Origin of the sequence: Fodinicola feengrottensis (assembly GCF_010993775.1) — a bacterium.
Classification (GTDB): Bacteria; Actinomycetota; Actinomycetes; order Mycobacteriales; family HKI-0501; genus Fodinicola; species Fodinicola feengrottensis.
On record NZ_WOTO01000004.1, the window covers coordinates 166811 to 221451 of the forward strand.

56 protein-coding genes, 1 tRNA gene and 9 pseudogenes (1 of these 66 cut by a window edge) are annotated in these 54641 nt (G+C 68.0%); 27 read left to right on the plus strand and 39 right to left on the minus strand.

The genetic code is table 11. From position 1 onward, the window contains the following. The 6 genes in view from GNX96_RS48965 to GNX96_RS48990 are tightly spaced (at most 3 nt apart) and all read right to left on the minus strand, a layout consistent with a single transcriptional unit that may run on beyond the window. Positions 1–1527, minus strand: the 5' portion of a protein-coding gene (locus GNX96_RS48965) for a beta-ketoacyl [acyl carrier protein] synthase domain-containing protein (protein ID WP_390623920.1). 246 nt of this gene lie to the left of the window's left edge; only the first 1527 of its 1773 coding nucleotides appear in the window; its start codon is at positions 1525–1527; its stop codon lies off the left edge, out of view. Then, positions 1488–1778: a beta-ketoacyl synthase N-terminal-like domain-containing protein gene (locus GNX96_RS48970; RefSeq protein WP_279579405.1), complete on the minus strand. Its 291-nt coding sequence runs from the start codon at positions 1776–1778 to the stop codon at positions 1488–1490. Before GNX96_RS48970 ends, GNX96_RS48965 begins: the two co-directional genes overlap by 40 nt. A 3-nt stretch (positions 1779–1781) precedes the next feature. Continuing rightward, positions 1782–3584 (minus strand): SDR family NAD(P)-dependent oxidoreductase, encoded by a 1803-nt coding sequence (locus GNX96_RS48975; protein ID WP_279579406.1) that lies wholly within the window; start codon positions 3582–3584, stop codon positions 1782–1784. Continuing rightward, on the minus strand, positions 3556–6120 hold the full coding sequence (locus GNX96_RS48980) for a type I polyketide synthase (RefSeq protein WP_279579444.1): 2565 nt from the start codon (positions 6118–6120) through the stop codon (positions 3556–3558). Before GNX96_RS48980 ends, GNX96_RS48975 begins: the two co-directional genes overlap by 29 nt. Then, positions 6017–7168, minus strand: coding sequence for a beta-ketoacyl synthase N-terminal-like domain-containing protein (locus GNX96_RS48985; protein ID WP_279579407.1), 1152 nt, complete (start codon positions 7166–7168; stop codon positions 6017–6019). Before GNX96_RS48985 ends, GNX96_RS48980 begins: the two co-directional genes overlap by 104 nt. Continuing rightward, on the minus strand, positions 7075–8019 hold the full coding sequence (locus GNX96_RS48990; RefSeq protein ID WP_279579408.1) for a beta/alpha barrel domain-containing protein: 945 nt from the start codon (positions 8017–8019) through the stop codon (positions 7075–7077). Before GNX96_RS48990 ends, GNX96_RS48985 begins: the two co-directional genes overlap by 94 nt. 124 nt (positions 8020–8143) lie before the next feature. Here GNX96_RS48990 and GNX96_RS48995 point away from each other — a divergent pair, with 124 nt between their 5' ends. The 3 genes from GNX96_RS48995 (at position 8144) to GNX96_RS62570 (ending at position 10042) form a co-directional block, all read left to right on the plus strand. Further along, entirely contained in the window at positions 8144–8704 is a 561-nt protein-coding gene (locus tag GNX96_RS48995; protein WP_279579409.1) for a hypothetical protein, read from the plus strand. A 452-nt stretch (positions 8705–9156) separates the two neighbouring features. Then, positions 9157–9627: a MarR family winged helix-turn-helix transcriptional regulator gene (locus GNX96_RS05070; protein WP_163567196.1), complete on the plus strand. Its 471-nt coding sequence runs from the start codon at positions 9157–9159 to the stop codon at positions 9625–9627. Then, positions 9515–10042, plus strand: a complete 528-nt coding sequence (locus tag GNX96_RS62570) for a VOC family protein (protein ID WP_390623921.1) — start codon at positions 9515–9517, stop codon at positions 10040–10042. The genes GNX96_RS05070 and GNX96_RS62570 overlap by 113 nt, the downstream gene beginning before the upstream one ends. A 28-nt stretch (positions 10043–10070) precedes the next feature. Here the strand turns inward: GNX96_RS62570 and GNX96_RS05080 are convergent, their stop codons facing one another. From GNX96_RS05080 to GNX96_RS62585, 4 genes are read right to left on the minus strand one after another with little or no spacing between them, the layout of a single operon-like run. Continuing rightward, on the minus strand, positions 10071–10337 hold the full coding sequence (locus GNX96_RS05080; protein ID WP_279579411.1) for a type II toxin-antitoxin system VapB family antitoxin: 267 nt from the start codon (positions 10335–10337) through the stop codon (positions 10071–10073). A gap of 59 nt (positions 10338–10396) precedes the next feature. Then, positions 10397–11665, minus strand: coding sequence for a helicase-related protein (locus tag GNX96_RS62575; protein ID WP_390623922.1), 1269 nt, complete (start codon positions 11663–11665; stop codon positions 10397–10399). After that, the gene (locus GNX96_RS62580; RefSeq protein ID WP_390623923.1) at positions 11607–12059 is read right to left on the minus strand and encodes a hypothetical protein; all 453 of its coding nucleotides are present in this window, start codon (positions 12057–12059) and stop codon (positions 11607–11609) included. The genes GNX96_RS62575 and GNX96_RS62580 overlap by 59 nt, the downstream gene beginning before the upstream one ends. Further along, the gene (locus GNX96_RS62585) at positions 11999–12511 is read right to left on the minus strand and encodes a DEAD/DEAH box helicase family protein (RefSeq protein ID WP_390623924.1); all 513 of its coding nucleotides are present in this window, start codon (positions 12509–12511) and stop codon (positions 11999–12001) included. The genes GNX96_RS62580 and GNX96_RS62585 overlap by 61 nt, the downstream gene beginning before the upstream one ends. A gap of 214 nt (positions 12512–12725) precedes the next feature. Here GNX96_RS62585 and GNX96_RS05090 point away from each other — a divergent pair, with 214 nt between their 5' ends. From GNX96_RS05090 to GNX96_RS05105, 4 genes are all read left to right on the plus strand, one after another. Then, positions 12726–14216 (plus strand): aldehyde dehydrogenase family protein, encoded by a 1491-nt coding sequence (locus GNX96_RS05090; protein ID WP_163567198.1) that lies wholly within the window; start codon positions 12726–12728, stop codon positions 14214–14216. A gap of 135 nt (positions 14217–14351) precedes the next feature. Continuing rightward, the gene (locus GNX96_RS05095) at positions 14352–15050 is read left to right on the plus strand and encodes an SRPBCC family protein (RefSeq protein WP_163567199.1); all 699 of its coding nucleotides are present in this window, start codon (positions 14352–14354) and stop codon (positions 15048–15050) included. A 1-nt stretch (position 15051) separates the two neighbouring features. Then, positions 15052–15720, plus strand: a complete 669-nt coding sequence (locus GNX96_RS05100; protein WP_163567200.1) for a DUF4166 domain-containing protein — start codon at positions 15052–15054, stop codon at positions 15718–15720. Positions 15721–15858: 138 nt separating this feature from the next. Then, positions 15859–16599, plus strand: a complete 741-nt coding sequence (locus tag GNX96_RS05105; protein WP_163567201.1) for an LppU/SCO3897 family protein — start codon at positions 15859–15861, stop codon at positions 16597–16599. Positions 16600–16609: 10 nt separating this feature from the next. Here GNX96_RS05105 and coaE read toward each other — a convergent pair whose 3' ends face one another. Further along, complete coding sequence (gene coaE, locus GNX96_RS05110) at positions 16610–17806, minus strand: dephospho-CoA kinase (protein ID WP_163567260.1); 1197 nt, start codon at positions 17804–17806, stop codon at positions 16610–16612. Between the two features lie 301 nt (positions 17807–18107). Here coaE and GNX96_RS05115 point away from each other — a divergent pair, with 301 nt between their 5' ends. Further along, positions 18108–18353, plus strand: coding sequence for a hypothetical protein (locus GNX96_RS05115; RefSeq protein ID WP_163567202.1), 246 nt, complete (start codon positions 18108–18110; stop codon positions 18351–18353). 185 nt (positions 18354–18538) lie between these two features. Here GNX96_RS05115 and GNX96_RS05120 read toward each other — a convergent pair. Further along, positions 18539–19389: pseudogene (locus GNX96_RS05120) on the minus strand (helix-turn-helix transcriptional regulator). A gap of 76 nt (positions 19390–19465) precedes the next feature. On the opposite strand from GNX96_RS05120, the gene GNX96_RS05125 reads away from it, so the two are divergent. The 4 genes from GNX96_RS05125 to GNX96_RS05140 all read left to right on the plus strand — a co-directional run bounded on the left by GNX96_RS05125 (position 19466) and on the right by GNX96_RS05140 (position 21912). Then, the gene (locus GNX96_RS05125; RefSeq protein WP_163567203.1) at positions 19466–19651 is read left to right on the plus strand and encodes a hypothetical protein; all 186 of its coding nucleotides are present in this window, start codon (positions 19466–19468) and stop codon (positions 19649–19651) included. Between the two features lie 32 nt (positions 19652–19683). Further along, entirely contained in the window at positions 19684–20706 is a 1023-nt protein-coding gene (locus GNX96_RS05130) for an alpha-hydroxy acid oxidase (protein ID WP_279579445.1), read from the plus strand. A gap of 523 nt (positions 20707–21229) precedes the next feature. After that, positions 21230–21733, plus strand: a complete 504-nt coding sequence (locus GNX96_RS62590) for an rRNA adenine N-6-methyltransferase family protein (RefSeq protein WP_390623929.1) — start codon at positions 21230–21232, stop codon at positions 21731–21733. Continuing rightward, complete coding sequence (locus tag GNX96_RS05140) at positions 21625–21912, plus strand: hypothetical protein (protein ID WP_163567086.1); 288 nt, start codon at positions 21625–21627, stop codon at positions 21910–21912. The genes GNX96_RS62590 and GNX96_RS05140 overlap by 109 nt, the downstream gene beginning before the upstream one ends. Positions 21913–21979: 67 nt before the next feature. Here the strand turns inward: GNX96_RS05140 and rpsA are convergent. Then, positions 21980–23466: pseudogene (gene rpsA / locus GNX96_RS05145) on the minus strand (30S ribosomal protein S1). Positions 23467–23831: 365 nt separating this feature from the next. On the opposite strand from rpsA, the gene GNX96_RS05150 reads away from it, so the two are divergent. Then, positions 23832–24674 (plus strand): class I SAM-dependent methyltransferase, encoded by an 843-nt coding sequence (locus GNX96_RS05150; RefSeq protein WP_163567205.1) that lies wholly within the window; start codon positions 23832–23834, stop codon positions 24672–24674. A 171-nt stretch (positions 24675–24845) separates the two neighbouring features. Further along, positions 24846–25952 (plus strand): S1 family peptidase, encoded by a 1107-nt coding sequence (locus tag GNX96_RS05155; protein WP_163567206.1) that lies wholly within the window; start codon positions 24846–24848, stop codon positions 25950–25952. Between the two features lie 74 nt (positions 25953–26026). Here GNX96_RS05155 and GNX96_RS05160 read toward each other — a convergent pair whose 3' ends face one another. Next, complete coding sequence (locus GNX96_RS05160; protein WP_279579413.1) at positions 26027–26983, minus strand: sigma-70 family RNA polymerase sigma factor; 957 nt, start codon at positions 26981–26983, stop codon at positions 26027–26029. 85 nt (positions 26984–27068) lie between these two features. Here GNX96_RS05160 and GNX96_RS05165 point away from each other — a divergent pair, with 85 nt between their 5' ends. Further along, a complete protein-coding gene (locus GNX96_RS05165; RefSeq protein ID WP_163567208.1) occupies positions 27069–27692 on the plus strand; it encodes a maleylpyruvate isomerase family mycothiol-dependent enzyme in 624 nt (207 codons plus the stop codon). Positions 27693–27863: 171 nt separating this feature from the next. Continuing rightward, positions 27864–28145 (plus strand): annotated as a pseudogene (locus GNX96_RS49010) (tryptophan--tRNA ligase); the annotation flags it as partial. Here GNX96_RS49010 and GNX96_RS49015 read toward each other — a convergent pair. Continuing rightward, the gene (locus tag GNX96_RS49015; RefSeq protein ID WP_279579451.1) at positions 28035–28334 is read right to left on the minus strand and encodes a hypothetical protein; all 300 of its coding nucleotides are present in this window, start codon (positions 28332–28334) and stop codon (positions 28035–28037) included. The pseudogene GNX96_RS49010 and the gene GNX96_RS49015 sit on opposite strands and share 111 nt — an antisense overlap. Here GNX96_RS49015 and GNX96_RS49020 point away from each other — a divergent pair. From GNX96_RS49020 to GNX96_RS62595, 4 genes are all read left to right on the plus strand, one after another. Next, entirely contained in the window at positions 28291–28947 is a 657-nt protein-coding gene (locus GNX96_RS49020) for a tryptophan--tRNA ligase (protein ID WP_279579446.1), read from the plus strand. The genes GNX96_RS49015 and GNX96_RS49020 overlap by 44 nt on opposite strands. 115 nt (positions 28948–29062) lie before the next feature. After that, entirely contained in the window at positions 29063–31204 is a 2142-nt protein-coding gene (locus tag GNX96_RS05175; protein WP_163567209.1) for a YhgE/Pip family protein, read from the plus strand. 9 nt (positions 31205–31213) lie between these two features. After that, complete coding sequence (locus tag GNX96_RS05180; protein ID WP_163567210.1) at positions 31214–31627, plus strand: YhgE/Pip family protein; 414 nt, start codon at positions 31214–31216, stop codon at positions 31625–31627. Continuing rightward, the gene (locus GNX96_RS62595) at positions 31624–32433 is read left to right on the plus strand and encodes a TetR/AcrR family transcriptional regulator (protein ID WP_163567211.1); all 810 of its coding nucleotides are present in this window, start codon (positions 31624–31626) and stop codon (positions 32431–32433) included. The genes GNX96_RS05180 and GNX96_RS62595 overlap by 4 nt, the downstream gene beginning before the upstream one ends. Here GNX96_RS62595 and GNX96_RS62600 read toward each other — a convergent pair. The 4 genes and pseudogenes from GNX96_RS62600 to GNX96_RS05205 form a co-directional block, all read right to left on the minus strand. Continuing rightward, positions 32360–32734: pseudogene (locus tag GNX96_RS62600) on the minus strand (cupin domain-containing protein); the annotation flags it as partial. The gene GNX96_RS62595 and the pseudogene GNX96_RS62600 sit on opposite strands and share 74 nt — an antisense overlap. A 170-nt stretch (positions 32735–32904) precedes the next feature. Next, a complete protein-coding gene (locus GNX96_RS05195) occupies positions 32905–33207 on the minus strand; it encodes a hypothetical protein (protein ID WP_163567213.1) in 303 nt (100 codons plus the stop codon). Beyond that, positions 33208–35934: pseudogene (gene polA, locus GNX96_RS05200) on the minus strand (DNA polymerase I). A gap of 7 nt (positions 35935–35941) precedes the next feature. Continuing rightward, the gene (locus GNX96_RS05205; RefSeq protein ID WP_163567087.1) at positions 35942–36211 is read right to left on the minus strand and encodes a hypothetical protein; all 270 of its coding nucleotides are present in this window, start codon (positions 36209–36211) and stop codon (positions 35942–35944) included. A 36-nt stretch (positions 36212–36247) separates the two neighbouring features. Here GNX96_RS05205 and GNX96_RS05210 point away from each other — a divergent pair, with 36 nt between their 5' ends. Beyond that, complete coding sequence (locus tag GNX96_RS05210; protein WP_279579415.1) at positions 36248–36517, plus strand: hotdog fold thioesterase; 270 nt, start codon at positions 36248–36250, stop codon at positions 36515–36517. On the opposite strand, the gene GNX96_RS05215 is transcribed toward GNX96_RS05210, so the two are convergent. Together GNX96_RS05215 and GNX96_RS05220 are read right to left on the minus strand one after the other, a co-directional pair. Next, a complete protein-coding gene (locus GNX96_RS05215; RefSeq protein WP_163567214.1) occupies positions 36518–37042 on the minus strand; it encodes a GNAT family N-acetyltransferase in 525 nt (174 codons plus the stop codon). 283 nt (positions 37043–37325) lie between these two features. After that, positions 37326–37916 (minus strand): ANTAR domain-containing response regulator, encoded by a 591-nt coding sequence (locus tag GNX96_RS05220; RefSeq protein WP_279579416.1) that lies wholly within the window; start codon positions 37914–37916, stop codon positions 37326–37328. Between the two features lie 140 nt (positions 37917–38056). Here GNX96_RS05220 and GNX96_RS05225 point away from each other — a divergent pair. The 4 genes and pseudogenes from GNX96_RS05225 to GNX96_RS05240 form a co-directional block, all read left to right on the plus strand. Continuing rightward, a tRNA-Leu gene (locus GNX96_RS05225) sits at positions 38057–38132 on the plus strand. Positions 38133–38381: 249 nt separating this feature from the next. After that, the gene (locus tag GNX96_RS05230) at positions 38382–38756 is read left to right on the plus strand and encodes a PadR family transcriptional regulator (protein WP_163567215.1); all 375 of its coding nucleotides are present in this window, start codon (positions 38382–38384) and stop codon (positions 38754–38756) included. After that, positions 38753–40138: a permease prefix domain 1-containing protein gene (locus GNX96_RS05235; protein WP_163567216.1), complete on the plus strand. Its 1386-nt coding sequence runs from the start codon at positions 38753–38755 to the stop codon at positions 40136–40138. Before GNX96_RS05230 ends, GNX96_RS05235 begins: the two co-directional genes overlap by 4 nt. Positions 40139–40314: 176 nt before the next feature. Beyond that, positions 40315–40752 (plus strand): annotated as a pseudogene (locus GNX96_RS05240) (alpha/beta fold hydrolase); the annotation flags it as partial. Here GNX96_RS05240 and GNX96_RS05245 read toward each other — a convergent pair. The 5 genes and pseudogenes from GNX96_RS05245 to GNX96_RS05265 all read right to left on the minus strand — a co-directional run bounded on the left by GNX96_RS05245 (position 40713) and on the right by GNX96_RS05265 (position 44956). Next, entirely contained in the window at positions 40713–41561 is an 849-nt protein-coding gene (locus GNX96_RS05245; RefSeq protein ID WP_279579417.1) for an alpha/beta fold hydrolase, read from the minus strand. The pseudogene GNX96_RS05240 and the gene GNX96_RS05245 sit on opposite strands and share 40 nt — an antisense overlap. A 183-nt stretch (positions 41562–41744) precedes the next feature. Beyond that, positions 41745–42485, minus strand: coding sequence for a DUF899 family protein (locus tag GNX96_RS05250; protein ID WP_279579418.1), 741 nt, complete (start codon positions 42483–42485; stop codon positions 41745–41747). An 83-nt stretch (positions 42486–42568) separates the two neighbouring features. Continuing rightward, positions 42569–43785 (minus strand): annotated as a pseudogene (locus GNX96_RS05255) (RNA polymerase sigma factor). Then, positions 43782–44117 carry a YciI family protein gene (locus GNX96_RS05260; RefSeq protein ID WP_163567219.1) on the minus strand — a complete coding sequence of 112 codons (336 nt, stop codon included), beginning with the start codon at positions 44115–44117 and terminating at the stop codon, positions 43782–43784. The pseudogene GNX96_RS05255 and the gene GNX96_RS05260 overlap by 4 nt, the downstream one beginning before the upstream one ends. A gap of 59 nt (positions 44118–44176) precedes the next feature. Further along, positions 44177–44956, minus strand: coding sequence for an AraC family transcriptional regulator (locus GNX96_RS05265; protein WP_344314370.1), 780 nt, complete (start codon positions 44954–44956; stop codon positions 44177–44179). Between the two features lie 3 nt (positions 44957–44959). On the opposite strand from GNX96_RS05265, the gene GNX96_RS05270 reads away from it, so the two are divergent. Then, the gene (locus tag GNX96_RS05270; protein ID WP_279579420.1) at positions 44960–45778 is read left to right on the plus strand and encodes an alcohol dehydrogenase catalytic domain-containing protein; all 819 of its coding nucleotides are present in this window, start codon (positions 44960–44962) and stop codon (positions 45776–45778) included. Further along, complete coding sequence (locus GNX96_RS49030) at positions 45745–46014, plus strand: zinc-binding dehydrogenase (RefSeq protein ID WP_279579421.1); 270 nt, start codon at positions 45745–45747, stop codon at positions 46012–46014. The genes GNX96_RS05270 and GNX96_RS49030 overlap by 34 nt, the downstream gene beginning before the upstream one ends. Here GNX96_RS49030 and GNX96_RS62605 read toward each other — a convergent pair. The 13 genes and pseudogenes from GNX96_RS62605 to GNX96_RS05325 all read right to left on the minus strand — a co-directional run bounded on the left by GNX96_RS62605 (position 46011) and on the right by GNX96_RS05325 (position 54199). Then, positions 46011–46202, minus strand: coding sequence for a hypothetical protein (locus tag GNX96_RS62605; RefSeq protein ID WP_390623930.1), 192 nt, complete (start codon positions 46200–46202; stop codon positions 46011–46013). The genes GNX96_RS49030 and GNX96_RS62605 overlap by 4 nt on opposite strands. 122 nt (positions 46203–46324) lie before the next feature. Further along, positions 46325–46618: pseudogene (locus tag GNX96_RS62610) on the minus strand (AAA family ATPase); the annotation flags it as partial. Beyond that, the gene (locus tag GNX96_RS05280; protein ID WP_163567221.1) at positions 46513–47679 is read right to left on the minus strand and encodes a right-handed parallel beta-helix repeat-containing protein; all 1167 of its coding nucleotides are present in this window, start codon (positions 47677–47679) and stop codon (positions 46513–46515) included. The pseudogene GNX96_RS62610 and the gene GNX96_RS05280, both read right to left, overlap by 106 nt. Next, on the minus strand, positions 47561–48088 hold the full coding sequence (locus GNX96_RS05285) for a right-handed parallel beta-helix repeat-containing protein (protein ID WP_163567222.1): 528 nt from the start codon (positions 48086–48088) through the stop codon (positions 47561–47563). Before GNX96_RS05285 ends, GNX96_RS05280 begins: the two co-directional genes overlap by 119 nt. Before the next feature lie 534 nt (positions 48089–48622). Next, a complete protein-coding gene (locus GNX96_RS05290; RefSeq protein ID WP_163567262.1) occupies positions 48623–48934 on the minus strand; it encodes a lanthionine synthetase LanC family protein in 312 nt (103 codons plus the stop codon). A 68-nt stretch (positions 48935–49002) separates the two neighbouring features. Next, a pseudogene (locus GNX96_RS62615) lies at positions 49003–49143 on the minus strand (hypothetical protein); the annotation flags it as partial. Further along, on the minus strand, positions 49130–49693 hold the full coding sequence (locus GNX96_RS05295) for a lanthionine synthetase LanC family protein (RefSeq protein ID WP_163567223.1): 564 nt from the start codon (positions 49691–49693) through the stop codon (positions 49130–49132). The pseudogene GNX96_RS62615 and the gene GNX96_RS05295, both read right to left, overlap by 14 nt. Then, positions 49665–49913: a hypothetical protein gene (locus tag GNX96_RS05300; protein ID WP_163567224.1), complete on the minus strand. Its 249-nt coding sequence runs from the start codon at positions 49911–49913 to the stop codon at positions 49665–49667. The genes GNX96_RS05295 and GNX96_RS05300 overlap by 29 nt, the downstream gene beginning before the upstream one ends. Continuing rightward, positions 49900–51096 carry a hypothetical protein gene (locus GNX96_RS05305; protein ID WP_279579423.1) on the minus strand — a complete coding sequence of 399 codons (1197 nt, stop codon included), beginning with the start codon at positions 51094–51096 and terminating at the stop codon, positions 49900–49902. Before GNX96_RS05305 ends, GNX96_RS05300 begins: the two co-directional genes overlap by 14 nt. 148 nt (positions 51097–51244) lie before the next feature. After that, the gene (locus tag GNX96_RS05310) at positions 51245–52243 is read right to left on the minus strand and encodes a hypothetical protein (RefSeq protein ID WP_163567225.1); all 999 of its coding nucleotides are present in this window, start codon (positions 52241–52243) and stop codon (positions 51245–51247) included. Beyond that, positions 52240–53055 (minus strand): DUF6624 domain-containing protein, encoded by an 816-nt coding sequence (locus GNX96_RS05315; RefSeq protein ID WP_163567226.1) that lies wholly within the window; start codon positions 53053–53055, stop codon positions 52240–52242. Before GNX96_RS05315 ends, GNX96_RS05310 begins: the two co-directional genes overlap by 4 nt. After that, positions 53052–53564 (minus strand): hypothetical protein, encoded by a 513-nt coding sequence (locus tag GNX96_RS05320; RefSeq protein ID WP_279579424.1) that lies wholly within the window; start codon positions 53562–53564, stop codon positions 53052–53054. Before GNX96_RS05320 ends, GNX96_RS05315 begins: the two co-directional genes overlap by 4 nt. Then, complete coding sequence (locus GNX96_RS05325) at positions 53561–54199, minus strand: DUF4135 domain-containing protein (protein WP_163567228.1); 639 nt, start codon at positions 54197–54199, stop codon at positions 53561–53563. Before GNX96_RS05325 ends, GNX96_RS05320 begins: the two co-directional genes overlap by 4 nt. Positions 54200–54641: the final 442 nt, after the last annotated feature.

Consider the following 54641-nt stretch of genomic DNA (forward strand, 5'->3'; position numbering starts at 1 on the left):
AGATTCGCCGCTGGCAGGCCGAAATGCGCGGCGATATCCCCGACGTTGGGAGCGAATTCCGCTTCCAGACCAGGAAAGATGAAGGCCGTACGAGCCGTGGGGTCTGCCAGGAGAGGGTGTGGGCTGAACCAGATGTCGTTGCGGCCACGCCAGCCGGCCTGCCGAGCCACCACTTTCCGGGCCACCGCGAGCCGTTTCGTGGTCGGTTCGACAATCGCCAGCCGGCACCGGCCACCGGTCGGTGCGGGCAGCGCTCGTACGTTCGCGTCCGGTCGGTCCAGCGCAGCGGCCAGTGCGGCTGGGTTTTTCTCCTGACAGCAACAACACCCGGTCCGGCTCGGCGACAGCGACTGGCCTGCCGGACCGCGCCGGCGAGCCTTCTTCCAGCACCACGTGAGCGTTGATGCCACCGAACCCGAAGGCGTTCACCCCGGCCCTGCGCGGCTGACCATCCACAGTGGACCACGGGCGCGCGGTTTCGATGGGCGCGAACCGCGTCCGTACGAGCTCTGGGTTCGGCTGCTCACAATGCAAAGTCGGCGGCAGGGTCTGATGGAAAAGCGCGAGAGCCGCCTTCACCAGTCCGGCCACCCCAGCCGCCGGCATGGTGTGGCCGATCATCGACTTCACCGTACCGATCACCGCCGGACCGGTTTCGGTCGGTGGTCCGAAAACCTCCCGCAGGGTCGTCAACTCGGCCTGGTCGCCGGCCCGGGTGGCGGTGCCATGTGCCTCGATCAGGCCCACCGAACCGGGCGCCAGCGGATCCAGTCCGGCGGCTCGCCAGGCCTGTCTTACGGCTCGAATCTGACCACCCGGATCCGGGCTGGAAAGGCTCGCCGCCCTGCCATCGCTGGCCACCGCGCAGCCGCGGATCACCGCGTAAACCCGGTCGCCGTCGCGCTCGGCGTCGGCCAGCCTTTTCAGCACCACCACCCCGGTGCCCTCACCGATCAGGATGCCATCGGCGCGGCTGTCGAACGGCCGGATTTGTTCGGCCGCCGACAACGCGCCGAGCTGGCTGAAAACACTCCAGAAAGTGATGTCGTGGCAGTGGTGGACCCCACCGGCCAACATCACGTCACAGCGCCCGGTCGCCAGCTCACCCATCGCCTGATCGACCGCGACCAGCGAGGAGGCGCAGGCAGCGTCCACTGTGTACGCCGGACCGCGCAAATCCAGCCGGTTCGCTACCCGCGAAGCGGCCAGGTTGGGCACCAGGCCAATGGCCCCGTCCGGATGGGTCGGGCCTATCGCATCGGTGAAAGCGGAGCGAATTTTCGCTAGCTCGCTGGCATCCAGGGCGGGCACCAGTTCGGCGAGCGTACGCACCAACTGCTGGGCGGTTTTTACTCGCTGGTCCAGCCGCGCGAGACCCGGCCCAATATACCCACCGCGGCCGAGAATAATGCCGACCCGGTCACGATCAGGCAGCTGACTTTCGCCGCCGGCGTCAGCGATCGCGGCCGCCGCGACCCGCAGCGCGATCAACTGGTCGGGCTCGGCGTCGGCCACCGACGCCGGCATAATCCCAAACTGGGTGACCTCGACCTCGGCCAACTCGTCCACAAACCCGCCACGCCGGCAAGAAAGCCTGTCTGCTGCGTTCTTTTCGCCCGGTTGGTAGAAACTCTCGGGTCCCAGCGGTCCGCCGGCACCTCGGTGATGGCGTCCACTCCGGCCACCAGATTCTGCCAGTAGGTCGACAGGTCCAGGTCCGGTGCACCGGGCAGCAGAACCGCCATTCCGACGATCGCGACGGGCGTGGCCGTTGTCATCGGCTACCAGCCCGAAGCCGTGTAGACGACTGAACGGACCGCCGGCTCGCCCCAGGCAAGTTCCCGCAGCAGGCTCAAAACGCCTTCTTCGGGGTCAATCAGGTCGATACCGCGCTGCGCGTAGTCCCGGCCGAGTTCGGCCGACACCATGCCGCCGTGCCGGCCGGCCGGCGCCCACGGTCCCCAATGAACAGTCAGCACCCGGCCGCCGGTGTGGGCGGCCCAGGCCGCACCCATCGACTCCATCGCATCATTGGCCGCCGCGTAATCAGCCTGGCCGCGGTTGCCGAGAGCGGCCGCAATACTGCCGAACGACACCAGGAATCCAGGCTGCGCCGGGCCTTCTTCTCGCAGCGCTCGCAGCAGCGCGAGAGCACCGTCCACTTTGGTCTCGAAGACTCGGCGGAACGACTCCTGGTCTTTGTCAGCCAGCAGCCGGTCCTCGATCACACCCGCCGCGTAGATGACCCCGTCGAGCCTGCCGTATTCGGCGTGAATGTCCTTCACGATCCGCCGAATCGCGTCCTCGTCCCGTACGTCCGCGCAGTGGTAGCGAACTGTGGCGCCCTTACCCAAAAGTTCGTCCACGGTCTGGGCCACCTCACGCTCGGCAAGAATGCGCCGGGCCATCCGGTCGACCTCCGCGGCACTGCGATGACCCTGCGCGACCAATGCCGCCCGGAGGCCCGCCAGCTCGCCCGCGCCGGCGGTCGCCGCGTCTTCAGGGCCGACCGGCAACGCCGTACGTCCGATCAACTCGATCCGGCAGCCACTGGCGGCCTGCAGCGTTTCGGCAAATCTAGCGGCAATTCCGCGTGCTCCGCCGACCAGCAGGACGACCGAGTCCGGCCCCAACCCGATCGCGGCGGCCTCCGCCGCGCCCTCACCGGCAGGGCCCGCGCCCACCCCGGCCAAAGCACCGAGCGGAGCCTGGACCATTTCCCAAGCGCGCCGCTCGCCACCGTCGGCCACCACCACCGGGGCAGAGTCCGCTGCCAACAGTTCGGTGACAATGACGGTGGCGAGCAGATCAGTGGGCTGCGCCGGGTCGACCTCGACCAGCCTCGTCGTGACGTCCGGATATTCCCGCGCCACCGAACGGAAAAGTCCGCGCAAGCCGGCGTGCCGCGAGACCGCGCCGCCAGTCGTACGGGCAGTCACCGTGAGCAGCCAGCGCGGCGAACCAGCCAGCGCTTTCTTCAGCGCGGGCAGTCCCGCCGGAAGTGCCCACTCAATGCCGTCCAACGCCACCCGATCGATCTCGACGACCGGGCTGAGCAGCGGGCCAAGGTCGATAATGCCGGCGCAGCCAGCCAGGTTTTCCTGCTCCACACCCACCAACGGCTCGGCGCCACAGGCAGCCAAGGCGGTCGCGACCGCGGCCGCCAGCACGCCGTCCGTGTCACCCACGATCGCCAACCGCAGCCCATTCAACATCGACGGACTGTCCATTGTGGACGGCGAGATCCGCACGGGCTCCAGCACAAACCGCTGCGGGGGCGATCCGGCCGGCAACTCCGGTGTGGAGTGCACCTTCGGCGGCTGTTCCCTGACGCTGGGTTTGCTGCTCGTACGCACCGAAATCCACTCGACCATCGCCCGCGCGGTGCGCCGCTTGGCCAACTCATCGACATCCGCGTCGGCGAACCGCAGGTCCGGGCTGGCGAAAGTGGCCAGCAGTTCACCGGAAATCTCGGCCCGCTTGATCGAGTCGACGCTGAGGTCGGCCTCCAGGTCCACGTCCGGCTCAATCATCTCCAGCGGATAGCCGGTGCGCTCACCGATCAGCGTCAGAACCGTACCCATGACGTCCACTGTGGACGGTTCGGGAGCGGCGACCGGTGCTGGCGGGACCACAACGAGCTCGGGAGCCGCTATCGCAAGCGCGACAGGGGCAGGCGCGGCAGCCAGCACCGGCGCCTTCCCGAGGTCTCAGCAGCACATCCCGCTGGGCCGCGACCATTTCCCTGCTGGTCAACAGGAACTCGCGGATCAACTGCTCGGTGCCCGAGTTCTGCTGGGGCGGCACCGACTGGCTCATCGTCTTCTCCTGGATCCGTTGGGCCGGCCGAAGCCCGCCAGAAAGCGGCGCGCCATCCGCCGTGCGTACGACCTGACCGTCGACAGTCCAGCGTGGCTGGGCGGGCAGGGTGGTGCCGGTGAGCTGCCGCGCGTCCCGGCCGCGCAAAAGCCAGTCGGTACGGATCCGAACACCGGCCACCGCGAGCCGAGCCAACGCGGTCAGAAATCCGGGCAGTCCACTGCCCTTGCCCTCGATCGCGACCGTCTCATGTGGACGGTCGGCGAGAATGGCGTCAACCAGTCGGCTGAGCACTCGTCCAGGCCCCGCCTCCACGAAAATCCGGGCGCCGGCCGCGTACATCGCCTCGATCTGGGCGACGAACTTTACTGGCGCGCCGACCTGGCCGGCGAGTCCATCGGCAACCGCCGCCGCCGCCGCCGCGACGGGGTAGCGGTCGGCCGTACGGTTGGACCACACTTCCCTTTCCAGCGGGCGAACACGGTGTGACGCCACTTCTTCGCCGAACGTCCGCACCGCGGAGGCGATCAGCGGGCTGTGGAAAGCACACGCGACTGGGATCTTCTTTCCGGCCAGGCCGGCCGTCCGCAGGTCAACAATGGCGCGATCGACCAGCTCGGTCGGCCCGGAGATGACCACCTGCCGGGGCCCGTTGTGGTTGGCCACCACGACCTGGTCGGCCAGCCCTGCCGCGGACAGCACGTCCCGCACCTCGTCCGCGCCGGCGGCCACCGCGGCCATGGTGCCGGGATCGCTGCCAGCGGCGGAAAGTATCGCGTCAGCCCGAGCAGATGACAGAGTTAACAGCGTACGCGCGTCAAAAGCGCCGGCCGCCGACAGCGCGACGAGCTCGCCATAGCTGTGCCCGGCCAGCATGTCCGCCTCGACGCCCACCCGGGACAAAAGGTGGTGAGTGGCGAGGCCGGCAATGCCCAGCGCGGGCTGGGCGGCGCGGGTGTCCCGCAGCCGGCCTTCCTGCGCTGCCACCGCATCCGGCCCGTACGCCGTCGGCGGGAAGAGAGGTCCGGCGTGCCGTTCGTCCAGCCGGAGAAACTGCTGGATCTCCGGGAAAGCCACGAAAAGATCGGCGAGCATGCCGGGCCGCTGACTGCCCTGTCCAGGGAACAGCATAGCCAGTTTGGTAGGCCCGTCCGTCCACTGTGGACACCGGAACAAACCACGATCGGGATCACTCTCACCAGCCGCCGCGCGCCGCAAGAGCTCGGAAAGAGCATCCAGGTCAGCGGCCACGATCGCGATCCGCACCGGATCCGCCCGCCGTTGCGCCCGCTGGGACGCGGTGGCGGCGAGGTCGCGCAACCGCACTGGCGAACCTGCGGTTTCGGCCTGGCGAAGCAGATCCAGCAACCATTCGACGTCGCGGGCCGCGGCCTGATCATCGACACCGCGGAATGTGAACAGCTCCACCGGCCACTCTCGCAGCCCATGCCGAGGTGCCGGACCAGCGTCGTACCCACCCAGGACGACGTGGAAATTCGTGCCACCAAAGCCAAAGGCGCTCACGCCGGCGACCCGGTCGGCGACCGGTGCGGTCCACGGCCGCGAGCCGGCCCCGAACGCAAACGGGTTGGTGTCCGGCTGCCAGGCCGGATTCGGCGCGGTGACGTGCAAAGTCGGCGGCAACGTGCCGGTGTGCAGCGCCATCGCGGTCTTGATCAAGCCGGCCAGCCCGGCGGCGCATTTGGTGTGCCCGATCTGCGACTTCACCGACCCGATCGCACACCTGCCCGGCTGGGCTCCAGCTTCGGCGAAAACCTCGCTGAGGGTGGTCAACTCGGTACGGTCGCCGACCACCGTGCCGGTGCCATGCGCCTCCACCAGCCCGACCTGAGACGGCGAGATGCCGGCGTTTCGGTACGCCCGCTGCAAAGCTGAGCGTTGCCCTTCCGGTCGAGGTGCGGTCAGGCCCAGCGACTTTCCATCGCTGGCGCTGCCCACGCCTTTGATGACCGCGTAAATCCGGTCGCCGTCCCGTTCGGCATCAGCGAGCCGCTTCAGCGCGACACAGCCAACTCCTTCACCGAGCGCGATCCCGTCGCCGGTCTCGTCGAACGTACGACACCGGCCAGTCGGAGAAAGCGCCTGGACAGAGGAAAACATCAGGTAATCGTTGATGCCGTTGTGCAGATCCGCGCCACCACACAACACCAGATCACTGGTTCCGCTGACCAGTTCCTTACAGGCCACGTCGACGGCGGCCAGCGAAGACGCGCAGGCCGCGTCGACCGTGTAGTTGGCGCCACCCAGGTCCAGCCGGTTCGCGATCCGACCGGCGATCACATTGGCCAGCGAGCCCGGAAAGGAATCCTCGGTCAATCGGGGCAACTGATCGTCGAGGCCGTCCGGCACCTTGCCGAAATAGCTGGGCACACACCGTACGCAGGACCATCGCGTTGGACAGGTCACTTCCGGCCTCAGCACCGAAAACCACGCTCGTACGCGACCGATCCCAGCCACTGTCGGCATAGCCGGCGTCCGCCAGCGCCTGGTCCGCTACCTGCAGGGCGAGCAGCTGCACGGGTTCGATGCTGGCCAGCGCGGTCGGCGGAATACCATAGCGCAGCGGATCGAACGGAATCCGGGGTAGGAAGCCACCCCATTTCGATGGGGTGCGCTCACCTGGGGCGTGCCCGCCCGGCGGCTCGTGATAAAGCGACGAATCCCAACGCTGCGCCGGAACCTCGGTCACCGAGTCGACGCCACCGACCACATTGGACCAGAACGCGGACAGGTCCTGCGCCCCAGGGAAAACGCAGGCCATCCCGACGATCGCCACATCCAGCGGCGCCGGCGCCGGCGCTTCCACGGGCTCGATGCCGAGGCGGTCTCGCAGCTCACGCACACGTTCTTCAAGGAAGTCAACGGCATCGACGGTGACCGACTGGTGCAGCCGCTCGATTGTCGTGACGTCCGACCGTAAAACGGCGACCTGGCCGGCCATGAAGAGGCCGTCCGCCAGCTGTTCGGGCTCGTCGACAGTCACCAGATCCGGTCCGTCGCGCCGAAGTCCCTTGCTGGCTACCCGCAGTCGGCCGACATTGAGCCGCTCCAGCTCGGTCCACGCGTCCCGGTCTGGCACTCCGCTGTCCCGCAGTTCGGCCCGTACGCTGGCAAACTCGGCGGTGAACGGGCTGGCGACGCAGCGGGTCACATGACCGGGGGCGGTCTCCAGCAGGTCGGTACGATGCGCGGCCAGCACCTGGCGCTGGAAAACCTGGCCCACCGCGCCGTCGGTCACTGCCTCCGAGGTGAAAAGGTATGCGCTGCCCATGAGTACGCCGATCCCGGCACCGCGGGCGGCCAGCGGTGCCGCCGCCGCCGCGACCATCGCGGCAGACCGGGCGTCGTGAATGCCGCCGGCGAAATAGACCGCAGAGCGGCGCCGAGGTCCACGTCCGCGGAGCGCTCCTGGAGGTATTCCAGCAACACGCCGATCTGGGCTTCCCAGAGCGGAAAACTGGCCCGCGGGCCGACGTGCCCGCCGCATTCGGCGCCTTCGAAGACGAACTTTCGGGACCCTGCGTCCAAGAACTGCCGCAGCAGGCCCGGCGACGGCACATGCAGGAATGCTTGGATGCCGGCCGCTTCCAATGCCTGCGCCTGCGCCTGCCCCGGCCGGCCGCCGGCCACGATGACGGCCGATGGCCGCAACTCGTGGATGACTTCCCACTGAGCCCTACGCACCTCTTCCGGCGCGAAACCCAGCACCCCGACACCCCAGGGCCGGTCGCCGACGACCTGCTTCGTCTCGGTCAGCAGAGCCCGACTCTGGTCCGGCCCGCTGAGCGCCAACGCGACAAACGGCAGCGCGCCATGATGGGCCACCGAGGCGGCAAAACTGGCCTGGTCGGAAACGCGGGTCATCGGACCCTGCGCGATCGGCAGCGCCGTACCCACCGCCCGACCCAGCACCGAATCGGGCCGCAACGCCCGCGCACCAATGGAATTCTCTTCCAGTGCCTCGAAAATTGCCGCCCGGATCGCTCGTACGGCCCGAGCCGTGCTGCCATACCGGCGGGCGAAGACCTGCGCCAAAAAGCCGTCCTGGCCGATCGGCAGAGCGCGTCCGGGCCCGCCGCGGGGCGCCATCATCCGCCGCCCGTCTACCAGGACGGACTCCGATCCGTCCGTACCGTGAAGAAGCGATCGCACATCGTCGGGCAGCTCCGATTCCGGCATCAGCGCAAGCTGTTTTCCAGTACGACGACGCCGCCCCGCCCACCACCGCGGCCACCGCTGTCCGCGGCCCGATCCCACCGGCCACCCACACTGGGCAGGTGATCCGCGGATCGGCCAGAAGCTGTTGCAGCAGAACGAAAGAGCTGAGCTCGCCGACCTCACCGCCGGCTTCGTTGCCGCGGGCGATGACGCCGTACGCGCCGGCGGCCACCGCGACAAGGGCCTCATCGAGGTGGGTGACCTCCACCAGAACAGTGCGGTGTTCGACAACGTCGGCAATCGACCATGGCGCATTCCGGCCCAGCACCACGGTGTCCACTGCGGACAGTGCAGTGTCTGCAAGAATTACTTCGAAACCGATGTCACAGCCGGCGGCGACCCGGACGCCGAAGGCACCGGTCACCGTTTTCGCTGCCATCGCAAGGGCATTGCGAGCGACCGAGGCAGTGCTACCAAGATCGAGAATGCCGAGGCCACCGGCCCGACAGACGGCCGCGACCAGGGTGGCGTCCGACTCGCCGCACGGACTGATCCCGAGCGTGAGCAGCCGGCCAGCCACATCCAGGGCCACCGATTCCAATGCCACCGTGCCTCCATTGGCCGAGCAGGCGTGATGAGCCCATCCACGAACCGGGTCGGCGCGTACGGCGGACAGGGCATCGCTTTCCCGACACCGGCCACCTGAATGGACTAGAGGCAGCAAACTATCCCAAGAACGAACGATGGGACAAGCGCCGGGCATTGTGACGTATTCCGACTTTGCGAATCTCCTCCCGAAAATCGACGGACAGCGATGACACGTTCACACACAGCCTCGGTTATTCGGTCAGGAAACCACTCCGATCGATCCGAAACAAGGTGTTCACCAAAAGGTCGCCACGGTCTGCTAATTTCTTCTGTCCTGACTGTCACTGGGGAAACAGGAGGGCGGTTTCACTCGTCAGCGGCAGTCCGGTAAGGTCACCTCCGGCCGCGCCCATTCCTGGTCAGCGTCATTTTCTCTTTCGTTGCAAGCAATCCACATTTCACCCGGAGCACACCGGGTGTCTTGTTGTTTTCCTTAGTCCGGCGAACCGAAAACACTCACTCTCGTCACAACTCCTTGCTGACCAAATTAGTATGTGATACATAATAAGAGTGTCGACACCACCAGCTGCGCAAACCCTGGCCGCGATCCACGCTTGGACCCGACTGGACCAGGCATTCGCCGGTCTGAACCGCGAGTTGCAACGTCACCACCAGGTAACCGGTGCCCAGTTGGCCATTCTTCGCATGCTCGACGAGTGGGGCGAAGCGTTGTCGCTGCAGGAAATGCGGGACCGACTGGTCATGCACCCAGCCACTCTCGGGCAGTTGGTCGACCGACTGGCCAGCCGCGAGTGGGTGGCATTGGCCGCCGATCCGGACGATCGACGGCGCCGGATCGTACGGCTGACCACAAAAGGGCGCCGACTGATCAGGAATGCACCACTGGCCGGCCCGATCCGCCTGCGATATGCGAAAGCCGATCCAGCAAGACTCCAAAGGCTGGCGGCCGCATTCGAGGACGCCATCGTCCTCTTCGGACTGGAGAACTACCAGCCAGATCGAACTTCACAAAAAGGATAAAAGCCATGAATTCCGCAATTCGCGTACTCGGCGTCGACAACATTCTCTTCGCGGTCGCCAATCTCGACGACGCCATCGAGAGTTCTACGCCGATCGCCTCGGCCTGCCACTCGTCTTCCGGCTCGACGAACCGGGCATCGCACTGTTCAAGCTCGGCCCGGAAGCCCCCGGCCTTCTGCTGCGTCGCGGCACCGTCGCCTCCCCCGCACCCTCAACCGCTGCCAGGCTCTGGCTCGAGGTGCCAGACGCCCGCGAAGCCGCCGAGACTCTCCGTACTCGCGGCGTCGAGCCACTGTCCGACCCGTTCTCGGTCGCCACCGGCTGGATCGTCGAGGTCGCCGACGCGGCCGGCAACATCATCGGTTTCACCGACTACACCGCCAACCCATCCCTCGGCCGGACCGCAGGACACTAGATCTCGATCACCGCTGAGGTATCGACGATCACACGTCCTCCGGCCCGAACCCGAGGATCTCTTCCCGCTCCTGCTTCGTTATGGACTTGCCGCGGACCTCGGGCGGGATCTGCGGCCAGATCTCCTCCTCCAGGACACGCATCATCCGCTCATGCCGCTGCTTACGAACATCAGGTTGACGCAGTCGCTCCAAGCGTTCGCGGAGTGCTGCCCTCACCGCGGCGGTCTTGGTCTCGCCGGTGAGTGTTGCCAGTTCGGCCGCCAGTTGCTCGGCTTCCGGATCTTTGATGTTCATTGCCATGGTAGGTGGCTACCCCAAATGGTGTAATTGCCGTCACGGGAGCGGCCGTACGGTCAGCGGCCGGCGCCGGCCCGGTCCATTTGCCGGACTTCCTTCTTGAGCTCGGAAATCTCGTCCCGGAGCCGGGCTGCCAGCTCGAACTGCAGCTCTCGGGCGGCGGCCAGCATCTGGTCGTTGAGCTGGTGGATCAGGTCGGCCAGCTCGGCACGGGCCATTCCCTCGGTCTTCACCGGCCCGGCACCGCCCTTGGATGACAGGCCTGGCACGGGAGCCTTACCGCGGGACTGCTGGCGGCCGGAACCGCCGATCAGCTCGCCTTCGGTGTCCTCGGCCTCGGCATAGATCACGTCCAGGATGTCGACGATCTTCTTGCGCAGCGGGGTCGGGTCGACGCCGTTCGCCTTGTTGTACGCGACTTGCTTCGCTCGCCGACGGTTGGTCTCATCAATCGCCTTCTCCATCGACGGCGTGATGTTGTCCGCGTACATATGCACCTGGCCGGACACGTTTCGAGCGGCCCGCCCGATGGTCTGGATCAGTGAGGTGCCCGAGCGCAGGAAGCCTTCCTTGTCGGCGTCCAGAATGGACACCAGCGAGACCTCCGGCAGGTCGAGACCCTCGCGCAACAGGTTGATGCCGACGAGCACGTCGAAAGTGCCCTTGCGCAGCTCGCGCAGCAACTCGATCCGGCGCAGCGTGTCGACCTCGGAATGCAGATATCGCACCTTGATGTCGAGCTCCAGCAGATAGTCGGTGAGGTCCTCCGACATCTTCTTGGTGAGCGTGGTGACCAGAACTCGCTCGTTCCGGTCTGCCCGGAGCCGGATCTGCTCGACCAGGTCGTCGATCTGGCCCTTGGTCGGCTTGACGATCACCTCCGGGTCGACCAGCCCGGTCGGCCGGATCACCTGCTCGACGACGTCGTTCTTGGTCCGGCCCAGCTCATACTTTCCCGGGGTAGCTGACAAATAGAGAGTCTGGCCAATCCGGTCCAGGAACTCCTCCCACTTCAGCGGCCGGTTGTCCATCGCCGACGGCAGCCGGAACCCGTGCTCCACCAGGGTCCGCTTGCGGGACATGTCACCCTCATACATGCTGCCGATCTGCGGCACCGTCACGTGCGACTCGTCAATGACCAGCAGGAAATCCTCCGGGAAGAAGTCCAGCAGGCAGTGCGGTGCGGTGCCGGCCGCGCGGTCGTCGATGTGCCGCGAGTAGTTCTCGATGCCGGAGCAGAAGCCGACCTGACGCATCATCTCGATGTCATAGGTCGTACGCATCCGCAGCCGCTGCGCCTCCAGCAGCTTGTTCTGCCGGTCCATCTCGGCGAGCCGCTCCTCCAGCTCCGCCTCGATGCCACGGATCCGCCCGCTCCATCCGCTCCGGACCGGCGACGTAGTGGGTGGCCGGGAAGACCATCACCGCGTCGCTCTCGTTGATCACCTCGCCGGTCAACGGATGCAGGTAATACAGCCGCTCGATCTCGTCGCCGAACATCTCGATCCGGACCGCGAGTTCCTCGTACGCGGGGAAGACCTCGACGGTGTCGCCGCGGACCCGGAAAGTGCCGCGCTGGAAGGCGACGTCATTGCGCGTGTACTGCACGTCGACGAACTGGCGGAGCAGCTTGTCCCGGTCAATCTCGTCGCCGACATTCAGCCGCACGCACCGGTCCAGGTATTCCTGCGGGGTGCCCAACCCGTAGATGCAGGACACCGACGCGACCACGATGGTGTCCCGGCGAGTGAGCAGGCTGCGGGGGTGGTGGAGTGCCGGAGCCGCTCGACCTCGTCGTTGACCGACGAGTCCTTCTCGATGTAGGTGTCGGTCTGCGGCACATAGGCCTCGGGCTGGTAATAGTCATAGTACGAAACGAAATACTCGACCGCATTGTGCGGGAACAGCTCGCGGAACTCGTTCGCCAACTGGGCGGCCAGCGTCTTGTTCGGCGCCATCACCAGGGTCGGCCGCTGCAGTTCCTCGACCACCCAGGCGGTGGTCGCGGACTTGCCGGTGCCGGTCGCGCCGAGCAGCACGACGTTGCTCTGGTCGGCGCGGATCCGCGCGCAGATCTCCTTGATCGCGGCCGGCTGGTCACCGGACGGCTGGTAGTCGCTGACCACCTCGAACTTGCCCTCACGGCGGATGATGTCGAGCTTGGGCCTCATACCCACAACGGTACGCCGGACGTATGACAGTCCCGTACGGCCGACCGGGCTTGTACAGCTCTGCAACGGCGTTGCAACCTCTCCCACCGGGCGCGGTTGCCTCTCCGAAAGCGCAGATGCGGCAGCTGTGCCCTGTTGTGAGCTGCTTATGCGGTGCTTCGATGTGACCTGGACCGCAATAGCGAAAGCCGTTATCCGGCCGAGGAGGTCGATCATGACACTGGCGTTCGACGAACCGCGCATCCAGGAAGTCGTGGGTGCACTGAGCCGCAAGATGCTGATCAACGGAGAATGGGTGGACGCGGCGTCGGGCAAGACGTTCGACTCCATCAACCCGGCTACCGAAGAAGTCCTCGCGTCCGTCGCGCATGGTGAGGCCGAAGACGCCGACCGGGCCGTACGGGCCGCTCGCGAGGCCTTCGAAGAGGGCTCCCCGTGGCGCAAGATGCCGCACGGCCAGCGCGGCAAGGTCCTGCACAAGCTGGGCGACCTGATCCTTGAGCACCTCGAGGAGTTCGCGCTGCTCGAGTCGCTCGACAACGGCAAGCCGTACGCGGTGGCCAAGGCCGCCGACGTACCGCTGGCCGCCGACCTGTTCCACTACATGTCCGGCTGGACCACCAAGATCGAAGGCAACACGATCCCGGTCTCCGCGTGGGACCCGGACGCGTACTTGGCATTCACCCTGCGCGAGCCCACTGGCGTCGCCGCTCAGATCATTCCGTGGAACTTCCCGCTGCTGATGGCCGCGTGGAAGGTCGGACCCGCGCTGGCCGCCGGCTGCACGGTCGTCCTCAAGCCGGCCGAGCAAACGCCACTTTCGGCTCTGTTACTGGGCGAACTCGCGATGCGGGCGGGCGTACCGGCGGGCGTCTTCAACATCGTCACCGGTTTCGGCGACGCCGGCGCCGCGCTCGCGTCGCACCCCGACGTGGACAAGGTGGCCTTCACCGGGTCGACCGAGGTCGGCCGGGAGATCGTCAAAGCAGCCGCTGGCAACCTCAAGAAGGTCACCCTGGAGCTCGGCGGCAAGTCGCCGAACGTGGTGTACGCGGACGCCGACGTCGACAAGGCGATCGCCGGCTCGGCCCACGCGATCTTCTTCAACCAGGGCGAATGCTGCGTGGCCGGCTCCCGGCTCTATGTCGAGGAGTCGATCTACGACCAGGTCGTCGAGGGCGTCGCGGAGCAGGCCCGAACCATCCAGGTCGGCAACGGGCTCGACCCGAACACGACGATGGGGCCGCTGGTGTCGCAGGAGCAGTTCGATCGGGTGACCGGATACATCGGCTCTGGTAAGGACGACGGCGCCGGCGTCATCGGCGGCGATCGGGTCGGCGACCGGGGCTACTTCGTCGCGCCGACCATCCTGACCGGCACCAAGGAGGATATGAAGGCCGTCCAGGAGGAGATCTTCGGCCCGGTCGTGGCGGCCGCGCCGTTCAACGCCGAGAAGGACATCCTGCCGGTCGCGAACAACACCAACTACGGCCTCGGCGCCGGCGTCTTCACCCGCGACATCTCCAAGGCCTTCCGGACCGCCCGCCGGCTGCGCGCCGGCACGGTGTGGGTGAACACGTGGAACGTCTTCGACGCCACGCTGCCGTTCGGCGGCTACAAGGAGTCCGGGGGGGGCCGCGAGATGGGCCACGCGGTCTTCAACAACTACATGGAGACCAAGACGGTCATCACTGACCTGAGCTGACTCACAGCAGTACGAGGCCGGCGCCACCATTCGCGGTGACGCCGGCCCCGCTGTGCCCTTTCGACCACTTGAGCAATTGCTTAAAGTTGCTATCCTCCATCTTGAGCGATCGCTTAAATCCTCGGGAGGTGGCAGTTGAGCAGGCTTTATGTGGAGACGACGATCCGATGTGACGCAGAAGAGCTCTGGCAGTTGACCCAGCAGCCACGCCAGCATCAACGCTGGGACCTGCGGTTCACCGAGATCGACTACCTGGCCCGGCCGGACCCAGCGGAACCGCAGCGGTTCCGGTACGCCGTACGGGTGCTGCCTGGCGTGGTCATCGCTGGGACTGGCGTCACCGCGGGTGAACGTACGAGGGCCGACGGCGCCCGTACGTCCGCGTTGCGGTTCGACTCCGGACATCCACTCTCACTGATCCGGTCGGGCGCCGGCTACTGGCGTTATGTGCCCACTCCGGACGGCGTTCGGTTCATCACCGGCTACGACTACGAACCCGGTTGGGGCCGGCTCGGCCGGCTCGCCGACCGACTGTTCCGCCCGTTGATGGGCTGGGGAACGGCCTGGTCATTCGATCGGCTCCGGCTGTGGCTGGAGCACGGGACGCCACCGGAACGGTCGTTGCGCCACGGACTTATGGACGCCGGTCTTCGGATCTTTCTGTGCGTTGGCGTGTGGTGGCTTCTGCCGCCCTATCTGGCGGCGGCGATCGTCGCCGCCGCACTGCTGATCCCGCCGCTGCCGTCCAGCCCGGCGGCCCGGCGCTGCCAGCGCCGTCCGCCCGACCGGCAGTCCGCCAGCGTACCGGCCATCGCATCCACCCTGGAGCCCTGACATGTCTTCCATCTTCCAACGTGCCCTCGGCGCCGACTTCGATCGCCTGCACCCGCAACTGCGGCGCCGGTTCGGCTTCTCGTCCGGGCAGGCCTGTGTTGGCACCGGCGTGATGGACAAGATCTGGAGCGGCGGCGGCTTCACCAAGCCGTTCCTCGCCCTCGGCGCCAAGCGGCACATCCTGCTGCCGGCCACCGGGCAGGACGTGCCTTTCACCATCCAGAACTACGCCTACCGCGACTCGTACGGCCGGGAAACGCTGACGTTCGTACGCACCTTCGATTTCGACCAGCCGCGCCGCTGGGACGCGACGATGGTCTACAGCCCGCGCCGCGGCACGATCGTCGACTACCTCGGCACCCACCAGCACGTGGCGGTGGACCTGCGCGCGTCCGTCGACGACGCGGGCGGCCTGATCATCCGATCCGGCGCGCAGCGCTGGCACCAGGGTCCGCTCACCTTGGGGATTCCGCTGCTGGTCAGCGGCATCGCGACGGTACGGGAGTCGTTCGACGACGACCTCGGCCGGTTCCGGATCTCGGTCACGGTGGCCAACCGTCGGTTCGGCCCGTTGTTCGGCTATCACGGGACCTTTGCCGCGACCTACACCGAAGGCGCCGACGTACCCGCGTCCGTACGACCGAACCGCGAAGTCGTCGCCCGAGCGTGACGAGATGTCGTCTGGCCCGCACGCCTGCCCCGCCGGTTGCCCGGCAGGCCGTTACGTCCCGGCTTGGGACGACACAGACTGGGATGCCCGCTGGAGTGCGTCCATGAGGACAGCCGCGGGCCACACAGGGGGTGCGGAATGAGCGAGTACGGTCCGCCAGGCGGTTTCGTCGACCCGTACGAGGAAGCCCCAGGCTATCCGCCGAACCCGAACTCGGCGGTCCCGTACACCGGCGGCCCGCCCACCTACGGCCAACCGAACTCCGCTGTCCCCTACAGCGGTGGTCCACCGCCTTACGGGCAGCCTGACCCGAACTCCTATGCTGGCGGGCCGTACGGGCAGCCGACCGACCCGGGCGTCCCGCCGGCGTACGGCAACCCGCCCGAGCCGTCGAAGAAGAAGGGCCTGTCCGGGCTCGCCATCACCGGGATCGTGATCGGTGCCGTGGTGCTGCTGGTGTTGTGCGGCGGTGTCGTCACCTTCGTTGGCGGCTTCGCGTTCCTGCGGCCGGCGACCCCCACCGCCGCCGCCGCGCCGACCCCGACCGCCGCGCCGAGCGACAGTCCCAGCCCGGCCGATTCGCCTACCCCGGCGCCATCGGACTCCCCCAGCGACCAGCCCAGCGCCACCCCGACCGGTGAGGGTGACGGCCTGACGGTGCCGATCGGCCAGTGCGTGAAGGTTCGCAAGGTGGCCGCGGACAACAGCTTCGTCGACCAGACCGACTGCTCCAGCGCGGGCGCTCTGAAAGTGATGGCCCGCTTCACCGGCACCACCGACGTGACCAAATGCCAGGGCAGCGGCTCCAACGCCAGCTATGCGTTCACGAGCAAGGTCGACGACTCCGACAGCTACGTCCTCTGCCTTCAGACTCAATAACACACGCGCCTTAAGCAGACCAGCCCGTACGGGCAGCCCATTCCTCGGCTTTTGGCAGCGCCTGGTCAAACCACGGCTCTTTCGCCTCGGCATATCCGGCATAGTCCGGAAAATCCGCGGCGAGCGCGAGTTTGTGTCGCTCGTACGCTCCGCGCGCGTCCGCATCGGCGCGCAGCCAATCGCGAAAAAGCAAGGCATAGCGCCAATTCGGCCAGCCGACCACCCGGACATGCAGGTTGACCTGACGGCCCGGATCGGCGTTGTTGTGGTAGCGCTTGGCCCAACGTGCCGGATCGGGCTCGATCGGCTTCGGCTCGTCTGAGCGGATCCGTTGAACAGCTGGAAAACCAGCGTCCGCGAAAGTGTTCGCGGCGGCGTCTGCGTCAGCGATCGCCCGTACTGACACCTGGAGGTCGAGGATGTCCTTGGCGGCCAGTCCCGGCACCGAGGTGGAACCGATGTGGTCAACGCGCACGGCTGTCTCCCCCAGCGCCGCCCGCAGTTTTCCCAGAACCCGCTCTGCCTGGGCGGGCCAGGTCGGATCCGACGGCACGATCTCGGCCTGCCCGGACCTGGTCGCGGGTCGCCGGGCGCGCAGGTTTTCCTGGTACGGCAGCAGCCGATCGTCCCACAGTTGATTGACGGCGTTTTCCAGTGTCCGCAGCGATCCGCCGTTGTCGAGCCACACGTCCGCGGCGGCCCGGCGCTGCTCGTCGGTGGCCTGCGCATCGATCCGGGCCCGCGCCTGCTCGGCCGGCATGGCGCGATCTCGCCGCAACCGGTCGACCCGTACGTCCTCGTCCGCGTGCACCACGACGACGAGGTGGTAGGAGGGGCCGAGACCGTTCTCCACCAGCAGCGGCACGTCGTGCACCACCATCGCGTCCTCGCCGGCCTGCCGCATCCGCTCGTACGTCCGGGCGCCGACCAGCGGGTGGACGTGGACGATCGCGTTCAGCGTCTGCCGGGCCGTGGGATCGGCGAAGACGACGGCAGCGAGCGCTGGCCGGTCGAGCGCGCCCTCGGCGGTCAGCACGTCCGGCCCGAACGCCTCCACGACCGCGGCGAGGCCGGAGGTGCCCGGCTCGACCACCTCGCGGGCGAGCCGTCCGTCCGCGTCGATCACCACCGCGCCGCGGGCCGCCAACCGAGCCGACACCGACGATTTGCCGGCGCCGATGCCGCCGGTGAGCCCGATCCGAAGCATCGAAGGAGTGTCGCAGACGGTGATCACCGGTTTCCGGCCGGCGCTCCGGCTCTTAACACTCCGGGGCGTGTGATCATGGAGTGGCACGTGTGACGAGTGGGCGATTTGCCGGATTTGTCGATGATTGTTGCGCAGAGTGTCCGACAATCCCGCCGTCACCGTGGCTTCCGATGCGAGTTACGCACCGTTACCGCCCTCTCCGAGACAGCATTTATGCAGGTGACACGCCGCGCGCCTCCCGTACGCACAGCCTGGGCCGGCTTATCGTCACAGACGTCCAGATCGTGACCAGGAGGCTCGGATGAATGCGCAGCGTGTCGGCCGGCACCGGCTTGGCCAGCCTGGCCTGCGCTACTGCCGCGAGATCCCGGAGGTCCTTGCCCGGCTCGAACCGACCACGTCCCGAAACCAGCACGCGACCGAGCCCGCCCGATGGCGGATCCGGCCGGCGCTCGTTTTCGGGGTAGCCGCGGCGGCCAGCGCCGCGGTGGTCGGCGGATGGCTGGCCACCGGATCCACCGCCCTCGCAGACATTCTCGGGCGGTAGCACAGCACAGGTCGCATGTCGACCAGACCGACTCCGCGTCGACGGAGCCGGTCGTGGAGTCGCGTACGCCATTGCTTCGATGTTGGTCAAATGTGACAGATCGCCGTCCAAGTCATGACAATTGCGCCTGTTATGGCGAATGTCCCCGCGTGAAGGTATTCAACGGCCGGCGCACTGGTAGCCCGTCAGCGGGCCGGGTTGAGGCGCTGCGAACCGATAACGGACAGCAGCTGGAGTTTCTGGTAGCCGTCGGTGCCTGGTGAAGCGGTGAAGACCAGCAGCGCCTGATCACGGCCCTCGGTGAACAGGACCTGGCAGTCGAGTTCGATCATGCCGAGCTCCGGATGAATGATCCGTTTGTGCCGCTCGGAACGAAACGCGACCTCGTGCTGCTCCCACAGCTCGGCGAACTCACGACTGTCCGTACGCAGCCGGTCGACCAGCTCGACAACGCGGTCGTCCGGGCCGCGGCTGAGCGCCGACCGCAGGTTGGCCACCACGAACCGGCTGTGGTTGGCGTGGTCGGACGACGGAAAGCTCAGCCGCTCGGTGGGATCGGTGAACCAGCGATAGGCGCCGCTGCGCGCCAGCCCGGTGAACCGAAGCCGGTCGCCAAGAAGGGCCACCGCCAGCCGGTTCTGCGCGAGTGTCTCGGCCAGGTCGGAGATGACGGCGGCGGGCGTGTCGTCAAGCCGGTCGAGTACGCGCATCAGTGCCGGGCTGACGTGGTCGCTGCGTCGTGCCCGGGCGGGGGTGCCATGCCCGGCCAGCCGGAACAGGTGGTCGCGCTCGTCCACGGTCAGTCGCAGGCCGCGGGCCAACGCGGTCAGCATCTGCTCGGACGGCCGCGACCGCGCTGCTGGTCCAGCCGGCAGTAGTAGTCGGTGGACATGCCGGTCAGTCCGGCGACCTCCTCGCGACGCAGCCCGGCCGTGCGCCTGCGCGGCCCTTTGGGCAGCCCGACATCCTCGGGTTGCAACGCCTCCCGGCGATGTCGGAGAAAGTCGGCCAACTGCGGTCTGTCCACGTCGTCCATTATTCGACAGGACCGTACCGTCAACCAGGGACCACCAATCCGTGCCTTGCGGCACGATCGGAGAACAGCGCGAGCGTTGGCCGAACGCGAGGTCGTACGAGCGAAAACCGGCTATGGCGGCGACTGGACACCTGCTCATATGGACGCTGTGCTTCGGACCGGAACGGCTCGCCGCGGCCTCTGGCTGGACACCTCCGCGCAGTCGCCCGCCGAGACCGTCGACGCGATCGTCGCGGGTATGGGCGAGGCCCTGGTGACCTGACGTCCCATGTTCGGCAAGATGAGGATCATGCGCTGGACAGACGGACTGGCGACCTCGCGGCCACCAGACTCTCCCCCTCGGTCTACCAGTATTTCCGCCGCGGTGCGTCCGGCGAGCGGACCGCGGCGGAGGCCGTGGACGCTTGGGACCAGCTGCGCTTGCGGCCGCACATGTTGCGGAACGTCTCAGCGGTTTCGACCGCGACGACCGTGCTCGGCACTGAGATTCGTACGCCCATCCTGGTCTCGCCTTCGACCTTGCAGGTCATGTGCGACCCCTGCGGTGAGGCGGCGACCGCGACCGGAGTGGGCGCCGCCGGCTCGCTGATGTGCGTCACCAGCAACACCGGAGTGCCGTTCGCGAAGGTCGGCGAGACCGGCACGCCATGGTGGGTGCAGGCGTATTTGCTGCGTGATCGCGGGCTGTGCCGGGACATGCTGGTACGCGCCCGGGAGGCCGGCGCGCGGGCGGTGGTGCTGACCGCCGACGTGCCTGTGGTCGGGACGCCACCGCCGACCGAGATTCCGGATGTCTGGGGCGTCGTACCGGCCGGCAGCACGATGGCGAACTGGGGCTCCCATTCTCCGGACCGCGCCGACGACCTGAGCCTCGACGACCTCGGATGGCTACGCGAGGTCAGCGGGTTGCCGGTGGTCCTGAAGGGCGTGCTGCGCGGCGACGATGCCCGGGACGCGGTCTCGGCCGGCGCGTCCGCGATCATGGTGTCCAACCACGGCGGCCGGCAGCTGGACGGCGCGGTCTCGACCGCGTACGCGCTGCCCGAGGTGGCGAATGCCGTGAGCGGAACGGACGCCGAGGTCTACGTCGACGGCGGCATCCGCCGCGGCGAGCACGTGCTTTCCGCGCTCGCACTGGGCGCTCGGGCCGTCTTCGTCGGCCGACCGGTCCTCTATGCCCTCGCGGTCGACGGCGCCGCCGGCGTCCAGCGGCTGCTCACCGACCTCACCGCCGAGCTGGCACACGCGCTCGCGCTGGCCGGCTCCGCGTCGCCCGCTGATGTCCCGGGCGACCTCGTCGTACGGCCGCCAGTCTGACGGTTTCGCGGCCCACTCGAAAAATGCCGCCCCCGAATCGAGGGTTCTCGGCGCGTACGACAGTTTCGCGGCGCACCTACTGGATCCTCGAGTGCGGAACAAAATCCCACACTCGACACCGGGAGCGGGCCAAAGTCCCACAGTCAACATCCCGACCCCCACCGGGGTCAGTTACCTACATTCTTACGAGCCGAAACTGTCAGACCCGGCGCGAAGACTCGATTCGGGGGCGGCATTTTTGGGGGTAGCAATAAGCGGTGGAGTGCGGGGCACTGCTGCACTAGTGTCACCGCCATGGGAGTAACCACTTTCGGCGTGACCGCGTTCATGCGGCTGCGCGTGCGGTGAGGCCGGCGACGCCCTGATCCCCTGACGGGTCAGTGAAGTACGTCGTCGGTTGCCACGCTTAGCCAGCGGCTGAGCGTGGCTTTCGTCATTTCCCCCCCAGACGTACTCACTGGAGGACACTCCCATGTCCCATGGCATACATTTCCTGACCGACAAACGAGTTGTTGTTCACGCCATGCTGCGATCAGCCCGGCCGGCGGCGGGCGACCTGATCGTGGAATTCGGCCCGGGGCAGGGCGCGCTCACTGCGCCTCTTTCCCGTACCGGTGCGCGGATTCTCGCGATCGAGCGAGATCCGGCCTTCGTCCGCCGGCTGGAACGCCGGTTCGCCGGTCAGGTGCGGGTCGTGCACGCAGACCTGCGGGACGTGCCGCTGCCCAGGCGCCCGTACGCGGTAGTTGCGAACGTCCCCTTTGCCGTGTCGACTGCACTCGTACGGCGACTGTTGCACCCGACCAGCCCGATGACCGCGCCGACCTGCTGGTCGAGTGGGGCTTCGCGGTCCGGCTGGCCCGGAGCTGCCCGCGCACCGCCGAGGAGGCCGGCTGGGCCGCGTCGTACGCGATCAGGGTGGCGGCCCGCGTACCAGCGGCGAGCTTCTCCCCCGCCCCCCGCGTCGACGCCGCCCATCTCGTCATTCGGCGTACGACCACACTGTCCAGACCGGTCCGTGACCTGATCCGTCGGGGTTTCGCCGAGCCCCGGCTGCCGATCGCGGCGGCCGTCGGTGAGATCCACCCACGCAGACGCGCGCATCGGCTACTGACCTCGACCGGCATCGACCCGCCGACCCCGATCTCCACCCTGACCGCGCCGCAATGGAACCGCCTCGCCACCGCCCTCACCGTCAACTCCTGAGTTGCCGAACAAAAACAAACCAGGCCCCGACCGGCGAGCGGTCGGGGCCTGGTTCGTTAGCTGACTACTAGTTGCCGCCGGAGAGCTTGGCGCGCAGGGCCGCCAGCGCCTCGTCGGTGGCCAGCGTCCCGCCGGTGGAGGCGTCGGTGTCCGAAGAGTACGAGGACGGGGCGCTGCCGCCGCCGCCACCCGTGCCGCCGGTGGCACTGGCCTCCGCGTCGGCCTTCTGGGCCGCCGCGATCTGCTTCTGGTGCGCGTCGAACCGGGACTGGGCCTCGGCGTACTGCCGCTCCCACTCCTCCCGCTGCTTGTCGAAGCCGTCGAGCCAGTCGTTGGTCTCGGGGTCGAAGCCCTCGGGGTAGATGTAGTTGCCCGAGTCGTCGTACTGAGCGGCCATGCCGTACTGCGCCGGGTCGAACTCGGCCGGCTCGACCGTTCCGCCCTCGTTGGCCTGCTTCAGCGACAGCGAGATCCGGCGGCGCTCCAGGTCGATGTCGATGACCTTGACCAGGATCTCGTCGCCCACGTTGACGACCTGCTCCGGGATCTCCACGTGCCGCTCGGCCAGCTCGGAGATGTGCACCAGGCCCTCGATGCCCTCGTCGACACGGACGAACGCGCCGAACGGCACCAGCTTGGTGACCCGACCCGGCACGACCTGGGCGATCGCGTGAGTACGGGCGAACTGGCGCCACGGGTCTTCCTGGGTCGCCTTGAGCGACAGCGCGACACGCGCTCCCGATCCAGATCGACGTCCAGAACCTCGACCTCGACCTCCTGGCCGACCTCGACGACCTCGGACGGGTGGTCGATGTGCTTCCAGGACAGCTCCGAGACGTGCACGAGACCGTCGACACCGCCCAGGTCCACGAACGCACCGAAGTTGACGATGCTGGAGACGACACCCTTGCGGACCTGGCCCTTGGCGAGCTTGTTGAGGAACTCGCTGCGCACCTCGGACTGGGTCTGCTCCAGCCACTGGCGGCGGGACAGCACCACGTTGTTGCGGTTCTTGTCCAGCTCGATGATCTTGGCCTCGAGCTCACGGCCGACATACGGCTGGAGGTCGCGGACCCGACGCATCTCGACCAGCGACGCGGGCAGGAAGCCGCGCAGCCCGATGTCCAGGATCAGGCCGCCCTTGACGACCTCGATGACCGTACCGGTGACCACACCGTCGGCTTCCTTGATCTGCTCGATCGTGCCCCAGGCGCGCTCGTACTGCGCGCGCTTCTTGGACAGGATCAGTCGACCTTCCTTGTCCTCCTTCTGGAGAACCAGGGCTTCGACGTGGTCGCCAACGGAGACAACCTCGGACGGGTCGACATCGTGCTTGATCGACAGCTCGCGGGACGGGATGACGCCCTCGGTCTTGTAACCGATGTCCAGCAGCACCTCGTCCCGGTCGACCTTGACGATCGTGCCTTCGACGATGTCTCCGTCGTTGAAATACTTGATTGTCTCGTCGATGGCGGCGAGGAACGCCTCCTCCGACCCGATGTCGTTGACCGCTACCTGCGGAGTCTTCGGGGGTGCCTGGGTGCTGCTCGTCATCTGGGGGGTTGCTCCGGTGGGTGGTTTATGGAATTGGTCCATTGCCGCGAACTCTTCCGGCGGAACGGGCAGCGAACGGGGGGAACTTTCCGGATCCGCCCCACCGTTTGACCGGTGGGAGCGATGCCGGGCTGTCCCTCTAGAAACGCGGACGAACCGACGAACGCGGACCTGCTCCCTGCTGAGGCACACAGAATCCACGGCGCACGCTCGAGCGTACCGCGCCCCTGGTTGACAGGTCCAACGTCCCCCGGCACTATCTTCACAGCTCAGGCGGTGGGTTCGCATTCAGTGCGATTCCCCCAGAATCCCACCGAAAAACGCCGGGCGACACTCCCATCTGAGGGCGCCCGTACGATCGGCGCATGCCCGCCACCGACCCACACGTCTCGGCCACCGTACGGCTCGGCACGGTCGGGGTGGCCCACAAACCCGTCTCGGCGGCCGAGAGCATCGCCGCCAACCGGCTGTGGTGGGACGCGGACGCGGACGACTACGTGGCCGAGCACGGCGATTTCCTCGGCGAGGCCAGCTTCGTCTGGTGCCCGGAGGGCGTGACCGAGGCCGACGCCCAGCTGCTGGGCGCGGTCGCCGGTCGCCGGGTGTTGGAGGTCGGCTGCGGTACGGCCCCGTGTTCACGCTGGCTGACCACGCAGGGGGCGTACGCGGTCGGCACCGACCTGTCCGCCGGCATGCTGCGGCACGCCCGCGTCAGCGCCGACGCGACCGGTGTCCGCCCGCCGCTGGTGCAGGCCACCGCGACCGCGCTCCCGTTCGCCGCCGCGAGTTTCGACCTGGCCTGCTCGGCGTTCGGCGCGGTGCCGTTCGTGGCTGACTCGGACCGGCTGATGGCCGAGGTGTTCCGGGTGCTGCGACCGGGCGGCCGGTGGGTTTTCTCGGTCACCCATCCGATGCGGTGGATCTTCCCCGACGACCCGGGCGAGGACGGCCTGGTCGCGCAGAGCTCGTATTTCGACCGCACGCCGTACGTGGAGATCGACGAGCGGGGCTCGGCCACGTACGCCGAACACCACCGCACGCTCGGCGACCGGATCCGGGAAATCGTCGGCGCGGGGTTCACTCTCACCGACTTGCTGGAGCCGGAATGGCCGGACGGGCACGCCCGGCTGTGGGGACAGTGGAGCCCGCTGCGCGGCAAGATCTTTCCCGGCGGCACCGCGATTTTCGTCTGCGACAAACCCGTTTGAGGTCAGTGGTTTCGGGGTAAGTGTGCTGGGAGTCTGTCTCGCCCCAGAAACTCATAGTTTGGGTATTTGTTCGGTAGTCATACCCGGTACCTCACGGATTGTTTGCCTCGTCCGCCGAACGCAGAGTGGGCTCCGACCACCATGGGTTCAACCGGACAAAGGGAGACACCTATGCGGATACCCCGCATCGCCGCCGCCGCTGGTGTGGCCATCGTCGCCACCGCGGCGCTGGCCGGCATCACCGCCCCGGCCGACGCCACCGCACCGCCGGCCGCGATGGTGCAGGCGCTGCAACGCGACCTCGGCCTCAGCCAGCCGCAGGCGATCGCCCGGATGGCCAACCAGGCCACCGCGGCCACCCTCGGGCAGCGACTGACCCACCAGCTTGGCGACAGCTTCGCCGGCTCGTACTTCGACGCCACCAGCAACCGGCTCGTCGTGCTGGCGACCACCGCGGCCGGCCTCAGCCAGGCTCGTACGGCCGGCGCCGACGCGAAACTGGCCAAGCGTTCGGAAAAGCAGCTGTCGACCACGGTCGCCAAGCTCAACGCGGCCCGCGCGAAGGCGTCCAAGTCGATCGCGACCTGGGGTGAGGACACTGTCGGCAACACCGTGACGATGACTGTCCTCAATGGCGCCACCGCACAGGCACGCAGCTTCATCGCGGCCGCCGGCGTCGACAACTCCACGGTCAAGATCGTCGAGCGGGCCCAGCAGCCACGCACCTTCGCGGACGTACGCGGCGGCGACGCGTACTTCATCGCCGACCAGGCCCGCTGCTCGATCGGCTTCTCCGTACAGGGCGGCTTCGTCTCGGCCGGCCACTGCGCGGCCATCGGCAGCGACCTGAAGGCCGCCGACCAGAGCACCGCGCTGGGCACCTTCAGCGCCCACCAGTTCCCCGGCCACGACTACTCGCTGGCGAAGGTCACGTCCGCCTGGACCCCGAAACCTCTGGTGGTCAACGACAGCGGCACGCTCACGGTGGCCGGTTCCACCGAGGCAGAGATCGGCGCGGCGGTCTGCAAGTCCGGCTCCACCACCCAGTGGACCTGCGGCACGTTGAGCGCGAAGGACCAGTCGGTGCAGTACGAAGAAGGCACCGTGACCGGCATGCTGCAGACGGACGTGCACTCCGAGCCTGGCGACTCCGGCGGCTCGCTGGTGGCCGGCACCCAGGCCCAGGGCATCCTGTCCGGCGGCGACAGCACTACCACGTATTTCCAGCCCATCAACCCGGCACTGCAGGCCCTCGGCGCCACCCTCGTCACCGGCTGACGACTCTCCACCCAGAAAGGGCACCGCGCTCCCTGCCGAGCGCGGTGCCCTTTTCCGGGTACAGGTTGGCTCGATCAGAGCTGACTCGGCAGTTCGAACAGCGGGAAATGGTCGGTGTCCAGAAAGGACGTGATTGCACAGATCCGGTCGGCGCGCAAGGTGAGTACGTTGATCGACCATGGACGATGCGGCCCGTCGGCGTCCTCGCCCAGGTAGCAGGCGACGGCGGGTTGACCGTTCGCGCTCGTGAGCACAGATCGCCAGCTGGGGCACCTGGTCAGCGGCACCTCGACCGCGAAGTCGGTGACCGCCGCGATGCCCGCGTACCAGTGCGGCAAGGGTGGCATGGACCAGGTGACGTCCTCGGTGAGTAGAGCGATCAACGCGTCGGCGTCGCCGCGTTGCAGGGCGGTGGCGAAGCCGGCGGCGAGCTCCCGCGCCTTCGCGTTGCCGACTGCCCATCCTTGCACTGCCGGTCCGTCCGCCGCCGGCATCCGCTGTCGGGCCCTCGCGAGTGCGGAGTTCACCGCGGTGGTGGACGTGTCCATCATGGTGGCGATCTCGGCGGCGGAGAATCCGAGCACCTCGAACAGCAGCAGCGCCGCCCGCTGGTTGCCGGACAGGTGCTGCAACGCGGCCACGAAAGCCAGCTCGACGGCTTCGCGCCGCTCGTGACCGGCGTCTGGGTACGGGCTGAGCCAGCTGACCTCGGTCAGCGGCCTGGAGTCCAGAACCGCGCGCTTGCTGGACGGGCCGAGGTCCATCGGCAACGCCCGCCGCCCACGGGACTTCACCAGATCCAGGCACGTACGGGTCGACACCGTGTAGAGCCATCCACGCAGCGAGCTTCGCCCTTCAAAACGGGCCAACCCACGCCACGCCCGCAGCAACGCGTCCTGCAAGGCGTCGTCGGCATCGTGGATCGACCCCAGCATCCGATAGCAGTGTGCCCGCAGTTCCCCGCGCAACGGCGCGATCAGCCGGTCGAAGGCCGCGCCGTCCCCGCCCTGTGCGAGTGCCAGATCGTCCACTGCACCAATATTGCCCACGACCGACGATTCTGCCGTACGCCGGCAGTCACCTCCTCCAAACCCGAACCAACAGGAGCGAGTGCACATGCCGAACACCCTCTGGTCCCTGGTCCACGCCGAGCGCGCGGCCCTCGCGGCCGATCTGGCGAGTCTCACCGACGAGCTGTGGATGACCCCGTCCCTGTGCGACGGCCTGTCCGTACGCGACGTGCTCGCGCATCTGAGCTCGTCGGCGCGGCTCAACGCGGTGCACTGGCTGGCCGGCGTCATCAAGTGCCGCTTCGACTTCGACAAGCAGGTGTCCATGCGGTTGGCCGAACAACTCGGCGACAGCCCGACCGAGACCCTCCAGCGGTTCCGCGACGTGGTCGACAGCACCACCAAACCACCGCTGCCGATCATGGCGGTGCTGGGCGAATCCGTCGTCCACGCCGAGGACATCCGCCGCCCGTTGGGCATCCGGCGGGCGTACCCGATCGAGATGCTCACCCGGCTCGCCGACTACTACCAGGGCTCTGACCAGGTCGTACTCGCCAAAGGGCGGATCGTGGGGCTGCGCTTGACCGCGACCGACGGTTCCTTCGCGACCGGCGTCGGCGCGCAGATCAGCGGCCCCACGATCGCGCTGATCATGGCCATGACCGGACGCAAGGCATTCTGTGCCGATCTCGACGGCGACGGTGTCGACCTTCTCGCGAGTCGCTGCTGAGGTTAGGTTAGGATGTGGACATGCATCGTTCGTCATGCCTGAGCTGGTGGCGCTCCTCCTAGGAGCGGCCACCTCTCACCCATGACAAAGGGCCGTTCGGACGAACGGCCCTTTCGCGTTTCCCGGAGCGGCTCGAGTCGTCCTGACGGCCACCAACCCGAGGAGACACTCATGACCACCACCCTTCAGACACTCGGTTTGTCAGCCGCCCAGGTACGCAGCGCGAAGCTCGAAGAGCTGATCAGCCAGGACCCGACACAGTTCCGGGTGCTGACCGGCGACCGGCCCACCGGGCGGCTGCATCTGGGCCACTACTTCGGCACCCTCCACAACCGCGTACGCCTACAGAACCTCGGCGTGGACTTGTTCGTCCTGATCGCCGACTACCAGGTGCTCACCGATCGCGACATCGCCGACAACCTGGCCGAGCACGTCGAGGATCTGACGCTGGACTACCTCGCCATCGGCGTCGACCCGGCACGCAGCACGATCTTCACGCACAGCGCCGTACCGCCCGGCCCTCAACCAGCTGCTGCTGCCGTTCCTCAGCCTGGTCTCGGTCGCCGAACTCAACCGCAATCCCACCGTCAAGGACGAGATCGCCCACTCTCGACAGGCCGCTGTCAGCGGGCTGATGTTCACGTACCCAGCGCATCAGGCCGCCGACATCCTGTTCTGCAAGGCCAACCTGGTCCCAGTCGGGCAGGACCAACTCCCCCACCTCGAGCTGACCCGCACCATCGCCCGGCGCTTCAACGACCGGTACGGCACGGTGTTCCCACAGCCCGACGCGCTGCTGTCCAACGCACCGCTGCTGCTGGGTACGGACGGCACCAAAATGAGCAAGAGCCGGGGAAACTCGATCGCGCTGGCCGCCACTGCCGACGAGACCGCCCGGCTGCTCAAGGGGGCCAAGACCGACTCCGAGCGGCACATCGCATACGACCCGATCGCGCGCCCCGAAGTCGCCTCACTCCTGTTGCTGGCAGCGCTATGCCAGCAACAGGAATCAGGCCAACAAACACCCCCCGAACGGGTGGCCGCCGAGATCGGCGCGGCCGGCGCGGCCGCGCTGAAAAAGACGGTCACCGAGTCAGTCAACGAATACCTTGCTCCCATCCGGGCCCGCCGAGCCGAGTACGCAAAGGATCGGGCTCAGCTCCACCAGATCCTGAGGACAGGCAACGAGCGAGCCATCGACATAGCCAACGCGACCCTCGCACAGGTGCGTACGGCGATGAAGGGCGCGTACTGAGGGAGCTGTGACGTGGTCGTCGTGGCGAGCCTCACCCGCGTTCGGAGTTGCCCGGCGTACCCGCTGGGCATAAATTTGCACTGGCCGGTCAGTTCAAATATCTCGCGGAGGATCGATGAAGATCGAAGCGGACGCGGTGGGCGTACGCACCAAACGCGGCACTGCGCTCGCGCCGGTCTCCCTGACGCTCGGCGACGGCGACCTGGTCGCGCTCACCGGGCCGGCCGGCAGCGGTCACACCGTGCTGAGCCTGGTGCTCGCCGGCCGGCTGCGGCCCACCCAGGGGCAGGTCCGGCTGGACGGCAGCACCGATCAGCGCGAGCTCGCCAAAGCGGTCCGGATCGTCAGCGATGCCGCGCCTTTCGGACCCGACGGCGCCCTGCCGTTCAGTGTCACGGTGGCCGAGGCGCTGCAGCTCAGCGGCCTTCCGGCGAACCGCGCGGCGGTCCGCGGGTGGCTGGTCGGCAGCGGCCTGAGCGACTACCGGAACGCACGGACCGACGCGGTGCCGGCCGGCCAACGTACGGCCCTGCTGACCCGCATCGCCGCCCAGTGCCCAGGCGTGAAAGCGGTCGTCATCGACGCCCCGAACGGCCTCGGCAAAGGTGCCGACGCCGAGCAGTGCTGGGCGGCGCTGCGCGACATCACCGAGGCCGGCACGGCCATCGCCGTGCACTGCCACGACGGCGACGCCGGCCGGCTGCCGCTCGCCCCCGACTCATATATCTCACTCGTCACCGCCGACGTGTCAGCGCCGGTAGGCCGAAGGACAGGCCTGATGCGTACGCTCCGCCTCGCCGGCACCGAACTGCGCCGGTTCACCACCGGCAAGCTGCCCAAGCTCGCGCTCGCCGCGGTGCTCATGCTGCCGCTGCTCTATGGAGCGCTCTACCTCTACGCCTTCTGGGATCCGTACGGCCGGCTGCCCAACGCCCCGGCGGCGCTGGTGGTGAACGACCGCGGTGTCACCACCGACGGCAAATACAGTAACGCCGGCCGCGACCTCGGCAAGACGCTGGCCAATTCCAAAGCCGCGTTCGGCTGGAAGACGACCACCGCCGCCGACGCCGCCAAGGGTGTCGCCGATGGCAGCTACTACCTCTCCCTGACCATCCCGGCCGACTTCTCGTCCCGGCTGGCGTCGCCGTCCACCAGCGACCCTGAGCAGGCGCAGCTGGACGTGACCACCAACGACGCGAACAACTACCTCGCCGGCACCATCGGCAAGCAGGTCTTCTCCGAGGTCCGGCAGGCGGTCGCCAGCCAGGCCGGCGCCAAGTACGCCGACGCCATGCTGATCGGCTTCACCCAGCTGCACTCCTCCACGCTGCAGGCCGCGGACGGCAGCTCGCAGCTGGCCGGCGGCGCGGACCAGCTGACCGCCGGGCTCAGCCAGCTGGCGACCGGCGCGGGGACTTTGCAAAGCGGCACCGGACAGCTGTCCGGTGGGCTACACCAACTCGACAGCTCTACCAGCGGTTTGCCCGCCGCCACCCAAAAGCTCGCCGCCGGCTCGGCTCAGGTGGCCAGTGGCGACAAGAAGATCGCGGCGCTGGGCAACCAGGCCAACACCGCGCTCAGCACCGCCGTCAGTACGTTGAAATCGGACCGTACGGCGGTCGAACAGCGCCTTCGCCAGCAAGGCCTGACGGACAGCCAGATCGCGCAGGTGATGGCCGAGTACGACCGGGCCACCGGACGGCTTGCGACTGCCTCGACCGTGGTCGCCGGCAAGGCCGCCCAACTGAACCAGCTGGCTTCCGGTGCCAGCCAGGTCGCGGCCGGCAACGCCCAACTGGCCGCCGCCGCTCCCGCACTGCACAACGGCATCCATAAGGCGGCCACTGGCGCCGACCAGCTCGACAGCGGAGCCGGCCAGCTCTCCAGCGGCATCCAGCAGGCGCGGACCGGCGCCACCAAGCTCGCCACCGGAGCGCACACGCTCGCCAGCAAGCTCAGCTCCGGCGCGGCACAGATCCCGCATCCGGACGCGAGCACCCGCGGCCGTACGGCCACCACCATGGGCGACCCAGTGGCGGTGCAGACGGTCGCGAACAACAAGGTGCCTAACTACGGCACCGGTTTTGCCCCGTACTTCCTGCCGCTCGCCCTCTGGGTCGGCGCGGTGGTGCTTTACATGCTGCTGCGGCCACTGTCCGAGCGCGCCCTGCCGCCGCGCGTGCGCCGGCACTGTCCACCGCACTCGCCGGCTGGCTGCCGGCCGCGATTATCGGTGCCCTGCAAGGACTTCTGTTGATCGCGTGCCGTGGTGGCTTTCGGCCTCGGGTTGCACATCGGGAATCCGGTCGGCATGGTCGCCTTCCTGGTGCTGACCGCGCTTGTTTTCACCGCCTTGGTGCAGATGTTCCTGGCCTGCTTCGGTACACCGGGCCGGCTGCTCGGCCTGGTGGCGCTGATGATCCAGCTGGTCAGCGCGGGCGGCACGTATCCGTGGGAGACGACTCCCCCGGTCCTGCGGTTCCTGCATCCGCTGCTGCCGATGTCGTATGTCGTCACGGCCCTGCGGCACCTGATCGCCGGCGACGGCGGTGGCGACATTGTCCGAAGCACGTTGGTGCTGCTCGCCTTCGGCGTCGGGGCGCTCGGCATCACCACGTACGCTGCCTGGCGCAAACGGACCTGGTCGCTGTCCCGGCTGCACCCGGAACTCGTGATATGAGCAGGGTGCCGCGGTCGCGGCCCGGACAGTCCAAAGAGGACGGTCGCAATGCCCGCGCGGGTGCGACGAAAGTCCGGATTTTCCAGGCCACGCTGGAACTCATCGCCGAGCGCGGCGCGGTGGAGATGTCCATCGACGACGTGGCGGCGGCCGCGGGAGTCGCCAAGGGCACGGTTTTCTACAACTTCGGCAGCAAATCCGGGCTGATCGAGGCGCTGCTGACGTACGGCGTCGATGGGCTTACCGAAGCGATGTCGGCGGCCAGGCAGGGCAAGGACCCGCTCGACGCGATGACCGCGATGGTCGGCGTGGTACTGGAGTTCGTGGACACCCACCACGGCTACGGCCAGCTGCTGGTCGCCGAGATGTGGCTAACCAAACGGCAGTGGGACGAGACACTCAGGCTCGTCCGCGAACGGGTGATCGGCCTGCTCGCCGACGGCTTGGACTCGGCCGTACGAGCCGGTGTCGCGTCCCCCGACCTGCGTGACACCGGCCTCGCCGCCAGCGCCCTCTTCGGCTCCGCCCTGGTCGTCGCCCTCGACAACCGGCTGTCCCGTACGCCCCGGCCTATCGCGGAGGTCGGACGAGTTGCTCGCGCTGATCCGTGCCCGCGCCAGCCACTGACCCGTCCTACGGGACCGGATGGAAGTCGTACGGCAGGTCGTCGTAGACGTAGTAGATGCAGTCGGCACCCCGGGCGCACTGACCCCAGTGCACTGTTTTTCCAGGGTAGTAAAGGAAGTCCCCGGCACCCAGCCGATACGTCCGGCCGGTGTCCAGGTGGTAGATCATCGTGCCGCTGACCCCGACCACGTGCTCAGGGCTGGTGTGCCAATGTTTGGTGAAAACCGTGCCCGCCTTCAGCCGGAACATCGACTCACTGCCGCCGGTCACCGGATTCGTCCGCGACGGCAGCTGCGTACAACCCGCAAGCCCCTCACACGGCATCCAGTGCTCATGCCGGGCACTGTGAAACACCACAGGATCCCCTTGCGGACCCGTTGCGGCCGCGGCGGCGGTGCCACCGAGCAGCACCAACGAAAACACGGCCACCACGAGCCGTACGAACACCTTGCCCATGCCACTACCCTTCGCTCGATCCATTCGGACCGCAGTCCGATTACTCTCGCGAGATTACCGGACTCCAGTCCGAATGGATAGCTCCGGGCAGACGACGGCAACGCCCCGCTGCTTGGTGTGAAGCGCGAGGCGAGGCGTTGCGGGCGGAACGGGAAGTCAGAGGTCACGTACAGGGAGGTCGTCTGACTCCAGGGCTAGCGCGGTGAGACCGGTGTCGGAGCCGGTCTCGTGTTCCTCACCGGCCTCGAAAAAAACACGGCCTGACCAGCCTCGATAGCGACCCGGGCGCCGTCGTCGCCAGACGTCCAGCCACGACCGGCGATGATGACTAGTAGCTGGGGCTGAGTCGCCGCGTGCCGGCCGATCAGGCCGCCGGCCTGCACCCGCAAGGTGGTGACGGAATACGTCGTACGTACCAGTCCGAGGGCGGTAACGCCGACGCTGTCGAAGCGATCGACCTGCCGACCCTGTGCGGCCGGCAGGTCCAGGAAGCGCATTTAGTGACCAGCCTCGTGCCAGTCGCAGCCGACGCCAACGGACACGTCCAGCGGGACGGACAGCTGGTACGCGGCGCCCATCTCGCGACGGGCCAGCTCCTCGACCGCGTCCCGCTCCCCTGGCGCGACCTCGAAAACCAGCTCGTCGTGCACCTGGAGCAGCAGCCGGGAACGCAGGCCCGAGGTAGTCAGGGCGGCGTCGACGCCGAGCATCGCGACCTTGATGATGTCCGCCGCCGAGCCCTGGATCGGCGCGTTCAGCGCCATCCGCTCGGCCATCTCGCGGCGCTGCCGGTTGTCGCTGGTCAGGTCCGGCAAATACCGCCGGCGCCCGAGCACGGTCTCGGTGTAGCCCTCGCGACCGGCCTGCAGCACCAGCGAGCGAAGGTAGTCGCGGACGCCACCAAAGCGCTCGAAATAGCCGTCCATCAGGCCGCGGGCTTCCTCGACCGAGATGCTCAGCTGCTGGCACAGCCCGTACGCGGACAGCCCATATGCGAGGGCCGTAGTTCATCGCCTTGATCTTGCCCGCTGCTCGGTGTTGACCGACTCCGGCTGCACCGCGAACACGGTGGCGGCGGTCGCCGCGTGGAAGTCGAAGCCGGAGTTGAACGCCTCGATCAGCGCCTCGTCCTCGGACAGGTGCGCCATGATCCGCATCTCGATCTGGCTGTAGTCCGCGGTCAGCAGGGTCTCGTAGTTCTTGCCCACGACGAAGGCGCGGCGGATCAGCCGGCCCTCGTCGGTCCGGATCGGGATGTTCTGCAGGTTCGGGTCGGTGGACGAGAGCCGGCCGGTGGCGGCGATCATCTGGTTGTACGTGGTGTGGATGCGGCCGTCGTCCGAGACTGTCTTGATCAGACCGTCCACAGTGGACTTCAGCCGGGCCACGTCCCGGTGCCGCAGCAGGTGCTCCAGCAGCGGATGCTGGGTCTGGCCGTACAAACTCGCCAACGCGTCCGCGTCGGTGGTGTAGCCGGTCTTGATCCGCTTGGTCTTGGGCAGCTGCAACTCGTCGAAAAGGATGCCCTGCAGTTGCTTAGGCGATCCCAGGTTGAACTCGCGGCCCAGCACGCCATACGCGTTCTCGGCGGCCTCTTTCACCCCGCCAGCGAACTGCGACTGCAGCTCGGCCAAGTATTCACTGTCGGCGGCGATGCCGGCCTGCTCCATCCGGGCCAGGACAGCGACCAGCGGCAGTTCGACGTCCGCGAGCAGGGCCGTGCCGCCGCTCGCCTCCAGCTCGCCACGCAGTGCGGCGGAGAGGTCGACGGTGGCGGCGGCGCGCAGCATCAGCGCCTCGGCCGCGTTGTCGCTTTCGGTGTCGTCGAAGGACAGTTGCCCGTCGTCCGGCTCCTCGGACCGCAGCTCCCGGTGCAGCTGGCGCAAAACCAGGTCGGCCAGGTCGTACGTGCGCTGATCTGGTCTTACGAGATAAGCGGCCAGCGCGGTGTCCGAAGCGATGCCGTCCACCTTCAGGCCGCGCGAGGCGAGCGCCAGCAGCAGCGGCCCCTTGGCATCGTGCAGCACCTTCGGCTTGGCCGGGTCGGCCAGCCACGAGGCCAGCACCTGCTCGTCCTCCAGGTCCAAGGCGGCCGGGTCGATCCAGGCCGCGTGCCCAGCGGTGCCATCGGTCACACCAGTCACAGTGGACAGCGCGATGGCCGTCACCTCACCGGCGCCGCGGGCCCAGCTGCCGCCAACCGCCACGCCGATCGGCTCCGAGCCTTCCGCGTACGTCTGGAGCCAACCGGCCAGCTCCCCCGGGCCCGGGCGGACCATCTCCAGGTCAAAACCGGACTCGGCTTCGGGCTTGGCGGTCTCGACCGTCGCATACAGCCGGTCCCGGAGCACTCGGAACTCCAGCGCGTCGAAGACCTGGTGCACGGCATCCCGGTCCCAGGTCTTGCGGGCCAGGTCAGCGACCGAGAGCGGCAGCGGCAGGTCGCGCAGCAGGCCGTTGAGCTGCCGGTTCCGGATCACCTCGGCGAGGTGCTCGCGCAGCGCCTCACCCTTCTTGCCCTTGATCTCGTCGGCGTGCTGGATGACGCCGTCAAGGTCGCCATATTGCTGGATCCACTTGGACGCGAAGCCCGGCCCGACGCCCGGCACGCCCGGCAGGTTGTCGCTGGTCTCCCCGACGATGGCGGCCAGGTCCGGATAGCGCTGCGGCGACACGCCATATTTCTCGGTGACGGCCGTCGGCGTCATCCGAGCCAGATCGGACACGCCCTTGCGCGGGTAGAGCACCGTGACGTTCTCGGTGACCAGCTGGAAGGCGTCCCGGTCGCCGGAACAGACGAGCACCTGCATGCCTTCGGCCTCGGCCTGGGTGACCAGGGTGGCGAGGATGTCGTCGGCCTCGTAGTTCTCCTTCGTCACGTACGGAATCTTGAGCGCGTCCAGGATCTCCTGGATCAGGCTGACCTGGCCCTTGAAGTCGGCCGGGCTCTCCGAACGGTTCGCCTTGTATTCCGCATACTGCTCGGTGCGGAACGACTTGCGGGCCAGGTCGAACGCCACCCCGAGGTGGGTGGGCTGCTCGTCCCGCAGCACGTTGATCAGCATCGAGGTGAAGCCGTAGACAGCGTTGGTCACCTGGCCGGTGGTGGTGGAGAAATTCTCCACCGGCAACGCGAAGAAGGCCCGGTATGCCAACGAGTGCCCGTCCAGAAGCAGCAGGCGGGGCGGGTTAGATCCATCACGGGAAGGCTGGTCGCTCACCATCGAGAGCCTAGTCTTCGGCTACGACAGTGAGCTCCGTGGGCACTGCCTCGGCGGCCTTCGAGCAGCTCGTGAGCACATCCAGGGAGATCAGTTTGACCAGCACCGAATCCACCGGCCTCACCGAGCGGCTCACGGTCGACCTCACCGACCCGGCGGCCCAGCAGGCCGTACTGGAGGTCATCAACGCGCACCTCGGCGAACTGCCGAGCCGGATGGGCATCCGCTTCACCGAGATCGGTCCGGATCGGCTGGTCGCCACCATGCCGGTGGAGGGCAACCGGCAACCGCTCGGTCTGCTGCACGGCGGCGCTTCGTGCGTTTTTTCGCCGAGACCCTGGGCTCCACCGCCGCCGCCATCCACGGCCAGCGGCGCGGCCGGGTCGCGGTCGGTGTCGACATCAACGCCACCCACCACAGGGCGGCCCGCTCGGGCACTGTCACGGGCGTCTGTACGCCGTTGTACGAGGGCGGCAGCGTCACCACCTACGCGGTGGCCATCAGCGACGAGTCCGGCCGGCTGGTCTGCTCGGCCAGACTGACCTGCCAGCTGATCAAGTCGTCTTTCGCCAGCTCAGCCGAATAACTAGGCGACGCCCGCGTCGGGTTCGCGGTGTTCGCCGACCTTGAAGTCGATCGTCATCTCGGGGACCGCGAGATTGCGCCGCAGCAAGGACAAGGAAGCCACCCGATGGATGGCCAGCGGGACGAATCCGAGCCGCGCGAAGAACCGATTGCCCTCGCGGGAGGCCGGCACCACGCCGGCGACCACATGTTCGGCGCCGATCTGCTCGGCGAAGGCGGCGGCGGCGCCAATCAGGCTGCGGCCGGCGCCCTGGCCCCGGCGGTGCCGCTCGACCACCACGTGCGACAGGCGGGCGGCCGGCAGGTCGTGCAACGGGCCCGTACGATCCTCGGCCAGCACGCCCATACCGGCGGGGTCCCCAGCGTCGTCCTCGACGATGACCACGTGCCGGTCCGGATCCCGCAGCAGCGCCTCGTACCGGCTGCGGTGCGCCGGCAGTGGCCGGCCGACCGCCGCTCGGCTCAGCGGCCGGCGGGCGATCGCCACGTCGGACGCGATGGCGGCGAAACGGAGGACAATCTCCAAGTCAGCGACGCCAGCGCGGCGAATCCTGAACCGCTGAACCAACGGGACCCCCTAGCACCCACACCCCGGGATTGATTCCCCGAGACATGCCTCGATCGAACGATGGGTCCCCCGACCGGCTCCCACCGTAGCGCTGACCACCAGCCCCGCAAACCACCGGGAGGAAACGTCCCGCCGCATCACCAAAATACGGTGTTGCGGGACCTTGCCCGACTTGTCGGCCGGCATGTCCGCGCAGCGTACTCGCCATCTGGTCAGACGGTCACCGCGACCCGCCATCGCCCTACGGCTGCTCGGCGAGTCCCTTAAGAACCGCCGCCGCGACCGTACGCATCGAGGTGCGCCGGTTCATCGCGGCCCGCTGGATCCACCGGAACGCCTCTGGCTCGGTCATCCCGTGCTCGTCCATCAGGACGCCCTTGGCCCGCTCGACCACCTTGCGGGTCTCCAGCCGCTGGGTGAGGTCGGAGACCTCGGCCTCCAGCGTGACGATCTCGGCGAACCGGGCGGTGGCCATGTCGATGGCCGGCAACAGGTCCTTCTTCTGGAAGGGCTTCACCAAATACGCCATCGCGCCGGCCGTACGAGCCCGCTCGACCAGGTCGCGCTGGCTGAAGGCGGTCAGGATGACCACTGGCGCTATCCGGGCGCCGGCGATCCGCTCGGCCGCCGCGATGCCGTCCAGAACCGGCATCTTCACGTCCAGGATCACCAGGTCCGGCCGCAACTGCTCGGCCTGCTGAACCGCCTGCTCGCCGTCTCCGACGGCGCCGACGACCTCGAACCCTTCCTCGGTGAGCATCTCGGAAAGATCCAGGCGAATCAGCGCTTCATCCTCCGCGATCAACACACGGCGTGGGGAAGCGTCGGTCACGGTGACTCCTAGACAGCTGGGACGGGCAGAGCTTGAAGGCTCAACGATACGAAACCCGCTGAGCGGGACCCGCCGGGCCTTCCCGGACACCCTAGTCGTTCGGACCCGCAGCCTATCGGGATAGTCTGTGCGTCGGTCAGGCCCCCGTAGCCCAACGGCAGAGGCAACGGATTCAAAACCCGTCCAGTGTGCGTTCGAATCGCACCGGGGGCACCAGTCAGAGGCCCTGTTTGTCGCATAGAGCGCGTGTCACTCTCCAGCGGCGCGGCCAGCATTACCCGCTCCAGTAGAGACCGCTCCACGGCGCCGCACCTGTCGAGTGCGGAACAAAACCCCGCACTCGACAAAAAGCCAGGCGAAACAAAGCCGAGCCCAGCTCCCGGGAGTTACGCGTCGGGGCCCGTTGCGAGGTCAAATACCTAGAAGTACTATGCATCATGCTGCTAGGTACGGAGGTGAGGTTTGGTGAAAGTCACGAAGGATCTGGTCGCCGCCTCGGCGACGCCCATGGTGCTGGGGATCCTCGCCGAGGGCGAGAGCTACGGCTACGCCATTCTCCGGCGAATCAACGAGCTTTCCGGTGGCGAGCTGGATTGGACCGAAGGGCTGCTCTACCCGCTGCTGCACCGGCTGGAACGCCTCGGGTACGTGGAGGCGAGTTGGCAGGCGGCGAAGGGCGAGCGGCGACGCAAGTACTACCGCATCACCGACCAGGGCCGGACTGAGCTGGCCGAGCAGCGCCGGCAGTGGGACACGGTCGTGGACGCGCTCAAGAAACTCGGTCAGGGCCTCGCCGATCGCGGGGCTATGACGGTGATCCCGCTGGAGGGCAAGGCGTGACAGTGCACGAAAGCCAGGAAGAGGAGTTGGCGGCGCAGTTCGCCCAGTGGCGGCAATACGTACAGCGCCGTCCCGAACTGCAGAAGTCCGACGCCGACGAACTGGAAGACCACCTCCGCGGTTGCGTCGACGAACTTGTGGTGGCCGGTCTGAGCGCCGACGAGGCGTTTCTGGTCGCGGTCAAGCGAATGGGCAGCCTGGACGAGCTGTCCCGTGAGTTCGCCCGGGAGCATTCCGAACGGCTGTGGAAGCAGCTGGTGCTCACTGGCGAGACTGACGGCATCGGCGGCTCAGTGCCGGACAAGCGCGCTCGGTGGGACCTGTGGGTGATGATCGGCTGTGCGGTGGGCGCGGCGATCTCGATCAAGGTGCCCGAGCTGTTCGGGGTCGCGTGGGAACAGAGCACCCCGTTCTACGCGGCGAACTTCAGCCTGTTCGGGCTGCCCTGGCTGGCCGCCTACCTCGGCTGGCGGCGTCAGATCCGGGGGCCGCTGATCGGGATCCCGGTGGCACTGTTCGCGCTCGGAGCGGTGGCTGCCAACGCGTACCATCCGACCGGCAGCTCCCAGATGGTGGTCATCACCAGCATCCACCTCCCCATCGCCCTGTGGTTCGTGGTGGGTCTGGCGTACGTGGCGCGGGACTGGCGCTCGTCGCGTCGAAGGATGGACTTCATCCGCTTCACCGGCGAATGGTTCGTCTACCTGGTGCTCATCGCCCTCGGCGGCGGGGTGCTCGTCGCATTCATGTTCGGCACCTTCAACGCCATCGGGGTCAACCCGGAGACGTTTGTCATCCGGTGGCTGATTCCCTGCGGCGTCATGGGCGCGATCATCGTGGCCGGCTGGCTCGTCGAGGCCAAACAAAGCGTGGTCGAGAACATCGCCCCGGTGCTCACCCGGTTGTTCACTCCGCTGTTCACCGCGGTCCTGCTCGCATTTCTCATCGCCGTCGTCTGGTCCAGCGCCGGTATCGACGTGGAGCGCCAAGCGCTGATCCTGTTCGACCTGCTGCTGGTCGTGGTGCTGGGACTGCTGCTCTACTCGATCTCAGCCCGCGATCCGCTGGCCCCGCCCGGCCTGTTCGACAAGCTGCAACTCGCCCTGGTGGTCAGCGCACTGGCCATCGACGTGCTGGTGCTCTTCGAGATCACCGGGCGTATCAGCGGGTACGGGACGACCCCGAACCGAGCGGTGGCGCTCGGCGAGAACGTCATTCTGCTGGTGAACCTCGCCTGGTCGGCCTGGCTGCTGCTCGCGTTCGCCCTCCGGCGTACGCGGTTCGCGAAACTCGAACGCTGGCAGACCGGCTACCTGCCTGTTTACGCCGCGTGGGCATGGGTCGTGGTCCTTGCCTTCCCACCATTGTTCAACTACGCCTGACGCACACTGGCGTTGGTGTCGTAGCGCCTGTCTCAATAATCGGTGGGATCAGAATTGGGCAGGCCTTACGATAGCGGGTATGCGGAGTCGGGCTGGCCATGTCGCCTGGCAGCTTTTCGGCGAGAAGCCAGAGATTCTGCTGCTGCATGGGATGACCGACTCGGCGCGCGTGCTGGGACCCGTTGATCCCGTTCTTCACCTCGTACGGCGGCGTGCTCGCGACCGACGCGCGCGGGCACGGCCGATCCGGGCTGCCCGCGGAACCCGTCAGCGAGGCCGTGCTAGCGGCAGACGCGGCCATGGTGCTGGATGACCTCGCAGCCGGCCCCGTGCTGGTCGTCGGGCACTCGATGGGGGCGACGACGGCCGCACAGCTGGGCCGGATCCGCCCGGACCTGGTCAGTGCGGCCGTTCTCGAGGATCCTCCAGTGTTCGGCCGCGAGCTGTTGCCGGCGGGTTGCCCGGTGCCGGACTGGCTGACTGACCTGCGCGCGCTCGACCCACAGGACACTCTCGATCGGGGTCGCGCGGACAACCCCCGCTGGTCAGCCGACGAATTCCGCCGTGGGCAACGTCAAAGCATGAGATCAACCCGGATTTTTTCAGCAGCCTGACCAAGCCGGTCCCTCCTCTGACCGAGGTCCTCGCCGCGGTGAGCTGCCCGATTTTGTTGCTGCACGGGGACACCGAACGCGGCAGCCTGGTCAGCCCGGAGTTCGGCGCCGCATGCGAACGTACGGCCGGCGGTCCACTCACGCCCGTACACATCGGCGGAGTCGGGCACAGCATTCGCCGGGAAGCACGCGACCACTACCGTGCGGTCGTTGGTGACTTCCTGACGGGGCGCGCCGGTGACCGACAGCGTGAGAATCCCGTCGAGTAGGTCCGGCCACGCGGGACGGACCATCGCCTGGCCAATCCCGTGCAACACCCGCAGCCGCGCGCCAGGGATTTCGCTGGCGAGCGCTTCGGCGTTGCCAACTGGGAAGAAGGGATCCTCGGCGCCGTGCATGACCAGCGTGGGTGCGGTGACCTGGCTGAGTCGTTCGCGCCACCGGGGCGTGCAGTCCAACGCCGCGAAGGCCGTGGCCAGGTGATTCGACCGTTGGACAGCGGGATCCGGACTGACCCGATCGAAGATCCGCGCGGCATTCTCGCGTACGTCAGCGGGCACGAAGCCGCGCGTCCCGGCCAGCAGCTTCCCGACCTGAACCGCACCTTCGATCACGGATGTCCGGTCCGACCAGTCCGGTTCTGACGCGGACATGAAATGCGCCATGATCGCGGGCGCGTGCTCGGGCAGGTCCGGATCGTTAGGCCCAGGCGCGGTCGGACGGGTCGAGATCAGTGTCAGGGTGGCGACCTTGTCGGGATAGTCCAGGGCCAGCAGTTGAGCGATCCAGCCCCGCCGCGAGCCGCTCACAGAACTCGTCCGGCCAGGTCAGCATCGAGTTGCCGATCAGCAGCACCGGCGGGTCCGCGGGATCGCCAAATCTCTCGACATATCTCATCGGTTGCACCTCCTCTCCTCCCTCGCTAGACGCGGGGAGGCCGCCAAACTCATCGCCTTTCGCGCGGTTCCACGAAGGACGGCAGGTTGGACGTCTCAGGGCTTGGCGTCGAGGTCGTCGGAGCGGCCGGCGGTGAGCCGCGACCACTGCGAGGTCGGGCGGCCGTCGACGCGGAGGTTGGCGCTGTCGACCGGCCACTGCTGGGGCCAGCCATTCGGCGAGTCTTCCCATGTTTCCTGACGTCCATAGACGGTGAGGTCCATAAGCGCGTAGTTGTTGTCCATCGCCTCCACGCCACGGCCGGTCGTCCAGTACGTCTCGAAAACACGGTCACCGTCGCGTACGTAGCAGACCACGTGGAACATGCCGACCTGGCGCCCGGCGAGCAGGTCCTTGGCCGAGTCCTGCGCCGAATACCACGGCATGGTCCAGCCCATGAAGTCCCGATAGCGGCGGCTTTGCTCGTACGGGCCCTGGCACAGGACCGCGTACGTGATGTCCCGCGACTGGAGGTAGGCCAGCTCGGTGACCTGGTTGGTATAGAAAGTGCAGCCTTCGCACTGCTCGGCGGCGCCGTGGTCGTGATGCCACATGAAGTAGTACGCAATGAGCTGCCGGCGGCCTTCGAACGCGTCGAGCAGCGTGACCGAACCATCCGGCCCCGTCAACCTGAGCGTCGCGTCGACTTCGACCATCGGCAGCCGCCGACGGGCCGCGGCGATCGCGGAACCTTCCCGGGTGTGCGCCTTCTCCCGTTCTCGCAGGGTGTCGAGTTCGCCCTGGAAGGTGGCCCGCTCGACAACGTTGGGCAGGCTCGGGCTGGCTGACTCAGCCATGACTGTCTCCTCTGTTTTGATTGCCTTTTCGTCCCACTGACGAAGTACCCGATGAGAAATCGACATACCTGAGAGAAACTTTGTCAGAGCTCTCGAAGGCGGCGGGTCAGGTAGCGGCGCTCGGCCTCGGTCGGCGCCAGGTCGAGGGCCTGCTCGTACGCGAGCCTCGCCTCGGCCACCCGGCCGGCGCGGCGCAGCAGATCGGCCCGGGTGGCCGGCAGCAGGTGATATCCGTCCAGACGGCCGGCCGCCGCCAACTCGTCAACCAGCGCGAGGCCAGCGGGAATGCCGTCGGACATGGCGACCGCGACGGCGCGGTTGAGCTCGACGACCGCCGACGGCGCGAGGCGCGCCAGCTCCGCGTACAGGGCGGCGATTTGCGGCCAGTCGGTGGTCGCGGTGTCCGGTGCCGTCGCGTGGCAGGCGGCGATCGCGGCCTGCAGCTGATACGGCCCGGGGCGGCGCAGGGCCAACGCCTCGTCAAGGACGGCGACGCCTTCGGTGATCAACGCCTGGTCCCACCTGGACCGGTCCTGGAGTTCCAGCGGGACCAGCTCGCCGTCGTCCGTACGCGTCGCACGCCGGGCTTCGTGCAACAGCATCAGCGCCAGCAAACCCCGTGGCTCGGGTTCGGTGGGCATCAACCGGGCCAGGACGCCGGCGAGGTAGATCGCCTCGGCGGTCAACGCGCGACGGCTGTCCTGCTCGTCATAACCTTCGTTGAAGATCAGGTAGAGCACCGCGAGGACCGCGCCCAGCCGCTGCCCCAGCAGCTCGGCGGGCGGGACGCGGTAGGGAATGCCCGCCTCGGCGATCTTGCGCTTGGCGCGTACCAGCCGTTGCGCCATCGTCGGTTCGGCGGTCAGGAACGCCTTGGCGATCTCGGCCGTGCTGAGGCCCGCGAGCGTACGAAGCGTGAGCGCGACCCTGGCCTCGAACGGCAGCGCCGGGTGACAGCAGGTGAAGATCAGCCGCAGCCGCTCGTCCGGGATCTCCTGCACCGACGACTCTTGCGGCTCGCGGGCCAGCATAGCGAGCTCACGCAGCTTCGTACGACCGGCGGTGTCGCGCCGGAGCCGGTCGATCGCACGATGACGCGCGGTGGTGGTCAGCCACGCGCCCGGACGGTTCGGAATGCCGTCGCGCTGCCAGGTCACGAGCGCGGCCGCGAAGGCATCCTGGGCGCAGTCCTCGGCGAGGTCCCAGTCCCGGTCTGGCCGATCAAGGTGGCGACCAATTGGCCCCACACGTCCCGGTAGGCCGCGTCGACCGCTGCTCTTACGGCGTCGGGCCTGGTCATTCCCAGACCGGGCGGACCTCAATGCCGCCCCACCGCGCGTAGGGATGGCCGGCGGCGATGGCGATCGCCTCGTCCAGATCGGCGCAGTCCAGCACCACGAAGCCGCCGACGAAGTCCTTCGTCTCGGCGAACGGCCCGTCCGAGACCAGCGTCTCGCCATTGCGGACCTGGACCGTCGTCGCGTCGACCACCGGCCGTAACCGCGCGCCGAACACCTTGGCGCCGCGCCGCTCCAGGTCCGCCTCCCACGCCTGGTGCACGGGGTCGGCGTCGAGTTCCTCGTTGCTCGGTGAGGCGGACTCGTCATCGCAGATCAGCAACACGTACTTCATAGGCCCGAGTCTGGCACGCCGGTGCGACGACTTTTCGCGCTCTCAGCCGTGCCGCGAGCTCAGCGGGCAGATCGGTGTCGCCCCGGTGTGGTGCCGATGATGCTGGTGAAGGCCGTGATGAAGCCGCTGGGGTTCGCCCATCCGCAGGCATGCGCGACGTACGTGGTGTCGTGGCCGTCGCCGAGCAACACGAGGGCGTGATAGATGCGTAATTGGGTGCGCCACTCATAGAAAGTCATGCCGAGTTCGTCGTGGAAGAGCCGGCTGAGCGTACGGCCGCTGGCCCCGACGCGCTGCCCGAGCTCGGCCAGCGAGGTGGTGTTCGCGGGCTCCTCGTACAGCAGTTGGGCTATCGCCCGCAGCCGGTCGTCGTGTGGTTCCGGCAGCTGTAATGGCTGCTCATCCGCTTGGTGAAGCTCGTCCACGAGGACCCGGCGAAGACGAGCCTGGGCGGCGCGGTCCCAGGCCTGTGCCGCGCCTTCGTAGTTGCGTGGGCCGGTGAGGGTGAGCAGGATTTCGCGGGCCAGGTCAGAGGCCGTGAACACGGCCGGATGGGCTGGTACGAGCCGGGTCAGCGACGGCGGCAGGAACTGGATCCGCATATCGGTCTCACCGTGGGCTCGGTGGTAGTGCGTGAACCCAGCGGGGATCCAGGCGGCTCGATTGGCCGGCACGATCGAGGTGCCGCGTTCGGTGTGCACCGACAGGACACCGCGAGCCGCGTAGACAAGGTGGCCACGCGGGTGCGAATGTGCTGAACTCGTGCCGCCCGATGACCACAGATGCAAACCGCCCGACGCCCACAACTGGGACATCCGAGGTTGGCGGCCGATGGGCATAAGTTGGCATTCTATCGGTGGCAGGCCGCACTGCTCATTAGCGACAGTGGACGCATGCTCAATAGCCAACAGACGATGCGTGCGGCGGTTTGCGTCAGGGCCGGTGGCCCAGAAGTGCTGGAGATTCGGGAGGTGCCTCTACCAGCGGTCCGGGACGGCTGGAGCCTGGTACGGGTTGAGGGCGCCGGCCTGAACCGGTCCGAGCTGCGGACCCGTCAGGGCCACTCCCCCAGCGTGATTTTCCCGCGTGTGCTGGGAATCGAGTGTGTGGGAACCGTGGCGGCCTCGACCGACCCCAGCTTGCCGGAGGGGACCACTGTCGCGGCCGTCATGGGCGAGATGGGCCGGGAATTCGACGGTGGCTACGCGGAATACGCGTTGTTGCCGAATGCGCTGCTGATGCCGATCACGACCACCTTGCCTTGGGAGATCCTGGCCGCACTGCCCGAGACGTACCTGACCGCGCAGGGCTCGTTGGACGCGTTGGGTGTCATGCCGGGTGACCGGCGGCGGTTGCTGATTCGTGGGGGGACCTCGTCAGTCGGGATGGCGGCCGCGTCGATCGCGTCCGGCTACGGCCTGGAAACCGCCGCCACGACTCGGCGGCAAAGCAAAGCCGACGCGGTGAAGACGGCTGGCGTCGACCACGTACTCGTCGACGATGGTAAATCGCTCGCGGCGAGCCTGCGCACGATCTGGCCCGACGGTCCGGACTTGGTGCTGGACCTGGTCGGTGCGCGCGTACGGCCGTGGACTCGCTGCGGTTGGTCCGTCGCGGCGGCGGGACGGTGTGCGTCGCCGGCTCGCTCAGCGGCTGGCTGATCCCGGACTTCGAGCCGATCGCGATGATCCCGTACGGAACCAAACTCACGTCATTCCACAGCGACAACTTCAAGGGCAGCGTGGGCACGACCGTGTTGCAGCGGGTCGTACGCGAGGTCGAGGGTGGCGTCTACCGGCCCAACGTCGACCGCGTCTTTGACCTGGACGACATCGTCAAAGCCCACCAATATATGGAAAACAACGAAGCCACCGGAAAGCTTGTCGTCTTGCCTTAGGACAGGTCGGCGACGGTGAGTTCGATGAGCTGGGCAGACGTGGGGCTCGGGTGGTTGGCCAGGCGGGCGGCCTGTCGTTCGATGGCCTGCTCGAACAACGTACGAGCGTCGCGGGCGTTGCCGAGGGTGCCGGCGTCCTGCTCGCGGTGGAACCGCTGGGTGATCGCGGCGAGCGCTCGTCGGACCATTGGTAGTGATGGTTTTTCGCTTGCAGCTCGATGATTTTCGCGAGGTCGTCGGCGTTGTACGCGGGGAATTCGATGGTGCGGGAGAATCGGGATCGCAGGCCCGGGTTGATGTCCATGAACTCGGTCATTTCGGTGGTGTAGCCGGCGACGATCACAACGAGGTCGTCGCGATGGTTCTCCATCAGGCGGACCAGCTCGTCGATGGCTTCCAGGCCGAGGTCGGAGTTGGCACCGAACGTACGGGCCAGCGTGTACGCCTCGTCGATGAACAGCACGCCACCCAGCGCCGACTCCACCACGGCCTTGGTTTTCAGGGCGGTGGCGCCAAGATACTGGCCAACGAGGTCACTGCGGCCGGCCTCGATGACCTCACCGGTGGCCAGTGCGCCGCGCGCGGCGAGCAGCCGGCCGTACAAGCGGGCGACGGTGGTCTTGCCGGTGCCGGCTGGGCCGGAGAACACCAGGTGCCGGCTGAGCGGCGGCACAGCAGACCGACGGCCTCCCGTTGCTTCGCGTTGCGGACCAGGTTGATCTGGGTACGGACCTGCGCCTTCACCGGCTCCAGCCCGACCAGCTGGGTCAACTCGGCCAGCCCGTCCAGCTCGTCCATGTTGTCGAGCATGGCACTCGGCGCCGGCCGCACCCTGTCCACAGTGGACGGTCGTACGTCCGCACCAGCGCCGGCCGGCACCTGAATCTGGTCGGGCGCGGTCTCGACCGGTTCCTCGATGCGGACCTGCCGGCTGCGCAGCACCGGCTCGTCGGCATTGCCGGCCACCCGGCAACGCAGCAGCCGGCCGGTGCAGCCGGCGTCGACCCGCAGGCCCTCCGCCGAGCCATCGACGAACTCGCTGTCCAGCACCTCCAGCCGTGCACTGTCGGTGGCCTGCAAACCGGCGCCGCCGCTGGACCGTACGCTCAGCCGTTGCGCGGTCAGCAGTGCCTCGTCGGACACGAACACCCCGCTGCGCGCGGTCCCGTCGGTCACCGTGCAGTCGCTTACGGTCAGCTTGCCTGAACCACCGGCGACCAACCCGAGCACGCCTCGCTCCACGGTGCTGTGCCGCACGGACAGCCGGGCGCCGGAGTCCACGGCCATGGCGGCGACCTGCGCGTCAGCCACCGTGGCATCTCGTACGACCACCTGGCTGCCCTCATCCGTGGCGGCTATGCCGCCCGCGCATCGCCGCACCGTGCCGCCGACGAACGTCACCTGGCCACCGCCCTCGACCCCGACACCGGCCTCGACCACGTCGGTGACGGTCAGCCCGGTGAAGGTTCCGGTCCCGCCGTTGACCATCGCACCCGCGGTGGCGCCGTCGACACGCGTGTTGGTGGCGGCGACGGTGCCGGTTGGCTTAACCGTGATCCCAGTCGCCCCGGCCTGGCTGATCGCTGAGTCCTCGATCGTTACCACGCCCATCGTCTCGGCATAGACCCCATGGTTGCCCGGCCGGTCGATGGTGGTTCGTCGCAACGTGATCCCGCCCGCCGGTGCGTACCAGCGCGCCCTCCTCGGCCCCTTCCGAGATCGCGCAGTCGACGATCGACAGGTTGGCCCGATCGGTGGAAATCGTGCTGGGATAACGACATTTACGGATCGTGCTGTCGGACAGGGTCACCTGCGCCTGCGCTTCGGCCCACACGCCGTTCTGCCCGCAGCCGTCGATCGTCGTACGCTCTACAGCCACCGTGGCGTGCTTGATCCACATGCCGACGGTGCTGACCGCGGAGATCGTGGTGTCCAGGATCCGTACGTTCGCGCCGTCCATCGCCGCGAACCCGCCGTAGGCGGCTTGGGTGAGGACGCACCGCTCGACTACGCCCGTTGTGTTCTCGCCGTAGGTCACCCGAGCGCCCGAGACGTGGCAATCCCGCAGGTCCATCGACGACCCCGACCGCGCCGACGCCAGGTTGACGACTTCGGTCTCGGCATCGGGGTCCTTTGCTGGCCGGGGCCTCGTCGCGGCGCAGCTTGACGTGGTCGAGCGCGAGCGCGAGCGTCCCCGCCGACACCAGGACCGTCGGCAGGTTCTTGATGGCCGCTCCGGCGATGGTGATCCCGGTGACCCGTACCGACCCCAGGACCTCCACGGCCGTCCCAGCCGTCCACGCCAGCTCCACCGGACCTTCGCCGGCGGACACCAGCTCCACCTGCCCCCGCAGCTTCACGGCCTCGCGATAGGTGCCCGGCCCGATCACCACCCGGATCGGCCGCGACCGCGCGGAGCCGGCCGTCAGCGCCTCGCCAATGGACGCGAAATGCCCCGTCCGTCCGGAACCCGGCGCCTCGACTGTCACGACGTACGTGTTCTCGGAAGACTGCCCGTCCCGGCCATCGCTCGACATCCCCACCCGCCCATCATGCACAACCGTCGGCGAGCGCGAGCGCTCCGGGACAAGGCCCGCCGGGAGCGGGTTCAGCTCAACAACAGGGCCGCGTCCCAGCCGGTACGGGGCATCTCACCGGTCGCGTACGAGTGCAGTGCGAGCGCCACCCCGGCGACGCCGTCGAGGAAGCCGGGCCGCTCCGCGTACCAAGTGCCTTCGGTCTGGTAGTAGCGGAAACCGAACGCGCTGTCCGGTGCGTACGCGTCCAGCACCCGCTCGGCGACGACATCGACGGTCCCGATGGCCATCCGACGCGCGATGTGGAGCAGCCCGGCCCAGCCGTGGCAGAGGCCGGGATTGTCGATCGTCTCGTCGTTCGCCGTGGCCAGCGAGCCGCGCAGGGCGCCGCCGCCGCCTCAGCTCGCCAATCGGCCCGGTCCAGCGCGATGCCGGCCAGGTCCAGCGCCCAGCCGACTCCGGCGGCCCCATAGCACCAGGCGTCGCGGCGACGGCTCCAACTGGGCTGTCCACGGTGGTCGTCCAGGGTCACCCACAACGGCCAGTACGGGCCGTTGTCATCGGTTCTCCGCCATCGGTCAAGCAACGCCACGATGTGGGCGATCGCCGCGTCCTGTCCCTCGATCCGGATGCCGGCGAGCCAGCCAGCAGAGCGCGAGCAGCGCCAGCGGGCCGGGCACCCCGTGAGCGAGGCCGACGTTGAGACAGTCCCGCGAGCCGCTCGCGCCCCACCAAGCGGGCACCTGCACGCCGTCCACCCGTACGTCCCCGGCAACCGCGATCGCGACCAGGCATCGCAGGACTTCGGTCAGCGTCGCGTCGGCGAGGTCGCTGGCATCGCGGCGAGCCAGCAGGTAGCGGCCGAGACCAGTGATGCCACTAAGCACGTCGTAAAGGGTGTCGTCGCCGATCGGCTGGCCGGCTCGTACGGTCGCGAGACCCTGCCGGGCGAGGTGTGTGGCGGACCGGCAGAGGTGCCGGTCGAGCTGTTCCAGCAGCTCCGAATAGCCGCCATAGGCGCAGGCCGCTGCCTGCCCTACGAAGGCGACTGCGGCCGCACCGCTGAACAGTCTCGACCGGCCGCCGAGCGCGGTGCCGTGCCGGCCGCCGCGGTCAGGTGGGCGTGGGCGGCGGCACGCCACCTCGGTCGGCCGCCGCGAGTTCGGCGAACAGCAGGCCAACGCCGGGATAGCCGTCGCCGAGCGTCTCCGGCCGCCAGATCGGAACCGTCAGCGGTCCCGCCTCAAGCACGTTGCCGGGCGCATCGGTGACCGCGGCCACCGTGGCCGGATCGGCCAGCCGGGCCGCGAGGTCCGCGACCACCTGAGTGGCCCGCTGACGGATGTCGTCACCCTGATTCATCGCGCTCCACGGCATGGAACGACTCCAGTGTCTCCAACAGGTGCCGCGCGGCCGGCCCGGTCTCGCCCACTCGCACCGGCTGATTCGCCAGCAACTGAGCCATCTCCGACCCCGCCTCAAAGCGGGTGACGTGACCGTTGGCGGCACACAGATCGCCGGCGACGACGATCTCTGCCGTACGGCGAACCACTGCGGTGTCGGGCAGGGCACGCCGCTCGTCCGGCGGCGGCACCGGCCGCAAGCCACCTGCCGTCCGGATCCGTAGCGAGCGATCGACCGCCCGCTCGGCCAGCCCATCGGCGGCGAAGTCGCGGAAATATGCCAGCGCTTGCTCAAACGCCGGCGGAAGCGAACCATCCACGGTCCCCAACAACGGGCTTGACGAGCGCGGATACTGCCCGAACGACCGGCCCGGGTCGGCGAGCAGTGCCGGATCGACACTCAGCAAAAGGTCGTCCAGGTCGTACGCGGCCCGGTGGCCTTCCCGCGGCACGCCCACGTTGACGCTGGTGGCCGGCTCGTCGCCGGCGCTTTCGCCAACGTGGTAGAAGCTGGACGGCCAGTAGAGTAGCTCGCCGGGTCCGATCTCGACCGCGAACGACTCGGCCTTGTACGGCTCGTAGTCCAGCACCGTACTCACCGGATCGGACCAGGGCCGGCTCGGCCAGAACCGCATCCGCTTGCGTCCGGCCAGGCCAAACATGAAGGTGGCGAAACGGTCCTTGTGCACGCCGACCGGGCTGTGTTCGTACGTGCCGTGGAACAGCGTCGTGATAGCGCCGCTCAGCGGGATCCCGACCCGCTCCCACAGGCCCGCGTAGAAGTCGCGCTCGCGTGCCCACTGCGGATAGGCCATGCCGTGGAAGCCGTGCAGGATGAGCGCATAGCGGCGGCCACCCAGACGCTCGGCCAGCCGCTTTTGGTAGCCGGCGAGGGAGCCGTCGTCCGGTTCGGGAAGGAAGTCGCCGGCCACCACCTGTTGCCGGCGCTCGACGGTGAACTGCGCGTTCGGCGGGAGGACGCCCGGCCGCTCGGACCGACCAGCCACGGTCGCCGCTTGGAAGACCTCGTTCTCCTGGAACGGCGGCCGCGGTACGTGCCGGACCAGGACCGGACGGCGATCCCAGCAGTCGCGTACGAAGACGTCCCAGTCCAGGGTTTCCATGACGAACAGCTCAGACACCACGCGCCTCCAGCTCGACGACGTAGAGGCGATGCAACGCGCGCAGCAGCGTGATCACCCCCTGGCGGACTGATCCCCCGCACCGATCGCCGCGCACAGCTCGCCGACCCGCACCGGGCGACCGAGCGGCAGCTCGGCCAGAATCCGGTCAGTGACCGCGCCGGCCAGCGGCAAGTACCCCGTACCCGTTCACCGCCCACACTGTCCGGTCGGGCGGGTCCGGCACCGGTAGCACTTCGGCGGTCCGCCGGATCCAGTCACTCGCGGTGAGCTCGACTGGCCATCGTGGCGCCGGCACCGGCTCCAGGCCCGCGGCCGAGCGCCGCTTCCCAAGCTGTACGCGCAGCGCCCTCGTCAGTTCAGGAGCCTGGACCTGCTCGCCGAGCTGCTGGGCGATGGCGGCGATCGGCTCCGCGACTGTCCCGGCTGAAATCGGCAGGTAGGGCACCTCGTCGCCGTCGCGTTGCGCCTGCATCGTCTCGGCCAGAAGGTCTTTGACAGCACCGAAAGCAAGGCGAGGGTCGGTTGGTACGCGCAGCCGCAACAGCATGCAGCGATCAGCGTATGTGTCCGCGTACGAGTGCGTGCCCGGCCAATAGGCGAGCTGTCCCGCCGGTACGGTCAAGGTCGGCTGGGGGCCGGCCGTGCCGTCCTGGAGCGCGACCCGCAAAGTCCCGTGCAGCACCCAGGTCAACACGTCGTGAGTGGGTTCGCCCGCGAGCCCGCCACGGTCGGTGATCCGGTCACCGACCGCGAGCTCCGAGACCACCGGCAGACTCGGCCAGCCGACCTCCCGCCACAGTCTGGCGAGCCAGTCCCGGACCACCGACCACAGGGCGAAATCGGTCATCAACGGCTGCTCGACGGTCAGCAGGCAACCCTGGCCGAGGTCGGTTTCCAGCCGGTCGAAATAGCCGTCGAGCGTCCGGTCATGCTCACCTGGCAGCAGCCCGCCAGGCGCTCGAATCACCCCGTCGTCGGCCCGGAACCGTACGTCCGGCAGCGCCTGATACCGAGTGCCAGCGCGAAAAGGCGCGCTTGCGGCGACCATCGCGCGGTAGCCGGCGGCGAGATCCACCGGCGCCGGATCCGGCAGCACCGCTGGCGCCCGCCCCCACTGCTGGGCGACTTCCCGCCAGCCGGTCATGTCGGCTCGGTTCCCGTCAGCGGGAAGCGTTCCCGCAGTTCATTCGCGTATTCGTGTAGGGGCACCAAGCCCATCGCCCTCCTGCGCTCATCAACCTGCTCGGGATCCTCCAGTGGGCAAGGCACCAACTCACCGTCCACCCGGTCGAACTTGGTGCCGTAGACCTGCGGCCGCCCTTCGGCCAGCCGGACGGAATCCGTCACGTACGCGATCTCCCGGCGAGGGAAGTCGCCGGCGTCGGCCGCCACCGTCATCAGCTCCAAGGCCCGCCGCTGCAGCGGGAGGTCGTCCTCCAGATGCTGGACCAGCCGGCTGGCCGCCTTGGTCGCGGCGAGGCCCACCATCGACTGCCCCGGCCAGCCGTACTGGTCAAAGACCTCCCCCAGCCACCTCGCACCGCTGCCGACCAGCGCCGTCAGCCGGCGATGCGACGACTCGTCGGTGAACCCACCGCGCGCCCATGGCACCCGCAGGCGGGCATCGACGCGGTCCATCCGCAGCAGCCGGCGCCGGATCTCGACGCCGGCCGGCAGCGGGTCCGGAACTGGCTCGGCGTCGATCGGATCGATGGCTACCCGGGCTTTGGACTCATCCCAGCGATACGTGATCCGGCGGCCAACCTGTGGCCAGTCGAAGCTGACCTCACCCTCTTCCGGACCATGCAGACGCACGCGTACGCCGAGTTCATCGTCGGTGAAAGCATGGTCGGGAATGTCGTCGAAGACGTGCTCCACCGCGTCCCGCAGCAGCGCCGGGCCGAGGGTGGCCAAGGTCAGCCGGGCAGCGACGTCGGCGAGCGGTCGCGGGGTCACCGGTGGCACCGGCTCCGGATTCGGCACCGGCCGCGGCTGAAAAGCTGCGAGCGACGGGTCCAGGCTGCACAGCGGGCCGCCCAGGACCGATCGGAAGAAGTACGGCACGTCGCCGCGGTCGAGCTGTTCCCGCTCTCGGCCGCGTCGAAGACCACCGCCGGGTCGACCGGGTCGCCGTTGAGGGCGCCGACGTAAATCGAGGTGGCCCGGCGGACCACTCGTGCGTACCCGTCGGCGCCGTCCCGCTCGACCTGCCCGAGGAGGTCGTCGCGATGCCGGCAAATGAGCGTCCAGGTGTCGAACATTCCCCGCAACAGGGCCGAAACGTACGGGCCATAACCGATCCGCCCAGTGGTGTCGCCGACCACCGACCGGGTAACTGTCCGAGTGACCGAGCGGCTTCGGGTTCCCAACGACAACACGCCGTCCTCGCCGGCCGTCCAGCACACCGGCTGGGCGTCGACATCGCACCAGCGGGCCTCGTTCTCCAGTCCCACGTGGTGCGTCATCGAGGTGGTTGGCGCGTACACCAGCGTGGTGTGAGCCAGTCGCTTCGCGTCGGCGAAAAAGACCTCGAGGTCGACCGGATACAGCATTGGCTCTCGTCGTCCGCGCGCGCACCGGCCAGCACATTGCTGCCGTGCAAATCGGTGATGCCAAAGGCAAAACAGGCCGCGGCCAGCGCGCCGGCGCGACGCCAGAACGGACCCGCCTGAGCAGGCGTCAGCTGGGTACCAGACAGCACGTGCTGGCCCTGGCGACGCAGGATCCCCCACTCCGGCGGCCGTTCCACCCATTCCTGCCAGGAGTAGCCATGCCGATCCGGGCCGCTTCCCCGCCAGCTGGACAGCACCGGCAGCCGTACGTCCCCAGACACCGGTGGCAGCTCGTTGAGCCGCGCGAAAATCGCGTTTTCGTTGAGGAACAACAGCTCGCCGGACGCCGGCCGGGGTTTGTACGCGATCCGGCCGCCGCCCGCGAGATCCACCCGCAGCACCCGCTGCCCGCCGTTGTGCGTTTCCTCGTCGTGCGCCCACAAATGGGTGACCGGCCCGCGCAGATCGGCTCTGTCCGGCCAGCCGGTCCGCAGGTCCCGGCGCAGCCGGTCGAGGAACACGTCCAGGAGCCCAAAAAAACTGGGCACACCGGCGCCCCACCACAGCCGTAAGGTCCGGGATATCGGCGGCGCAGGCGACGAAGGCCTCCCGTACGAACGCCCCGAAGAGGTCGGCGTTCGTGCTGGTCAGCAGGTCGGATGCGAGAATGTCGGAATACTCTGGGATGGTCGCCTCGCACCAGGCCTGCAGTCGTTCGAGAGCGGCTGTCAGGGGGTCAAACCGCGGCTGGGCGAACGTACGACGCAGGGCCCGAGCGTCCGCCGCACCGCCGAGGTGACGCTCGATCGCGAGGGTGCCCTCCGGGCCCGCGCTCACCACTTGCGGGAACATCGCACCGGCCTCGCCGGCCTGTACCGCGGCCAGCAGCCGGCTCACCGCCGACGGCGGCTCAGGTCCATCCAACGGGCCAGGGTCGCTTATCTCCCAGTGAAACTCAACCATCGCCTCGACGCACCGCGGCCCTTTCGG

What these genes read in the sequence shown, in the direction of transcription:
- GNX96_RS48990 (WP_279579408.1), bottom strand. Translation starts at nt 8,019, where the DNA reads ATGCCGGAATCGGAGCTGCCCGACGATGTGCGATCGCTTCTTCACGGT.
- GNX96_RS62595 (WP_163567211.1), top strand. Translation starts at nt 31,624, where the DNA reads ATGAGCAGGGTGCCGCGGTCGCGGCCCGGACAGTCCAAAGAGGACGGT.
- GNX96_RS05165 (WP_163567208.1), top strand. Translation starts at nt 27,069, where the DNA reads ATGCCGAACACCCTCTGGTCCCTGGTCCACGCCGAGCGCGCGGCCCTC.
- GNX96_RS05250 (WP_279579418.1), bottom strand. Translation starts at nt 42,485, where the DNA reads ATGGCTGAGTCAGCCAGCCCGAGCCTGCCCAACGTTGTCGAGCGGGCC.
- GNX96_RS62585 (WP_390623924.1), bottom strand. Translation starts at nt 12,511, where the DNA reads ATGAGGCCCAAGCTCGACATCATCCGCCGTGAGGGCAAGTTCGAGGTG.
- GNX96_RS05150 (WP_163567205.1), top strand. Translation starts at nt 23,832, where the DNA reads ATGCCCGCCACCGACCCACACGTCTCGGCCACCGTACGGCTCGGCACG.
- GNX96_RS05115 (WP_163567202.1), top strand. Translation starts at nt 18,108, where the DNA reads ATGAATGCGCAGCGTGTCGGCCGGCACCGGCTTGGCCAGCCTGGCCTG.
- GNX96_RS05080 (WP_279579411.1), bottom strand. Translation starts at nt 10,337, where the DNA reads ATGAACATCAAAGATCCGGAAGCCGAGCAACTGGCGGCCGAACTGGCA.
- GNX96_RS05310 (WP_163567225.1), bottom strand. Translation starts at nt 52,243, where the DNA reads ATGACCGGCTGGCGGGAAGTCGCCCAGCAGTGGGGGCGGGCGCCAGCG.
- GNX96_RS05175 (WP_163567209.1), top strand. Translation starts at nt 29,063, where the DNA reads ATGAAGATCGAAGCGGACGCGGTGGGCGTACGCACCAAACGCGGCACT.
- GNX96_RS05320 (WP_279579424.1), bottom strand. Translation starts at nt 53,564, where the DNA reads ATGACGCACCACGTGGGACTGGAGAACGAGGCCCGCTGGTGCGATGTC.
- GNX96_RS48970 (WP_279579405.1), bottom strand. Translation starts at nt 1,778, where the DNA reads ATGACAACGGCCACGCCCGTCGCGATCGTCGGAATGGCGGTTCTGCTG.
- GNX96_RS62575 (WP_390623922.1), bottom strand. Translation starts at nt 11,665, where the DNA reads ATGGACCGGCAGAACAAGCTGCTGGAGGCGCAGCGGCTGCGGATGCGT.
- GNX96_RS48975 (WP_279579406.1), bottom strand. Translation starts at nt 3,584, where the DNA reads ATGGGTACGGTTCTGACGCTGATCGGTGAGCGCACCGGCTATCCGCTG.
- GNX96_RS05090 (WP_163567198.1), top strand. Translation starts at nt 12,726, where the DNA reads ATGACACTGGCGTTCGACGAACCGCGCATCCAGGAAGTCGTGGGTGCA.
- GNX96_RS05195 (WP_163567213.1), bottom strand. Translation starts at nt 33,207, where the DNA reads ATGCGCTTCCTGGACCTGCCGGCCGCACAGGGTCGGCAGGTCGATCGC.
- GNX96_RS62605 (WP_390623930.1), bottom strand. Translation starts at nt 46,202, where the DNA reads ATGGTCCGACGAGCGCTCGCCGCGATCACCCAGCGGTTCCACCGCGAG.
- GNX96_RS48985 (WP_279579407.1), bottom strand. Translation starts at nt 7,168, where the DNA reads ATGGTCGCGGCGGCGGCGGCACCGCTGGCCGCCCGCGGTGCCGGGATC.
- GNX96_RS05105 (WP_163567201.1), top strand. Translation starts at nt 15,859, where the DNA reads ATGAGCGAGTACGGTCCGCCAGGCGGTTTCGTCGACCCGTACGAGGAA.
- GNX96_RS05265 (WP_344314370.1), bottom strand. Translation starts at nt 44,956, where the DNA reads ATGCCCATCGGCCGCCAACCTCGGATGTCCCAGTTGTGGGCGTCGGGC.
- GNX96_RS05100 (WP_163567200.1), top strand. Translation starts at nt 15,052, where the DNA reads ATGTCTTCCATCTTCCAACGTGCCCTCGGCGCCGACTTCGATCGCCTG.
- GNX96_RS05155 (WP_163567206.1), top strand. Translation starts at nt 24,846, where the DNA reads ATGCGGATACCCCGCATCGCCGCCGCCGCTGGTGTGGCCATCGTCGCC.
- coaE (WP_163567260.1), bottom strand. Translation starts at nt 17,806, where the DNA reads ATGCTTCGGATCGGGCTCACCGGCGGCATCGGCGCCGGCAAATCGTCG.
- GNX96_RS05300 (WP_163567224.1), bottom strand. Translation starts at nt 49,913, where the DNA reads ATGAATCAGGGTGACGACATCCGTCAGCGGGCCACTCAGGTGGTCGCG.
- GNX96_RS05285 (WP_163567222.1), bottom strand. Translation starts at nt 48,088, where the DNA reads ATGGACCTGCGGGATTGCCACGTCTCGGGCGCTCGGGTGACCTACGGC.
- GNX96_RS62570 (WP_390623921.1), top strand. Translation starts at nt 9,515, where the DNA reads ATGCGAAAGCCGATCCAGCAAGACTCCAAAGGCTGGCGGCCGCATTCG.
- GNX96_RS62590 (WP_390623929.1), top strand. Translation starts at nt 21,230, where the DNA reads ATGCTGCGATCAGCCCGGCCGGCGGCGGGCGACCTGATCGTGGAATTC.
- GNX96_RS05260 (WP_163567219.1), bottom strand. Translation starts at nt 44,117, where the DNA reads ATGAAGTACGTGTTGCTGATCTGCGATGACGAGTCCGCCTCACCGAGC.